Below are 57,671 nucleotides of genomic sequence, written 5' to 3' on the forward strand. Positions count from 1 at the left end.
CCGGGCGTTGTAGATCGTCCCGTCATACGTGCCAAGCTGAATAATTGCCAGACGGAACGGGCGCGGCTGTTCGGCCTTTTGCGGTGCAACCTCCCGGATCTGCTGGCGCAAATATTCCTCATCAAAACAGTGCTCATCAATACCACCAATAAAGCCAAACGGATTGCGTGCCGCCTCCAGATAAACCGGCGTGGCTCCAGCCTGAATCAGAGCACCATGATGGTTCGACTTGTGGTTATTACGGTCAAATAGCACCAGATCGCCACGCGTCAGTAACGCATTAGTCACCACTTTATTTGCAGCCGATGTGCCATTCAGAACAAAGTAGGTTTTATCCGCATGGAAAACTTTAGCGGCAAATTTTTGCGCATGTTTGGCCGACCCTTCATGGATGAGCAGATCGCCCAGTTTGACGTCAGCATTGCACATATCCGCACGAAACAGATTTTCGCCAAAAAACTCGTAGAAATGACGACCCGCTGGATGCTTCTTGAAAAACTCGCCATGCTGATGTCCCGGGCAGGCAAAGGTGCTGTTCCCCATTTCAACATACTGAGTCAACGTGTCATAAAACGGCGGCAACAGCTCTTCCTCATAACGACAGGCTGCGGACTCAAGCTCCAGCCAGTCCTGTGCATTACCGCGAATAATTGCCTCAACGCCTGCAGGTACACCCACATCAGTCTCTGAAAAAATAAACACGGGCAAATGAAAACCTGTGCGTTTAAGCAACGAAAGGATCCCACTGCGGCTGTCCGCAACAGTAATGACGACTGCCGCAACATCAGTAAAATCGGTACTGTCCAGCGACACCACCTGACGATGGGTAGACAGGCGAGAGACCAGTTCACCACTGGCGGCAATATTCATTGATTTCATAAGCGCAAAAACCTGTTTCGGGAAAGTCAAAAGCCCCGGGCAAAGCTGCATTGCTTCGCCCTACGAAATGACAGGTCAAACTGGTAACCAGCCCCGACCGCCAGACATCAGTAAAAGCAGATAGCCTCTGATTTTACTGTTATCCTGCAGTGAGCGTGCGTTGCCGTCACCGCATAGTGGGAGAGTGAAAAAATATCGCAGGAAGGGGCAATCTTCGCGCATAAAGGCGATGTTGAAGGCGATGTAGGGGGAATATATTCATCCCAGGCAGCCCCGTCAGACAGGAGAAAATTCGCGCAATTTTGGCACCTTTAACTATCAGGCGCAAGACAAAATCCTATGCATATATCTTGCAGATAAACACCCATTTTTCCGATCGATAGCGTCATAATAATGCAATCTGAAAACATAAACACACCCGGGCCATTGCCTTTAGCATCAAGACGATAACGGGTAATCAGGAGCGAATGTGGTAATCGGACCTTTTATTAATGCCAGCGCCATTTTATGTGGCGGTGTTCTCGGCACACTACTCAGCCAGCATTTACCAGAACGTATTCGAGTCTCAATGACCTCTATTTTCGGGCTGGCCTCTCTGGGTATTGGGATTTTACTGGTAATTAAGTGCGCCAATCTGCCAGTCATGGTTCTGGCAACGCTGGTCGGCGCGTTAATCGGCGAGATTTGTTATCTGGAAAAAGGGATTAACGCTGCTGTAGCTAAAGCACAACAGGTTTTCACCAGATCAGATGTAAATGCAACGCATGAGTCTTTTATCCAAAGCTATGTAGCAATCATTGTGCTTTTTTGCGCCAGCGGTACTGGGATCTTTGGGGCGATGCATGAAGGGATGACTGGCGACCCTAATATTTTAATCGCTAAGTCTTTTCTCGATTTCTTCACCGCCGCCATCTTCGCCTGCTCGCTGGGTATTGCGGTATCAGCCATTTGCGTGCCGGTGCTGGCAATCCAGTTAACTTTGGTCACCTGTGCTGCGTTGATTTTGCCGCTGACAACGCCTGCAATGATGGCCGATTTTAGCGCTGTAGGCGGATTATTGCTGCTGGCAACCGGCTTACGCATTTGTGGAATCAAAATGTTCGCGGTCGTTAATATGCTTCCTGCTCTGCTACTGGCAATGCCGCTTTCCGCTGCATGGACTGCATTTTTTGCCTGAGAATGCGTGCAATACCAGCAATCTGGTGATAGATTGTGCAGTCTGCATTGAATTGAAGAAATTTCGTTGACGAAACGAAGCGAATCGGTTTTAATGCGCCTCGTTGCCCGGATAGCTCAGTCGGTAGAGCAGGGGATTGAAAATCCCCGTGTCCTTGGTTCGATTCCGAGTCCGGGCACCATATTTTTGTCTTGGGATGTCTCAGTAAGTCCGAGGACATATAAAAATCAGTAAGTTAAAGAGACCCGATGGTATCATTGAATACCAATGGGTCTTTTGACATCCATAGTTTTTGGGGGCTTAATTGGGGGCCTGTCGGTTCGATAAACTATGGAGCCCCACCATGCCACTCTCCGATACCGCTATCCGCAACGCAAAACCTCTCGATAAACCTTACAAGCTTACCGATGCTCAAGGCCTGTACCTGCTGATTAAACCCAATGGCTCTAAACTCTGGCAACTCAAGTACCGTTTTGGCGGTAAAGAGAAGAAGCTGGCGTTTGGCGCTTACCCTGTTGTCTCACTGGCGAATGCCCGTAAGCTACGTGAAGAAGCCAAAGCTACCCTCAGCGCTGGGGACGATCCAGGTGAGAAAAAGCGACAGGAGAAACAGGCGAAAAAAAGCGGCAATACCTTTGAAGAGGTTGCCCGAAAGTGGCTGGCAAAAAATATCCGCTGGTCAGAAAACCACGCTGCAAAAATCCAGCGCTCGCTGGAGCTGCATGTTTTCCCGCTCATAGGCAAATTTCCTGTCACCGATTTGAAAACCGCCGATCTGCTGATCCCGCTGCGGGTGGCTGAGAAAAAGGGGAATCTGGAAACCGCCGCGCGGATACAGCAGCGCACCACAGCCATTATGCGCTATGCGGTGCAGGAAAGCCTGATTGCCAGCAGGCTGGGGCAGTTAAAAGGATAAGTGTGAAATTTGACCTCTGTCGCAGTCAACTGCGAGCCGGCGTTTGCGGAGGTATTCACCGGTAGGGGCTGCCATCCTGAGTTCCTCAGGCGCTTCTTTCAGGCCATGAAGCATGGGCGCTGTCGACGACAGCATTGTGCAATACGGAGCTTACATCCGGTCAGTGAGCGTGAAAAGAGGAAACTCTTTTTTGCTAAAAAAGAGTTGTCTGTAGATTTATTCAGGATTTTGTGAATGTAAATTTACTTTACGCACATTCCTCATCCAAGTAACTCACCAGAAGCGCAGGCTTTTCCGCAAACGCAGTCGTTACGGCGATATGCCTGTACCGGTTGGTGGGGCAAGGCAAGAACCTGTTCCGCTGGCGTCTACCAGAAGGTAATCCCTATCTGAGGACGGAAGCCAGAAACACCTATACATCGCGCTACACTGACGTGGCAATGGCGTTTGCCAACATTTAAATGGAGAGCCGGATGCACTAATGATGGCGGTCTGGCGACGTAAACCGAACAGCGAGGTCATCGTACACTCGGACAGTAAAAAGCCTCCGGAATTTCAGTCACTGGCGGCTTTTTCTTGCAACAAATTTTAGTGATGAAGCTTAGCATCCCATGATTGTTAATGGTGCAGGACTTATACCTGCCTGAGCATACAAGATGAGATATCGCCCCCTGCTTACATAAAGAGAGGGCTTATCTGGCGCGGCGGCAACAACCAGGTGGTACATCATTTGCGTTAAGAGGCGCTCTGGAGAGGCTTTTCACAGCCTCTCCGTCCATTTGCTCATTCGCGACTGCGCTTTACCCGTGGCATCAATGGCGCGCCCATCCGGCAACCAGCGTTGCGCCTCACCTTTCATTATCCCTTTTTCATAAGATAAACGCTGGGCAAGCGTCCCGCCCGGATAAAACTGTTCGCTGAGGGCGTGGCGCAGCCCTTGCTGCCACTGTTCACGTAGCTGTACCTGCCCGGAAGGATAAAAGCTGCGGCATTCGCCGTGCAGTTGACCGTTAAGCCACTGCTCTTCTCGCAGTAGCTCACCATTTTCCGAGAAGTAACGAGCAATACCGTCCGGCTTGCCCTCACGATACGCCTGCTGCATGGCAAGCTGGCCGTTAGGATACCAGCGCTCCATAATCCCATTCAGCGCACCCTGCTGATAATGCAAAACCGCCAGCAGGCGTCCGTTTTCTTCAATTCGCGTTTCACCGTTAAGCTGGTCATTTGCAAAATTTGCCCGTAGCAGGGTGCTATCCTGTTGATACTCCAGCGTATCGCTCATCAATTAATCTTCACCATCCCGCCCTTAATCACCAGCATCCCGCCGCCATCCACGGTCTGAGTGGCGCTGGCTTTGCTGGTGAGCGTGGCTTTCGCTTCATGCGTTATCGTCGCGGCTTTTTGCGTCAGTGAGGCTTTCGCTTCACTGGCGATGTTGGTGGCATCCAGCTTCATACTTGTCGCCGCGCTGGCGTTAAGGCCCGCTCCGCTCTTGATGTCCAACGTTTTGCCGCTCTCCAGGGTGAGCGTACCGCTGACCTTAATCGTCAGGTTTCCGTCGACGTTCAGCGTGTAGTTGCCCTTTACCTTATGCGTCTCGTTGCCGTCGATGGCGTGTTCCTGATCGCCCTTCACCGTGACGCTGCGCTTCTCTTTTACCTCCAGCGTGTCGCTGCCTTTTTCGATTTTCACCGTGCGATTGCCTTTTTTTAGGGTAACCGCTTCGTTGCCCTCTTCAACGGTGCGCGTGCGATCGTTTTTGACGCTCTGAATGTCGTCATGGCTGATAGTCGTTTTGCTGTCGTTGAGCACCGTAAGCAGGAAGTCTTTCTGCGCCTGCATCGCCAGCAGTTCGGCATCTTTTTTATCGTCGAAGCGCAGTTCGTTAAAACCTTTTTCACTGTGGGTTTTTATCCCGGACTGGGTTTGATTCGCCGGAAGCGCATAAGGCAACGCATTCGCGCCGTTATACACACAGCCGGTAATGAGCGGTTTATCCGGGTCGCCGTCGATAAAGCTCACAACCACTTCCTGACCGATGCGCGGGATAAACTGCGCGCCAAAGCCGTTGCCGCTCCAGACGGTGGCGCCCCGCAGCCAGCAGGAGCTGGTTTCGTCATTTTTACCCTCTCTGTCCCACGGGAACTGCACCTTCACCCGACCAAGCTTATCGGTCCAGATCTCTTCTCCCGACTTGCCAACCACCGTCGCCGTCTGGGTATGCATAAACGGTACTGGCGTGCTGCTCTGCGGGCGGTATAGCGTGGCTTTTGGAATGGCGGTAAAGCGGTTGCGATAGTGCTCGCCGTCGTACTCGTGGCTGACAGCAGTGATTAGCCAGTCGATGTTCAATGCTTCGTCGTCGTGCTCGGTTAAGGTGAACCAGTGCCCGGCCATCAGCGCCGCGCAGTCGCTTTCACCGACCAGCTGTTTGGCCTGCGCCTTCAGGGCGTTAACCTTCCACGCCGCCAGCGCGTCGCCTTCGGCTTTAACGCTAAAACGCCCCGGATGCTGATACTGCATCTCGCCCTTCTTCTCCCCGCCCTGCGCAAACAGCGCCGCTTTTGGCTGCTCGTAGTTATAGTCGCTGCTCTGGAACCCCTGCGCGGTGGCCTGCAAACGCAGCTGCGCCGAACGAATCATGCCGGTTTCCCGCGCGCCGCTTGCTGCCGCCTGATACTTGACCTTTTTATCGCCAGTAATCGGCGGGAAGGCGCTGTTATCATCCGCCAGCACCAGCGTGTGCTTGCCTGCTGCGTGGGTAAAGAACCAGAAAATTCCCTCCTGCTCCAGCAGCCGCGAGACAAAATTAAAATCGCTTTCGTTGTATTGCAGGCAGTATTCACGCTTCGCCGGTTTGCTTTTCAGTTGGAATTTGTAGTCGCTAAACCCGGCGTCCTTAAACACCTTCTCGACGATCTCCTGCGCGCTGAGGTTCTGAAAGACGCGGTTATTGCTGGAGAGCGTCAACCACCATAGCCATGGGCGCAGCACAAACTGATAGCGATCGGCGTTGCTGGTCGCCGGAAGCTGGTGCGCCTCGGCAATCAGCCCGTCGTAATCGGCGTTGTTGATGGTGGCGGTCAGATGCGTTGCCAGCGCGTTGTCGAGGGTTAACGGCGCGGAAGTGGTGGCGGCGACGGTGGCGGTGGTCAGGCCGTTAAGCCGGGAATCGGTCTGCGCGGTGGCGGCGACCAGATCGGTTAATGTTGGGGAGGTAAGCTTGATGATGGTGGAATCTGACATATGAAATTCCTTTTATATTTGTCGAGTACGTTATGCCCGGTGGCGCTACGCTTACCGGGCCTACAGAATGTGCAGTCTTTGTAGGCCGGATAAGGCAAAGCCGCCATCCGGCAGTTCTGCATCCAAAATAACGTAATTACAGATCATTTAAAGATACCTTTATTCGCTTTCCACCTTCGCGTTCGTCAGCAATGCGGTTTAGTTCGGCGTCTTCTGCTTGCTCCAGCAAATACGCATAAACCGCAGGCGGCACGCAATAAAAGGCAGGCTCGTTGCGGTTCAGTATCGCCACCGCTTCGCCATCCCCGGCGTTGACCGTCCCCATCGGGTTACGTTTCAGGTCGGTGATGCTGGCTGCGGTTTTGGTCAGTATGTGAAATGGCATGGTTGTTTCCTCGTTAATGAGGTTTTAGTATAGGCCACAAAAGGTACTTTTAAAAGCATCATTAAAAATGCTTTTACTACGCCAAAACCATGGCATTATGGTCTGTTGCCCGGTTAACGGCGCGGAGGTGGTTATAATTAAATTCATTCACTTGTCATAAAAAGACATTTTACATGGAAAAACATCAAATAATTTTTCATATTTATTACTAACTGGGGAGTGATATACCCCAGAATAAAAAACCTTCCATTTACCTTCATGGCGTACACATATAGGATAATATGAAAAATAGCCACAACCAAATTTCTTTTCTTTTAAAAATTTTTCACCAAAATAATAAGGGCCAGCATAATTCCTATATTCCACTCTACAGACGCATTTTCCCTGCACAGTAATTTTACCTAATGATGTCCCATCTGAATCATGAAAAAAGATAAATTTTCTATCATTTTTATTTACCTGTAATGCACAACCATTCATTCCTGTTGATATGGCCAACGCTCCATTTTTTTGAGGAATTGGAACCTCACAACTTCCAACCCCTCCCAATCCATTGGTAACAAAGGGGAAATACCAATCACTACCGGAGCTATTTGTTAATATCAACTTATATATGTTATCTTTTACTTTAACACACGTCACACTACAATTCCCTGAATTTAAAATTTCACCTTCAGCAATATCGACAAGAAAAACATACTGTAAGAGTGCCAACTCAGGGTTCGTTCGTAACAAGGCAAGTTTCGTATCACCATCATCCCATTTAAATGACCACATATTATTCTCCTTTTATAGATACGACTCAATTAATAACTTGTAATTTTCTCTCCATCACTTCCTCAACCACCAGATTCTCAACATCCCTGGCCCCCACTCCTTTACATTTCTCCATTACCCTTTCTACCAATCCATACTCCATATTTAATTTCTCTCCCGTCGCCACGAAATATCGCTGCGCTAATTTCTCCAGTTTCGCCAGCACAATCCCCTTCAATATCTCCTCATCCAGTGCGCGATAGGCCACCGTGGTCATCCTTGCTAAAAACGCCGGGCGGAAATGGGTTAATAGTTCCTCGCGCAGCGCCTCGTTGAACCGCTCGCTGTTTAATTCCCCCGCAGGCGTGTCGAGAATTAATTCCGCGCCGACGTTGCTGGTCGCCAGCATCACCGTATTTTTGAAATCGACAATCAGTCCGGTGCCGTCTTCCATTACGCCCTTATCGAAAACGTTATAAAACGCCTCCAGCACGTCCGGGTGCGCCTTTTCGATTTCGTCGAGCAGCACCACCGAATAGGGACGACGGCGCACGGCTTCGGTTAACGCCCCACCGCTGCCATAGCCCACATAGCCCGGCGGCGCGCCTTTCAACTGGCTGACGGTGTGCGCCTCCTGGTACTCAGAAAGATTAATAGTGATCAGATTGCGTTCACCGCCGTACAGGGCGTCGGCCAGCGCATACGCGGTTTCGGTTTTGCCCACGCCGGTTGGCCCCACCAGCAGGAACACGCCGACCGGCTTTTGCGGGTCAGTCAGGCCGCTGCGATAGGCGCGCAGGCGTTGGGCGATGGTCTCCAGCGCTGCCTGTTGACCCATTACCCGAGCACTCATCCGTTCAACCAGCGTACGCAGAGCGTGGGCTTCGTCGGTGAGCATCTGCCCAAGCGGAATGCCCGTCCAGCCGCCGATCACCGCCGCCACCGTGGCGGGATCGACACAATCCGGCACCAGCGGCACCTCGTCGCGCAGTTGGGCAGCGGCGGTTTCCAGCTTGCCAATCAGCGCCGCGCACTCCACCAGCTCTTGCTCCAGTTCCTCGTCATCGTCCAGCCGCGCACTGAGATCCAGCATCCGCTGGCGGGCAGCGAGCAGTTCACCGACCCGCTGACGCTCATCCTGCCAGCGCCCTTCCACTTCCCGCGCCTGAATGTGCAGTTTCTCCGACAGCGCTTCCAGTTCACACAGTCGGTCGTGATGATCGACGCCCACCAGCAACTCGCGGTTGAGGCGTTCACTCTCTTCTTCGATGGCCGCCTGCTGCTGACGGATCTCCTCAAGCTGGGGCGGCACGTCATGCTGCGCCAGCGCCACTCTGGCGCAGGCAGTGTCGAGCACGCTGATGGCTTTGTCCGGCAGTTGGCGCCCGGAGATGTAGCGCTGCGACAGACGCACCGCCTCGCGGATGGCGGTATCGAGGATCTGCACGCCGTGGTGTGCCTCGAGCTTGTCGGCCACCGCCCGCAGCATCACCACCGCGCTGTTCTCGTCCGGCTCTTCAATCTGGATACGCTGAAAACGCCGATCCAGCGCCGGATCCTTTTCGAAATATTTTTTGTACTCCTGCCAGGTGGTCGCGGCGATGGTGCGCAGTTCCCCACGCGCCAGCGCCGGTTTCAGCAGGTTGGCGGCGTCACTGCCGCCCTCGGCGCCGCCCGCGCCAATCAGCGTGTGGGCTTCGTCGATAAATAAAATGATCGGTTGCGGGGATTTTTTTACCGCGTCGATCACCCCTTTCAGCCGCTGTTCAAATTCACCTTTCACGCCCGCGCCCGCCTGCAACAGGCCGAGATCCAGCGACAGCAGAGCGACATCGCGCAGCGGCGGCGGCACACTTCCTTCGGCAATGCGTCGCGCCAGCCCTTCAGCGACGGCGGTTTTGCCCACCCCCGGCGCGCCAACCAGAATCGGGTTGTTTTGCCTGCGGCGCAGCAGGATGTCGATACACTGGCGGATCTCCGCGTCGCGCCCGATGATCGGATCGATCAGCCCTTCCCGCGCATCACGGGTCAGATCGTGGGTGTATTGATCCAGCACGCCGCCTTCACGCTCCGGGTTTTCTCCCGTATGCGTGTCGCTTAATTCTTCAACGGAGCCACGACACCAGCTCTGCCACTGGTTTTCCATCACCCCCGCCGGAAGCTGCAACAGCAGCGGCATTCCCTGCGCTAGCTGGGTGCGCAGACGTTCTCGGGTGAGTAAGGCTTGCAGCAACAACGCAGAACGGACCTTCAACAGGCGCTGGAAAGCCGCCAACAAAACCGCACCTTCCAGCAATTCCACCAGTTGCACGGAAAATACCGGCATCCGCGTGCAGCCCGATTTAAACTGCGCCTGGGCGCTATGGATCTCTTCGCGCAGCGTGTCGACGGAAATCGCCGCGCCGCTCAGGCAATACGCGAGATCACAGTGTTCATCATCGAGCAATGCCAGCAGCAGATGCTCCGGCTCAACAAACCAGTGTCCCTGCGCCCGGCTGCGTTCGGCGGCCTGCTCCAGCGCACGAAAGCAAACCGGATTCAGTCGTTGTACCAGCTCTTTTAAGTCCATGCGTTGTTCTCCTCAAGTTGCTGTTGGCAGTGAAACACGGCGGGTTTACGCCCTGCCAGTTGAGCGGTATAGCCCAAACGCGGCGGCGTATCGCGACTCAGGCAGTGGTCAAGATTTAGCGTCCCGCGCATCATCAGTTGCAGCGTTATCCCTGGGCCAAACCAGATTTGCCCCAGTTTGCTGAGCTGAAGAAAGGCTTGCCCATCGGATAAAAACGCCCGCCACCGGGTGGGGCTTTCAGCATGCAGGTGCACCCGCAGCGCCGCATGCTGATTCCAAATCCGTCGCCCGGCGACGCTGTTGCGCCCCAGCCGACATCCCGTCCGGCTTATGGATGCCTGCGGCAAAGGCTGCCAGCGGCCGACAAACTCTTCGACATGCACGGTGACGTTCAGTACGGCCTCGACCAGCGCCACAAATCCAGCCGCAGAACGCCTGCGATTCGTCAGGCTGCCGCATTGCATCAGCAGGCTCTGCACCTGCGCAGACTCATGCTTTTCCATAGCATCAAGCCTGAAACCACACAGTGCCCGCATCACCGACAGCCCCGGCGCGTTCTCGCGGCGCGCGTAGGGCGTAGCCAGCCGATACAGGCTCAGGCTTCGGTAGTGATGCTGAATAAAACGCTGTTGAAACATAAAGATAAAATCTTGCGGTGCGCTGTTTTTATCCTGCGTCGCCTGCTGCAGCCATTCCAGCCAGCCGTAGGGCAGTACGCCATCCGCACCTCCCGGCCCGAGGCTACGCACCTGGAGAACGTCGTTGTTCAGCGCGCCAAGTTCCGCAGGCGCAAACGCCAGTCCCAGCTCGCCCCGCAGTTCGGGCGTGTCGCCGCTCGCGTGTAAAATACTGAGGCACTGCTCCAGCGAAAAGCGCCACGGCTCGCCCTTAAGTTGCGCCATTACGCTATCAGCGCGGTCTGTTCGACGTCTGTCCATAGCGACAGCTCCTCCCCTTCATCCAGCAATACCGTACGTACAAAGCAGTTAGCGGTCGCGTTACGCGCCAGAAAACGGGCGACAATCCCCGCAAACAACAGCCGACTGTTGCCCGTAAATGCCTGTGGGTCGAGGGTCAGCGTCAGCCGAATACCGTTATGCCAGCCGCGCCAGGCATCGCCTCCGCGGTGCTCGCTAACCCGCTGGCAACACATCTCGCGGATGCCATTTATCTGTTGCCAGACGGCGGGTGACGCAGAGGAAGGGGCATACAGCGCCAACAGCTCTTTGAGCGAGTCCAGAGCCCTCTCTCCCTCGGTCAATGAAAGGTGATTGAGCGCCAGCGAAGAAAGCAGTTTCCAACGCGCATCTCGCTGCAAGGCGGGCGCAGAAGGCGTGGTCGGCGTTCCCAATAAATGCACCTGCGCGACCGGACCAGGGACTTCAAAGGTCAGAGGCGTTCCCGCACAAAGCTGTGCAGCCTTCTCACCGTTACTGCACCAGAGCGTCGCCGTCAGGCTTGTCTCTTCGTCCGGAGCAAACGGGTCGAAGCGGCTGTCCACCAGGGTTAACCACAGCGCATTGCCCTGCTGGGGGTTGCGCCGCGCATGCCAGAACCAGAGGGACTCGCTATGCCCGCGGGCCGAGTAATATGCAGGCACGCGCCAGGCCTCCTCACGGCGGCTCATCCACAGCGTCTGTACACGGTAGATCTGGACATGGTGATCGTGATGATCGGCCACTAGCCGATGCTCGCTGCGGGTATGCCCGGCGATCAGCGGCTCAGAGGTCCGGGTGAAAAGGTTAACGATTGGCACACAGCCCAGACGAATATCACCCGAGTGAATATGCTGTGCCCCCGGCGGAGCGCGATCGAAAGGAATGCACAAGGTCATGCCATCGCCATCCTTCGTCGGCGGCAGCGGCAAATCAAAATACATCAGCGCCTGCGGACAGTTCATCCAGGCACTGAGCGCCAGCACGCTGGACTCTACGCCCGGTTCGCAGGGCAAAATCTTTTCGGCATTCAGCAGGCCAATGGGATATGGGCGCAGCGGCCCGATGACATGGGCGTACAACAAATCAAACAGCGTGGCGTTGATTTGCGGCGAGCCGCTGAGATGAATGCGCAACTGTGTTACCGCCAACGTTGAAAACTGATGTGGCGGCAGGCAACGTAGCTGAATCCGCAACGCGCCGCGCGCCCGCATCAGCCCGGTTAACTGCCGGGCCAGGGCCGCATCACACCAGCTAACATCTTCAATCTCAATAGGCCACAGCGTTTGCGCCAGCGCGGTACGCCACCAGACCGTCTCGCCGCTTTCCGTTAGCGCGTAAAGCGGCGTTCCGGCTGGAAGGGCGTAACCCCGACTCAAATCGCCTGCCAGCGGATCCGCAGTAAAACTGGCGGTAGCAGAGGAAGGAAACGGTCGTATTGCATGGGGAGAAAGCTGCTCCAGTAGCGATTCGCACAGCTCGCCGAAGCCGTCGTCAAGGCGCTGATGCAGTCTGGCGCTTTGCAGAGCGAAGCCTTCTAAAAGCCGTTCAACATGCGGATCCGGGCAATCAAATTCGCTCAGCCGCAGACGAGAGGCTACGTGCGGGTGCCGATGGGCGAACTCCCCGCTGGCTTTTCGCAACCATCGCAATTCCTGCAGATAATTTTCCAGCAATCGATCGTCCATTGATCTCCCCCTTTCGCGGGTTATTGCCAACTGCCGTTTTGATACGCCAGACTCAGCGTCAACGGGTCGTCATCGTTCCACAGCATCGCTTCAATGCGTAGCGCCAGCGTCTGATGATGCGCATCCTTCACACTGATAGTTAGCGCCTGGATCCGCGGCTCGTTGCGTAAAATGGCTGCGCGTAGCCGGCGACAATACCAGCTAAGCACTCGTTCATCGCCCGCGTTCAGTCCATGCCATTCCGGGACGCCCCAGGCAAGCAGCAGCGGCAACGCGTCATCATCCGCAGGAGCGCGGGAGTTGAACAATCGCCTCAGCTCCCGGCACACCGACTCGCGCGGCGTAACACCTTCATCCATCAGTCTGTCGAACAATGCAACCGGGATGGATGATTTCATCATCAACCACCATTTTTATTCATCGCCATATCCCAGGTCGACGCCGCCGCACCTTTCTCCGCCCCTTCTAATTTTTGGGCCTTCAATTCCCATTTAATTTTGCTGAAGTTGAGGGATAGCGTTTCAACAGGTTTACCGCCCGAGCCGCCGCTGACGCTGATATGTGAAATCAATACGTTGTCGAGGGTATAGACAATAAACGGCAGCACCGAATCGCCATCATTGCGACATAGCGTTAAAACAGCCTGCGTAATCATTTTCCCGGAACAACAGTAAAGATTAAGTTCAGGAGTGGAAATATCGACAAATTTGGTCAGTGACATCTCCCCCACATGCGCCCGACCAGACGTACGGTTGGTGTTACTCACATCATTAGTAACCTGCATCGCAACATTATGGCTGAAGGACATAATTTCAATTTGGTCTACATATCCATCAACGTTGCTGTCACCTTTGATCGGATCAATCTTTAAAAAAATAGCATCCATAGAATCTTCCCTTATGTAATTAAGCCGATACAGGCGGTGGCAATTCCGCCACCAGGCGGATAGATGTGGTCAATTCTTCCAGTTGGAAATGAGGGCGCAGGAATACCACCGCGCGATAGACACCAGGTTTGCCGGGAACATCCAGTACGTCTATCCGTGCTTCGCGCAACGGATATTGCGCCTTGATCTCCTGCGGTGCTGTGTCGCTGAGTAGCACGTAACTGGCAATCCAGTTATTGAGGAATCGCTCAACATCTTCGCGACTCAAAAAACTGCCGACTTTGTCGCGCATAATGACTTTCAGGTAGTGCGCAAAGCGGGAGGCGGCAAGGACGTACGGCAGCATCGCCGAGATCCGCGCATTAGCGTTGGCTTCAGGCGTGTTGTAGATTTTTGCCTGGTTGGTGGTTTGCCCGCCAAAAAACGCGGCGGTATTCGTATTCTTTTTATGACACAGCGCGATGAACCCAAGATCGTTCAACTCTTTTTCACGGCGATCGGTAATGGCTACCTCCGTCGGACAGCGCAGACTGATATCACCGGATGGCGTGGAGAAAGTATGCGCCGGGAGGCCTTCCACCAGTCCGCCACCTTCTGCGCCACGAATCGCCGCGCACCAGCCATATAAAGCAAACGCCTCGGTAATGCGATTGGCCAGTACCCAGGCGGCATTCCCCCACAGGTATTTGCTGGCATCCAGGCCGTTAACGTCCTCGATAAAGTTTACCCCGTCTACCGGCACCGTATCCGGCCCGTAGGGCAGACGCTGTAAAACGTGCGGCAGCACCAGCGAGACATAGCGCGAGTCGTCGCTTTCACGGAAAGCTCGCCATTTGATCATCTCGGTGCTTTCGAAGATCTTCGCCAGATCGCGTGGCACGCTCAGCTCAGCGAACGATCCCATATCAAACAAGCGCGGGCTGGCAGCGGCAATAAACGGCGCATGAGCGGCCGCCGCAACCTGAGATATTTTCTCCAGCAGCGCCACGTCCTGCGGATGACGGCCAAACTCAAAATCCCCCACCAGCACACTATAGGGATTGCCACCAAAGGTGCCGTACTCATCTTCGTACAGCTTTTTGAACAGCGTGCTCTGATCGAACTCAACCGCTTTTTCCAGATCGTCCTGCAACTCTTTGCGCGAGACATTCAGCAGTCGTAACTTCAATCGCGTACTGGTTTCGGTGTTCATTACAAACTGATGCAACCCACGCCAGGAAGACTCCAGCTTCTGGGTATCCGGATGATGCAACACCTCATTCAACTGGGCGCTGATAAGCTCATCGATCTGCGCAATACGGTGGTTGATCATCGCCACAGTGTCGCTTCCGATCGCCATTCCTTCATCGAGGATTTGCGTCGCCAGCTCTTCCAGCATGTCCCGCGCATAGGTCTGTTGCAGCTCATCACGAGCCATCCGTCCTTCCTGAATAATGCGGTCCAGTACGCTCAGCGTAACGGTCTGTCCACTCGTTTCAGTTTGTTCTTGCACATTCTCCATTGCTCTTCTCCTTTTCCGTTACGCGTTTTCAGCTGGTTTTTCTTCAGCAGCAGGTCTTAACGCCTGAAGTTCTGCGTTATCGTTTACCACCTGCTGTAACAACGCATCCAAATCGTCGTTACCATCCAGTTTGGTGAGGAGGTCGCGCAAGCGTTGGCGGGCGAGGAAAAGACGCTGGAGGGGTTTAACCTGATTGATAATATTGAGCGGCGAAAAGTCGTCGAACTCGTTAAAGCGCAGCTCAACGTTCAATTTGCTGCCATCATTAGCCAGACGATTTTCTACCTGAACCGCCAGACGAGGTGAGATGGAGGAAAGCACATCATCGAAATTATCACGATCGATTTCGACGAACCGGCGCTCACGTAATTTTGCGGGTGGGGATGCTGGATGCCCGGATAAATCAGCCAGAATACCAACAACCAAGGGAAGTTCTTTTTTCTCAATCGCCCCACCCGTTTCCACATCATACGTTATTTGTACGCGCGGCGGCCTAATACGGTTGAGTTTATGCTGTATGCTCTCGGCCATATTTAATCCTTTTTTATTGCAATAGTATCCCTGGTACGATATTTGCCGCACCATTATTCGAAAAGTGATATTCATGAATAGCTACTTGCAATATAAAAAACACAACAAAAAATAAATATCAACTTAATTTTTGTTTTTTGCACAAAAATAAAACATTTAATAAAAATCAATTAACCTAAAATTAATCAATAAAAATCAATAAGTTACATAAAAATTAATTGAAAATAATACTTTACGCGGGAAATATAAATCACATGAATATTTAAATGTTAACGAATTTTATTACTTCAGATTCGTCCAGTAATGATTTAAGTCAAAAACAGAATCATTGCTATTAATTACCTTCTTAAGGAAGATATAAAAGGATTTTATATGACAAACGGCCTACGCCATCCAGCCAGCATAATATTATTCAGTATTTTAATTTTACTGAGTAGCGGCTGTTCATTGTGGCAAAACCGTGTGGCATTTAATGATGTGGTCATTGAAACCGTAGCAGATGCAAACGATAACACACCAGTCGCAGTGGATATTGTCGCGGTTGCCGATAACGCGTTGCTGCCAACCGTACAAACGCTTAGTGCAACACAATGGTTTAACGCCAAATCACAACTACTGCGCGATAGCCCTGACGGGCTGCACGTTTGGTCGCTGGAGCTGGTGCCGAATTCGCGTTTTGTGACCAAAAGCTCCCCTCTGCAGGGCGTTAAGGCAGAAGCAATTCTGCTGTTTGCCCGCTACAGCAGCGCAGGAGAACACCGCTTAAGACTGGATAAAGCAGATTCATTGCATCTGCTGCTAATGACGGATGAAGCAGTCCTGGCCCTCTGAACAAGGAAAGTACTATGAGCACAATTCCGGCAATGGTTTGCTGGTATGAAGGGATGGCAATGCTACCTCAACATTTCCAGTTGCAGGCATTGCGCAATGAAACGCTTTGCGCAGCGCTCACCGGGTGCGCTAATCCGTGGTTTTGGGGCGTCAACCGGCTACAGATTGACGAAGCGGCGCTGTGTGCAGGAACGCTACGTATTTTGCGCCTGGAAGCAATTATGCCCGACGGCACGCCGGTCAATTATGACATTAGCGACGATTTATCACTGGAGTTTGACTGCGCCCGTTTACTGCCTGCCGCGCCGGACAGTGAGCATATCCTCTGGCTGGCGCTGCCGCCGCTAAACCGTGCCGGACAGTGGCAGTTGATGAATAGCCGCTGTCGATCAGTCAACAGCCCCCCGCTGCCTGACCTGAGTAGCGGTGAATTTCCCGAGAGCATTTCGCAATGGCAGCCCGAACCGCGTCTGGTTTGCCAACACGATCGCGCCGATTTCGTCTGTCTGCCGCTGCTGCAGGTTGTGTATAGCGAAGGCGGATTTCGTCAGAGCGAGTGGTTTCCCCCCTCTCCCACCGTCAACGAAGAGAGTTACCTGGCGCGCCACACCCGACAACTCTGCCTGCAGGCAAGAGAAAAAATTCTATTTCTGAGCCGGGAAATGCAGTTGGCGCAACACGGGCAGCGTACCAACGACTGGCTATGGCTTACGCTGTCGCTGCAAAGTATCCAGGGCGCATTGCCGCTGGTGGAAAGCTTGATTAGCAGCGGGCGGCCGCACCCACAGGATCTTTACCGCGCGCTGAGTCTCTTTATCGGGCAAACGGCAATACTGACTCAGGATAAAACGCTGCCCCTGCTGCCAGCTTTTGATTATCAGAACATGCTGCCCGCATTTGCATCTCTTTTCACCGTACTGAAAAACCAGTTGGCGCATATTCATCGCCGCTATCAGCGGCTAAATTTCAGCAAACTGGATAACGCTTTTTCACTGCAACTTCCGCCGGATCTCCACGCCGGAGAGCAGGTGGTGATAGGTCTGCTGATGCCCGGAGGCAACGCCGCCAAAGCAGAAAAATGGTTACAAATGAGCCTTATCACCAGCCATCCCTTTGTATCTGTCCTGCGTCGTCAGCGGATGCATGGAATGACGTTCTCGCCGCTGGCAGCAGAACAGCGCAGTGACTGGGAAATCGACGGCAATGTGGCCCTGTTTACCCTAACCCTTACCCTCCAGTGGTTCGAAAAAGGGACGCCGCTGGTTATTGCACCATTGCATGAAACAGAGGATATACCGCAGCAGATCATGCTCTACAGTCAGGAGGTAAGTCATGACGCCCGCGCATCCTGATATGCCAGCCAGCCGTCTGTTTGATGAGATTTACACCCGCTGGCTGGCGCAGTTCGAACGCTGGAAAAGCACTCCGCTACCGCCAGATGAGCTGCATAATCAGGCCGTTGTATACGCCAGTCAGGTGGTAGAAGAGTATAACCGACGTCTGACCCGCGAACTGGGTTCGCCATTTCAGCAGCAGATTGACGCTGCCGTTTATGCCCTGGTCGCGCTGATTGATGAGTCCGTACTCTATGGTGACTGGCCCGCACTCTCCCTGTGGCAGTCCTGTCCACTGGAGTATCATCTGTGGCAAACCCATAGCGCAGGGGATCAGATCCCCCGCAAGATCACCGCCCTGCTCAATGAACGTAGCCCAGGTAAACGAGATTTAGCCGCGCTGTATTTGCGCTGCCTGACGCTGGGGTTTGGTTCCCGACGTAGCGATTTTAATCTGCAGAATCATCAGGAAACCTGCCGCCTGCTGTGGCATTTTGCCTTTCAGCATGACGCTCAGCTCAGCGATATAGCCGAACGTATGGAATCGACCGCGCTGGGCCCCTCTTTACAGCTTCCGGCACATCGCCGCCTGCCAGACAATTCGCGCCTGCATCTTATTGCCCTCGTCATACTTTTGGCGCTATTGCTGCTGAGTCAGCGATTGTGGCTGAGTATTGAAGATGCCATTGGCGTAAATACGCTGCCAGATTTTCCGGTAACCCAATCCTGCCAGGGAGATGATAAGTGACGCAACCCTGGCTTACGCTACTGATTATTATGCTGGTGCTGTTGGCGATTACTCTCTGGTGCGCCTGGTGGCAGTGGGAATACCGAAACGATACATTCAACCGTGCGCAAAAGGAGATCCAGCGAGCCTGCACAGGCCAGGATCCTTACGACAGTATGCGAATCCTGATGCTTGGCGATGAAGAGGATAATCGTCTGCTTTGCCGCAGTTGGTCACTCACCGACGGCCAGGAATACTGGTTCGGGCAATGGTGGTTTAATCCTCAGTGCAACCTTCTGTGCCTGCCGCAAACGCTACAAACCGTTGGCAAAAAGCGGCTAATTCGCCAGAACGACTGGCAGAAGACGCTGTCTGCACTGGTGAAAAGCCGCCCACAGCGACCGCTGGACGCACTGATTATCACCCTTTCATTAGAGACGCTGTACGACGATGATACTGTCCGCGCCAGCTTGTTGCATAACTGTCAGCAGTTGCAGCAGGTGTGCGGACTGAGTCTGCCAATTTACCTGATCATCAGCGGCATGGAATCACTGGAAGGCACTGCCTCTTTACTGGAGCTATTGCCAGAGGATGCTCGCCGCAGCCCTATTGGCAGCACGATTCCGGTCGCCAGAGAAGCCATCTGGAAACCGCAGTGGATCGACAATGCCCTGGACAATACCCGTACTTCGCTGCGGATGTTCATCACCGAGCTTGGCGCGCTGCGAGGCAACACGCCGGAGCAATTATTCCGCCTGCCAGAAAACTTCCCACCGCTTGCCGCACCGTTGCATGACACTTTTGACGGCCTGTTTAACAGTCATGCCCGCGATGAGCCGCCGCAGCTACGCGGGATCTGGTTTGTTGCACGAACGATGGCGGAGGGCAAACCGCAGATGAAGTTTTGTCAGTCGCTGCTGAGCGGGAAAATTACCGCTGAGCGCGGCCTCGCGCTTCCGGTTCGCCGCCTGCTGCGCCTGAACCTGCGCCGCCATTTCATAACCCTCGCCTGCTATAGCTGCCTTTGCGTTCTCTGGCTTGCCGCCATGACCTGGAGCTGGCGATACCAGCACACCAACGCCGTACTATTGCACGATCGTCTGCAGGTCCTCGCCACAGCCGCCCGAGCCGATATCACTGGTGAGCGTTCCACCACGCTGTACTGGCGGGTTCTCAACGGCATTCCACAGTGGCAGTTTCGTTCCATCGTCTGGCCCGGCTCGCTGTTCAGCCGTACCGATACAAAATTGCGCGAGACGTTTAACAACGTCACCCTGGCCAGCCTGCTGGTGCCCGCGACCAACAGTATCTGCCTGCAAAATCAACATGAAAGGGGCTTTGAGCAGGACGATCTGCTACCCGAAGAGCGTTACCGGCAAATTCAGCACTTGCTCACTCAGGCAAAACAAATGGAGTCGCGCTATTTGCCGTTGCTGCAATTGATGCAGATGAAGCAACCCACTGTGCAGACGTTGGCAAACGTCAGCGCCAGCGTTTGGGGCGTGACCGTGGACACCGACTCTTTGCCCTCGCAGGAAAAGCTCAACGAGATGTTTGCCACGCTTAATCTCTCGCGTCTGAAATTACCCGACGCCAGCGAGTTGACTCAGCGCAACAGCGTACTTTTTTCTCACGAAACCATGCGCTGGCTGGAGCAAAACTATGGCAATACCAGCCTGGATAACAACGAAGAGCAACTCGAACAGCTGCTGGCGCTATTTGGCAACGGCTCCGGGGTTACCCCGTTGTTCGTCCGCTCGCTGATCCGGCAGGTCAGCCGCTTACAGGCAACGCTGACAACCATCAATAACCTGAGTCGTGACGCAACAAATTCGCCAATCAGACTGCCACTGGATGAGCTGCTCGCGCAGGCACGAACCCTTAGGCTTATCGACAACGGCGTGGTTCAGGAACTGCTTCACCACGAAACCCTACTTCGCCAACGCTTTCTGGCACAGGTTGATGGCTCCAGGCTGCACTTCTCCTCACTAACCGAGCAATCCCCGGAAGGGCAATTCAGCGTATCGCCGGATCTTCTGGCATTACAAAAAAGCTTGCGTGATTTACTTAACCAACCCTTCTGGCAGCAAGGAGCAAGTCAGCCCACCGGGGACCCTGTCGGTTATCCCGGCAATCTGCAACTCCAGCAGGCGCTGGCGCTATATGGCGGATTTGAGCGCTTTACGCAGCAGCTTCCAGACAGCATCTGGCGACCCAAAATCACCATGCTGGCGCGACAGGCGGCGGAAAACGCCATCCTTCAGGCGCTATACACAGAGGCCGCCGGAACCCCAGATAACAGCAATGTCAGCACCGCCAGCGCGGATCGGATCATTGAGGCCTTCAACCAGCTCAATCGCCCTCAGCTTGCTATAGCATTGCGCCAACAAACCGCAGACCAGGTGATTAGCCGGGTACGTCAGGACGGCGGCGCGTTACTTCCGTCGATTAACCCTCCGGCGGTCAATTACGCTACCACAGAACAGGCTCAGGCTAGCGGGCAGAAAATTGCCGGGTGGGCTAGCGCACAAGCAGAGCAAATCTCTGGCGTGCTGGTCCGCTATCAGCAGGATATTGACTGGCTCGACAAGCAGCGCCCATGGCTAACGGCAATGGATAACCAGCTTATCGTTCGCTGGAGTAGTTCACTGGCAGCCATGCAACGACTTCAACAACAGGATCCTGGCAGTCCGCCGATGCAGATGGCGACCCTTGCCGCCGCGCTGCCGACGCTCTCCGCACAGAACTGCCAGAGTGAATTGGAGCAGTTTCACAGCGCGGGCAGTAACGATTTTTACGGTCAATCGCTCAACGCGCTGGTAAACGCATCATTGCAAAAATGTCAGCAGTTACGCCAACAGGCCAGCATCGGCGCGGTACAGAAGACCTTCAATCTGTACAACACCTGGCTTGCGGGGCGCTTCCCCTTTACCGCCGTGCCAAACGCGCCGGATGCTGATGTCGATCGGGTGCGCGAACTGGCCGTTTTGCTCACGCAACTCCCCGCCGAAACGCTATCCGAACAGCCGCCACTGATTCAGCAACTGGCAGCAGCACAACCGTTACTTTCGGCGTTGGTCAGCCCTGAAGGCGTGACGTTACGGGTTATCTGGCGGACCTCACGCAACCATGAGGCTGGCGCGGATCAGATTGCCGACTGGCGGCTCGTCGGCAATCAACAATCGATAAGCTACCCCGATGGTTCAACTGACCTGCACTGGCGCAGCGGCGATAGTCTGAGCTTTAGTCTGCGCTGGGCAGCCAATTCCGCCTGGCGTCCAATGCCAGGCCTGTCACAGACAGGCGTAACGGTAAGCGGTGATACTGGGCGTTGGCGCTGGCAGGGAGCGTGGTCGCTGCTCAGGATGATTGAACAACAGCGCGTCGGTGGCGCGTTGACGCAACCGCTGCCGCTGCGCTTTTCGCTCCCCGTAGGCGATGGTCAGAAGCCATTGCAGTCGACGGTATTTTGGCAGGTCACATTGTTAGATGCCCAAAGCAAAGCGCCGCTACCATGGATACCGCTTACCGAGCAGGGATTATCAGGAGGAAAATGATGGAACATATTCAGGCATTACTGGCCCCCATTCAGGCGGATAATCCGTGCGGGGACTCTATCCGTTATTCACCAGAATTCGACCAGTTGGTCGCCGCCCGCCAGCAGGATGACGAAACGCTGCCCACCGGCGTCTGGCAAAGTACGCCGCGCCGTGCCGACTGGGATGAAGTCGCCAAAATCGCCACCGTGCTGACGAAAACGCTCAGCAAAGACCTGGTCATTATGAGCTGGTTGGGTGAAGCATGGATTAGAGTTCGCGGCTTAGCGGCCCTGCCCGATGCGCTGGCATTAGTGACTCTGGCGCTGGAGCATTATCCCGAGAAATTACATCCCCAAATTAAAGAAGGTGACTATGACTATCGCGCCGCGCCGCTCAGTTGGATGGCGCAACACTACGCCACTCTGGTCGCTGAAGTCCCGCTGTTTATCGCTCATGGGGAAACCGTCTCACTGACCCAGTGGCAGCAGGGAAAATTTTCTGACGTTCCGCTGCCAGGCGCAGACGAGTCCACCATAAAACTCCTGACATCCAGCATCGAGTGGCTCACACGTCTCAATGCCGTCTGTCAGAACTGGCCTGCAGCATCTGCACCTTCATTTAATGCACTGGAACAAAAGATCAAAACCGGCCTGCAGGCGTTAGGAAGCAGCGCATTGCCGGTGCAACCGCATTCTGTCAACGAGGAAAGCTCCCTAACACTCAGCTATAACGCCACATTTGCCCATCGGGAGGAGGCATATCTGATGATTAAACAGGCCGCAGACTACCTGGCGCGCACCGAACCGCATAGCCCGGTACCCTATTTACTGTATCGCGCCTTTGCCTGGGGGCACACGCCATTACCGGAACTGCTTTCAGAACTGATTAATAGCGATGAATCCGCCCGCCGACTGTGGCGGCAATTGGGGGTACTACCATGAGCTGTCCCGGAGTTTGTACCGGCGCATTGCTTCAGTGTTCCTTTGGCATCGCGCCAGGTACGTTGAACGTGCTGCCCACCAGCCGAACAATCGTTGGCAACATGCCGATGGCGAATATTATGGATAACAAACCGTTTGTGAACATTATGCCGTTCGGCATGTGCAACAGCCTCGCCAACCCGACCGTTGCTGCCGCGACCGCCGCAGCGCTCGGCGTGCTGACGCCAATGCCGTGCATCCCCGCCACACCAGCCCCCTGGATGCCGGGATCACCCACAGTATTAGTGGGAAATATGCCCGCTCTCACCGCCCAGTCAACGTTGATCTGCATGTGGGGCGGTGTGATCCAGATTAGCTTTCCTGGGCAGATGACGACTGTTGTGGCGTGATGTTATGCCCTTGAAATTAAGGGGTACGATTGCAGGAGACTACGCTGCAAAGTAATTGCAGCGTCTTTAAAAACGGCTCTCGCACTCCATGGCGACCGTTTTGAACTCGGTGAAATTCCGGCTCGCGCAGGATTATTCAACAAACAATAGGGCCGGGCATGAATGTCTTCTGCGTCGCACGCCTGCACGATATTTAGTCCAGCTTGTTGTTTAAGTGGAAGAAACAATATCAGGAAGGCAGCCTCACCGCTGTTACGGCCGGAGAGGAAATCGTTCCAGCCTCATAGCTCTTGGCTGCACTGAAACAGGTTCGGGAGCTCCATCGCCTTCCTGGCAAGAAGGCGATGGAAGTTGGGATCCTGAAAACGATATGCGCTGGTGTTCAGATGGCTTCGAATTCGGCTGCGACAACGGTGAAAAACTGCGGGTCACGTTCTCGCTGGACTGCGGTGGTATGCCTATTACATTTTCAGCGAAGAGCGTGACCAGAGGGAAAATTCTTACATCAATTCACGTACGACCTTCATACTTAAATATCAATTTTTCGTAACAACCGTCACAAAAATAAAGTGATTTTTTATGGGGGCTTTAATGGGGGCACTGCTTGGTCATTTCCTCAATAAAAACAATGACAAACAGCGTGTTAATCGTGGATATGATTCCGAGTCCGGCACCAAAATTCATATCAACGGACCTCCACGGAGGTCCGTTTTTGCATTCAAACCCCGCCAGTATCAACTCCTCTAGAAAAGCTCAACTCCCCTCTACTCAATCAACTTCCCCCCACATCAAGCCCTTTGCGAGGGTATCAATGAGGGTATAGTCTGAGTTGATAAAGCTTATGCCCCATTTACTATCAGAAGACCTCGCCAATGGCGCTCACTGACGCAAAAATCCGCCGAGCTAAACCCGATAAAAAACCTTATAAACTTGCCGGCAGTGGCAACATGTTTTTCGGCTCTTGCTACCGGCGGCTCCGCTACCGTTTTCTGGGCAAAGAGAAAACACTCGCTCTGGGTGTTTAACCTGAAATCTCGTTATCAGAAGCAAGGGAAAAATACGATTCGGAGAGACAGGTAATGGAGGAAATTGCCCCGTGCGAACACAAATGGCTCAACAAGGCCGAGATCTCAAAAAGTGCATGGAACTAAGACGGGTCTATTTACAGTAACACTAAGTATTAAAATAAGGCTCTGTCTTAACAAAAACCTTAACTGGTATTTGTATTTGCTACGATAACGACCCATTTCGTCAAGCCATGCCGTCATCAGCAGCAATGAACCCACGTGACCTTCTGGCTCGTTTTACTGCATCTCAAAGTGAATGCCGTTGTCGCGCATCCATTGACGCAGGGCCACCATGGACTCATCAAACAGGCGTTTTCCCGATCCAGCCAGACAGAACCCCATGGCGGTGATGGCAGAGCATACGGTCCGACAAACAAGCGTTGAAAAGCTGTAACCAGGGATTCATCACTTTTGGCTTTAAACGTGGCGGCCAGAGGAGATAACGTCTCTGGTGGAAGAGGTCATTGCGTTTGCCAGTCACCCGTCGTTAACGCTGATACCAGCGATGCAGCTTCGGCGCTGTCTGACGCAAAGTAAAACAGGGCACCCAGCACGCGCGCTGTCAGGGCAAAATCATCACATTGCGTAAAATCTGTCATCAAAATCATCCTGAAAAGTGCGGGTCTCCCCGCACAGATTTATTAACCCGCTACCGCCATACCGACTGTCATGTGCAAGCCATAAAACAGGCCACGGCCAATGATTTCGCCACCAAGCACCAAGAGTAGCCCCAGTAACAAACCCGCGACGTGAGGTTCTTTGCGGCGTACCAGCGGGCAGATCCAGCAGCCCAGTCCCACAACAAGCAGCACTACGCGGCATACCTGCAAAGAGGCATAATCAGGAACCAGCGCAGAAGCCTGCTGAACAGAACTGTGGATAGTTGACAGCGACATGCCCTGCGAGACAATAACCGCCACACTCACCAGCAGCGCCAGTACGCTGATACTGGCAAATGTCGTGCCGTTAAAGTTCACCCGCGAGGCACGTAACAGTAATACCGCGAACAACGGACCACTGAGCAACACCGTCATGAAAAAGGCCACCGTCGTATAGCCAGTAGACCAGGTAGGGACGGTATCGATCTGATAAACACGGGTCATTGCCCAGACAAAGACGACGCCGAGCACCATAGTAAGTAATAGCCAGAGTTTTCCCAGAGTCTGCGGCATTTTACCCAACATGGCCACCAGCCACCATAGTCCTCCAACGGTGAAAAAGAGTGAGCCCACTGCAATCTCATTACTGAGCCCGGATGCGCCAATGCGGTTGAGCGAATTAAATGCGCGCATCGGTGATCCCAGGTGCATGACAGAAGCCAGGAAGCCCAGTCCCATCACCAGCCAGATAAAAAACATGCTGCGGATTATGCGTTGCCTGGCTGTGGCATCGTCTTTCATCGCCAACAAGCCCAGCCCACTCACAATCAATGCGCCTGCCACACACTGGCCGAGTACCGTAAACAGCACCAGCGGCCATTCATGCCATCCATTTCCCATTTCAGACCTCCTTCGGATTGGCCAGATAACCGGTGGTATCCCCGGTTGTGCGGCTGTTGGCATTCGGTTTAATGACAATATTGGGTTTGGTGAAGTGCGCGCCAGGTAACGGGGCCACCGCCGCCAGCTCACCGTGTTTTTTGCGCAGTTCGTCAATCGGGCCGAAATCCAGCGCGCGCAACGGGCAGGATTCGACACAAATCGGCTTCTTGCCGTCGGCCACGCGATCATGGCAACCATCGCACTTGGTCATATGTTCTTTGGCTGCGTTATATTGCGGCGCACCGTACGGACAGGCCATATGGCAGTAGCGACAGCCAATGCACACCTCTTCATCCACCACCACAAAGCCATCTTCCCGCTTGTGCATTGCCCCGCTCGGACAAACCTTGGTGCAGGCCGGATCTTCGCAGTGGTTACACGAAATGGAGAGATAGTAGGCAAACACATTCTGATGCCAGACGCCGTTGTCCTCCTGCCAGTCGCCACCCGCATATTCATAGATACGGCGGAAGCTGACGTCCGGCGTTAAGTCTTTGTAATCCTTACAGGCCAGTTCGCAGGTTTTACAACCGGTGCAACGGCTGGAATCAATAAAAAATCCATACTGAGTTGTCATCGGTTACTCCTTAGACCTTTTCAACCTGAACGAGATTGCTATGAGAAGGATTACCTTTCGCCAGTGGCGACGGGCGGTGCGAGGTCAGGATGTTAATGGACCCCCCGTGATCGACCTGATCACCAAACATATCGGCTTTCAGCCACGCACCCTGACCAATCGCCGTTACGCCAGGGAGAATACGCGGCGTGACTTTGGCGGGAATCAGCATCTGGCCATTATTGTTAAACACCCGAACGGTATCGCCATGTTCAATACCCCGTGATTTCGCATCAATTGGGTTGATCCAGATCTCCTGCGGACAGGCTTGCTGCAGCACGTCGATGTTGCCGTAGCTGGAGTGGGTGCGCGCTTTATAATGGAATCCGGTTAACTGGAGCGGATACGTTTTACGGTTCGGATCAGCCCAGCCGTCAAAGCCAGGCGCGTAAGCCGGTAGCGGATGGATAATCTCATCCTCTTTAAGTTCCCAGGTGTCGGCAATAGTAGCCAACCGCTCTGAGTAAATTTCAATTTTCCCGGATGGCGTTTTCAGCGGATTAGACTTGGGATCCTCACGGAATGCACGGAAAGCAACGTAATGCTCCTCCGGACATTTTTTCTTGAAGATGCCGGTTTGCTTCATCTCCTCGTAATCCGGCATGTCCGGGTTGCGTTCTTTGGTCTTCGCATGCAGGTATTTCACCCATTCATGCTGCGTCCGTCCTTCGGTGAAAGTCTGATAAACATCCGGACCGAGACGGCGAGCAATTTCACTGAGCATCCAATAGATGGGTTTTCGTTCAAATTTCGGTGAGGTCGCGGGCTGACCGAGGATCACATAACCCATGTTACCAGCGGATTCGTGGGAGATTAGGTCTTCCTGTTCCGTAGGCATTAAGTCTGGCAGCAGAATGTCACAGTATTTTGCAGACGCCGTCATGAAGTGTTCAATGCCGACAATCATTTCGCACTTGCTGTCGTCCTGCAGGACTTCATGAGTATGAGAAATATCGCCATGCTGGTTAATCAGCGTATTACTGGCGTAACACCACATAAACTTGATCGGAACATCCAGTTTATCTTTGCCCCGAACGCCATCACGAGTGGCAGTCATTTCGGTACCATGATCAATAGCGTCAGTCCAGGTGAAAACGGAAATTTGCGTTTTCACCGGGTTATCGAGCATCGAAAACCACTCCACGCCAAGATCCCATGTACCTTCACGGACCCCTGAGTTACCGCCGTTGATACCAACGTTGCCGGTCAACACCGACAGCATGGCGATTGCTCGCGCAGTTTGCTCTCCGTTGGAGTGACGCTGAGGTCCCCAGCCCTGACAGATATACGCTGGTTTGGCAGAGCCAATCTCACGTGCTAACTGGATGATTTTATCTTTTGGAATACTGGTGATGTGTGATGCCCATTCCGGCGTTTTGGCAATACCGTCCGGCCCGTCACCAAGGATGTAGGCTTTATAGTGCGCGTTACGCGGCGCGCTGGCCGGCAGAGTGGTTTCATCGTAACCAACACAGTATTTATCGAGGAATGGCTTATCAACCAGATCTTCGGTAATCAGTACCCAAGCGATAGCCGCAGCCAGCGCACCATCTGTACCCGGACGGATGGGCAGCCACTCATCTTCGCGTCCCGCAGCCGTGTCATTATAGCGTGGGTCGATGACGATCATGCGTGCATTAGAGCGCTCACGAGCTTGTTCAACATAGTATGTGACGCCGCCGCCACTCATGCGTGTTTCAGCTGGATTGTTGCCGAACATCACAACTAATTTGGTATTGGCAATATCATCCGGGCTGTTGCCGTCATTACTGCCAAACATGTAGCTCATGGCAGCGCTGATTTGTGCCGTACTGTAACTACCGTAGCGGCTGAGGTAGCCACCGCAGGAATTCATCAGCCGATATGGAACGTTGGAGTTGGTAATGTTTCCGCCATCAACGCCAGTACCGTACAACACATGTACTGCTTCGTTACCATAATCCTTTAGGATCCGCTTCAGATTGTCGCCAATGGTGTCCAGCGCTTCATCCCACGTGATACGTTCAAACTTTCCTTCGCCCCGTTTGCCGACACGTTTCATCGGGTATTTCAGTCGGTCCGGATGGTTCATTCGTCGACGAATCGAGCGACCACGCAGGCAAGCGCGAACCTGATGGTTACCGTACTCATCGTTGCCGGTCGTATCAGATTCAACCCAGTAAACCGAGTCATCTTTCACATGCAGACGCAGAAGGCAGCGACTACCGCAGTTAACAGTACATGAACTCCAGACCGCTTTTTCTTCGACCGCCGCGGGTGTAAGGCCGTCTGTGGCGCGAGCGATACGAGAGAAAGGAAGGGTGAAAGAGCTGCTGGCAAGCGCAAGGCTACCAATCGCGGATGTTTTCACCAGGCTACGGCGGCTTACATTTGTTGCCATGAGGGATTCAGGTGGGGTGATTTTCATGGTTGCTCACTTTGCTGATAAAAATAGTTTTGTCACGTCTTCGAGCCTGTATTTTCGGAATCTACAATTTATATAGTTTCTGTCGTAACCAGATGAGTGTGTTGCTTATTCTCTTTGACCCGGCAAGGGAATAAGTATGATGTAGTGGATGCCGAAACGACTCAGGATGTCATCAATATCCTCACAGGCATTGCTGTGTGAAATATTCATTATGAATCAATTGGATGTTATCAATAAAGTGAGCTTACCCCTTAAGGGGTAAAGGTTATTAATCTATATCAAACTGAAGGCAAAAAGTATGCGTTAAGTGAACGTCTCATCCAATCGGGAGTTTTCGACAGTATCGATCTTTGCTCTACTAACTACTCATGCAAGAAGCCAGCAGCACACCGTGATAATGGTGAATATGTCGCTGAGGATGTTTCTTCTGTCGATAGGGTGAGAAGGCAAACCACGCCGTTGGCGGATCTGACGATCCAGCGCAACGATCATCATGTACATACGTCCAGCGTCATTTGTCGTGGCAGAACTCCACACAAGAGGAGGCATTCAGCACAAGCACTGACTGGGGTCTGTATTTATCACTGTTGATGGAGGCGGAGCAGGCATCACCACAACTGGCAGCATCGCTGGTGATTAGGGAGCTTGAATCATTCGAGTTATTTCTACGGGGTTCTTTTCACCAGGATTGGGATTCCACTTAGAGGCCGCTGTACAGATGTTTCCTTAGGGGCTGTAATATGTAATGGATTGGACTATCACATTAAACATCTTATGTGCTTTTCAGCAACAGTAATAGAAGGACATAACCTTAACCTGCAGACCAATCTTAAGCGGCTTGCGCTCAATACCATCAGTTTTCAACGTCAGAGGAAATACATAATAAGATCATCGGCGGTTATCATTGATTGCGATATTTAAAACTCCATTAGTAATCTTTGCTCTATAGTCGGTTAAGATTTACAACATGCTGATCAGCAACTTATTTAAATAATGGTATAAAGATGTTATTGAGTTGCTTGCACGGCACTACAGATTTAGTAGGCTGGGGATGTCGTCAGCAACTGGCAGGCAGAAATCCCCCCAGACTCCCCCGTTTTATATTCCCTGACCATGACATGTAAAAAAACCACTCAGGCCCGCTGAAGCTAGAGTGGTTTAAATTCTCGTTAAAGCCGTAAATCAGACGTGGGGATAGTAAGCAAAGAGCGCCGGAGCGCCGCCGGTATGGATAAACATCACGGGCCCGCTACCGTTGAAGCGCGATTTTTTCACGCCATCAATCAGACCTGCCATCGCCTTGCCGGTATATATCGGGTCTAACATAATGCCTTCCAGACGTGCCAGCAGTTCCACAGCTTGCATCCCTTCGGTATTCGGCATGCCGTAGCACGGAGCAAAGTAGTCATCCCATAGCGTCAGCGGCGACAGTGACGCCACGTCCAGCATCGCGGATAATTCGCGCTGTAGTTTCTCCACCTTGGGCTGCTGATCGCCAACAAGGCGAGATACGGTCACGCCTACGACCTCAACATCAGGTTGGCAATGGGCAAAACCAACGGCTAACCCAGCATGCGTTCCTGCACTCCCGGAAGGTACCACGATGGACTGCACATTAAGATTCATCTGATCACACTGCTCTGCTATCTCCAGCGCACATTCAACGTAGCCCAGTGAACCGAGCGCATTTGAACCACCGACGGGAACAATATAGGGCTTTGCTCCATTTGCCGAAAGCCTGGCGCTAAACTGTTGCAACTGCGCATCTGGATCGTTAAGTTCATCAACCATTTCAACCTTGCAGCCCATCAGGCTATACAGCAGATGATTGCCGTTCCAAAGATAGTTATATTCTGCGGTTTGAATCGGATTTTCCAGCAACGCCGCGCATTTTAGTCCAAGATGTGCGGCCGTTGCTGCGGTCTGTCGTACGTGGTTGGACTGAATTGCCCCTGCGGTCACCAGTGTATCGCAACCTTTATTGAGGGCATCTGCCGCCAGAAATTCCAGCTTTCTGAGCTTATTGCCGCCCATACCAAGATGCGAAACATCGTCGCGTTTGATATAGATATCGTGCTGTAAATATTCCGACAGTCGCTTCAGATGTTGAACGGGCGTGGTCCCCCCCACCAGCGCGACGCGCGATAGGCTATGCAAATAGTTTTTTACAGACATAAACCTTCCCTTCAAATAAATACGGCGCTTGATGAGCCGCCGTAAAGTCGTATTTGCATTGAATTAGCTTTGCCAGGCTACGGCTTCGATTTCCACTTTCACATCTTTCGGTAGCCGAGCCACTTCTACACAAGAACGCGCCGGGAAAGAAGCGTTACGCTGGGTGAAAAACTCAGCGTATGCATTATTGATTGCGGCAAACTCATTCAGATCTTTTACAAAAATATTAATCTTACAAATATTGTCGACCCTCAGCCCTCCTGCCTCAATAATGGCCTGAATATTTTCCAGACTCTGCCGGGTTTGGCCTTCGGCGCACTCAGGAATGTTTCCCGTTTGCGGATTAATGGGCAACTGGCCAGAAGTAAAAATAAAATTACCGGTTCGCGCACCCTGGATATAGGGACCAATTGCTTGTGGAGCATTTTCCGTCGTAATAATTTCAGTCATAGCCAATCCTTAAAGAAATTTTTGGTTAAAGAGTAAAGCCGACAATTAAATAGACAATGAGAGCAAGTCCTCCGGTTACCAGCGCATAAGGCATCTGAGTACGAATATGTTCAATATGGTCACAGTTGGTCGCCATCGAGGCGACGATAGCATCGCTGGAGATGGGGGAAGTCATATCACCAAAAATTGATCCTGAAATAGCTGCACCAATCATAAAGTGCGGGTCAATACCTAATGACACGCCCAGTTGAACACCAATCGGAATCATAATAGCAAAGGTTCCCCATGAGGTACCTGTTGCCAGAGACATAACCGCCGCAATCAGGAAGATAAAGCCGATAGAGAAGCCGGATGGAATAACCCCAGAGGTTATAGAAGCAATATACTGCCCGGTATTCAGCTCAGCAGAAATATGCCCCATCAGGAAGGCCAGAATCATAATTGAACTAATTTTAACCATGCTGGCATAGCCAATATACAGCTCTTTAAAGAAGTTCTCGACGTTGAGAATGCCACGCACTCTGAACCAGATAAATGAAACCATGGTACCGAACATTACGCCGGAATAGACCGACATCGAACCGCTGCCTTTGGAGAACTGCCCATCACCAGTGATATACAGAACAACAGGAACCATCAATACAGTGGAAAGAATTGGGATAAAGAAGTTCAGCAATGAATTACATGCCGGGTGGTCAATCACTGGATCCACATCTTCTTCGCCATGCTCTTGTTCTATTTCCGACAGCGTCGTTTCAAACTTCACTTCAGCCTTTTTCATCGGTCCCCAGGTGCAGCCAGAGAGGATGTAAAAGAGAACGGAACCTAATGAGAACCAGGCCATGATATTCCAGATCATCGAACTGGCCAGCACCTCAAAAGGTTCGCCGGTCAAGTAACCCTGCGCAATCTGTACGCCGATAACCCCCATCATTGCGGCCCCCCATCCGTTGATCATCACTGATGAGCAGACGGAAACGCAGGAAGTCTGGATAATATAGGACATCTTTTCTGGAGAAACTTTATAGCGTCGAGCAAGGTTTTTTGTGGATGCACCAGCGATCAGCTGATTTATTGAGCTCTCTATAAATATTAACGATGTCACCACCATCGCCAGCAGTTGTACCGATTTTTTATTAGTGACAAAATCATTTTTCTCTGAGAGAAACTGCACCAGTTTACGCACTCCGCCAGTCACCACAATCAGCCGCATAATGCCACCGATCATCACCATAAACACAATCGTTCGCGTATTACCGGCGGAAGCGAATGTTTCGATGATTCCGTTCAGGGTACCGCCAACCCCCAGGATAATACTGTGGTTAATCACCGCGTAGCCGACGAAAATGCCGGTGAGCAGCGAGAGGATCACCTGGCGGGTAAGGATAGCCAGAATAATGGTGACCAGCGGGGTAATAATCGTCCAGATACCATAATCATGCATGATGGTTATCCTGTGTGATGTCCATAGCGGCGAAGGCTATGTCCATGTCTTGTAGCAGATCATCGATATGTTCAATACCAACGGAAAAACGCAACGTAGTGTCATAAACCCCGATGGCTTCCCGCTCTTCTTTTGACATGGATCCATGGGACATAGAGGCAGAATGGTTAATCATGCTCTCCACCCCACCCAGCGATTCCGCCAGCACAAAATAATGCAGTCCGCCGATAAACCGCTTAAGACTGTGGATATCCCCCTTCAACGTCGCAGTTACCACCGCACCACCTGAGCGCATTTGCGCCTTGCACAACTGGTGCTGAGGATGCGATGGCAGGCCAGGATAATAGACGCTGGCAATCGCCGGATGGTTTTCCAGATATTCCGCAACACGATGAGCGTTGCTGCACTGGCGCTCCATACGCAGGTCCAGAGTTTTCATACCGCGCAGGGCAAGATAGGCATCAAAAGGTGAGGCAATAGAACCGATAGTCGTTTTAATAAAGTCGAGTCGGGACGCTAAAACCTCATTGTTGGTTATTATCGCGCCGCCAATTAAATCGGAATGCCCGCCGACATATTTACTGGTAGAGAGCATCACTATATCCGCCCCCATTTCGAGTGGTTTATGGTTCCAAGCACTGGCAAAAGTATTATCGACACAGGTGGTAATAGCATGTTGTTTAGCTATACGGCAAACCTTCGCAATATCGACCAGTTCCAGCAACGGATTAGTTGGCGTTTCAATCCAGATTAGGGCCGTATTTTCCTGAATACTGTTAACCAGGCTTTGCTCATCATTAAGATCAATATAAGAAATAGTTGCGCCGGTGGTATGAGTTTTTAGCTTCTCAAACAACCGCCAGGTTCCGCCATAGACGCCTTTCATTGCAATAATATGGGCATCTTTAGGCAGTAATTCCATCACGGTATTAGTAGCCGCCATTCCCGAAGCTGTAGCGGTAGCATAAATTCCTCCTTCCAGTTCTGCCAGTGCAGATTCATAAGCTTTGCGCGTTGGATTAGAAACGCGTGAATAACAAAAATCGCCACCTTCGTGAAGATTAGATTGTATAAATGAACTGGCAGTAACGATTGGGGTAAATATAGCATTATTTACCGGATCGGATTGACTTCCAGCGTGAACAGCTAGGGTTGCAATATCTTTAGTTCTGGTTTTCATAGGGTACACTCAAACTATTATTAGTCATAAAATATCGTGAGCTTATATTTATGTAGTCATCGAAGATGGCGAAAAAAAACAACAGCCAAAACCTCGTTTAATAGCCAGAGAATAAATGGCCATTTCATCATCAACATAGTGATTGGTGTCCTTCAACCACAGTTAGAATGTATATTAGGCAGGGAAGAAAATCTTACCTATTTTCCCTCTGATCAGGCAAAAATGGAGAAAAGTATTCTCCACATGAATTTAATGGTTATTCACAACTAATTGATAAATAATTAAATTATTAAAAATGGTGATGTTAATCACAAAAAAATGGGGAAAAATATACTCTTTCCATGGGGGTTGAGTGTCAAAAAACCAGCGTAAAGCAGTTGCCATCTTAATGCTTATTTTACGGGGGAATGATACATCTGAACAGTTTGACCGGGCTTCCACTGCACCCCCGCAAGATAAATACGTTTCCGGACGGCGGGTCATCCTTTAGCGTAATCTGCAACTTAGCGGCCAGACCGTTGAAGCCGTTGCACATATCACTAATACCTGCAACCAGACAGATTTGGGTCAACGGGATATTATTTGAGCACCTGTATCAGCAAGATCAGGCGTTTTTCTCTGACTGCGGCGTTAAGGCAGAGCGCCATAAATATCAAGTGTAGCCGGGAGTTGCCACTGTTCTCATCCTGGCCACGCCCAAGGGTAAAATCATAAGCACCCGCCACAATACGACCCGTTGAACTCACAACACCTTCCAGCCTGGGTGTGGAGTTTTCCTTGCATATAGTATCGAATCAAAACTACGTTGACAGGCGATTCTGCCTGCGCATACAATCGAATGATACCGAGTCGATACTATTATCCCACAGGGAGAGTCGCCATTTTCTTTCACGCGGGTTGGCCGGTATGACGGGCTAATGCATCCGTTCACGCGCTGCTGCTTTGCGTCGAGGATGTATTTAAAGTTACCTTCGTAAACCAATGCTGCCGGGTAAAGTAAACCAGTAACTGATACTAACCCGCAGATCCATGCGGATTCTGGAGAGAACATGAATAAGATTCGTCATCCGCGCGCACCAGCCCTGACTGTTGAACGCTGGTTTAATACACCACAGCCGATAACCCTGGAGTCACTGCGCGGCAAGGTCGTGGTGATGGAATCATTCCAGATGCTGTGTCCAGGCTGTGTATCTCACGGGTTACCGCAGGTTTCTCGCGTTTACGCCACTTTTCCGCAGGATAAGGTGGCAGTGATCGGGCTACACACTGTTTTCGAACATCATGATGTGATGACCGCACAAGCGCTGAAAACCTTTCTTTCAGAATACCGTATCCCCTTTCCCGTCGGAGTGGACATGCCGTCTGCGGAAAGCGACATTCCTCAAACCATGCAGGCCTACACTATGCGCGGTACACCGACACTGACGTTAATTGATCAGCAGGGATACTTACGCCAGCAATATTTTGGTCAGGTAGACGACCTGGCACTGGGGGCAGAAATCGGCGCGTTGTTGAGCGAATCTCTGTCTGTTTCCTCAGAAGAACCTGTAACATCAGGGTGCAGCGATGGCCAGTGTGCACTGTAAGTCCAGACCCAACACCACTATTCAAAAAAAACCGCCCTGATGGCGGTTTTTACTTTTTGGATTTTCAATTACGGCTCGCTCGTTAAAACCCCGCGATGGCAAATCAGCCAGCACGGGGATAGCAAGGCTACGCCTTCACCACAATCAACGGTTCGATATCGCTCTCTTTTTTAATCACCAGCGACTCATCACCGCGCAGGCAGGTGCCACCGTAGTTACCGCCTACGGTGAACGTACAGACCTGAATATATTTACCAGCAACCTTTGGCAGACACCAAAGCTGTTGGTAAATGTTCTTCTGCTCTGCGAACTTACCGCTGGTCTTATCCAGTAACTCTTCCTCATGACTCACCAGATCGATGTTGCTGCCACAACGTCCTGCAATAGGTTTCACCGCATAACCGGTTTGTGCCAGTTCGTCGTTGACAGTGAAATCCGTATCAAGCAGATAGCGATGATGTGGGAACAGTTGCCACAGGATCGGCAAAATCGCCTTATTACCGGGAATAACCGTCCACAGTGGCTCAAAGACCAGCACTTCCGGGCGCAGCAGCACGTCGATCAAGCGCACTTCCTGGTGGGTGTGTCCGGTACGAATCGGAACAGCGGCGTACTCGGTTTCGCTCACCTCGCGCACCTGCTCAATCGCGGTTTCCCATGCCCAGGTTTTCCAGACACAGTTCACCAGACGACCGTCGCCATCAATCAGTTGTCCCGCTTCATCCCAACGCAACTCGTCCAGACCACGCAGGATTTTGCTCTCGAAACCAGCCTGATGTAGCGCCTGCTGCATAAACTGCGCGTGGTAGTTCTCCTCAATGTCCTTATCCTGCATGATATGCACGAAAGGACGCGCACGACTGTGCTTCCAGGCGCCCGCCAGTTCGTTAATCAACCCTTCTGCAGGATTGTGCCCCTGCCCCGTGTAACCCCGTTCAGCCCATCTTTCAAGGATCAGGCCGGCTTCAGTATGGCACGATGCAGAATCGGCGTTGTATTCGTATACCTTCAGCCCACGCTCATCCATACAAAAATCCATACGACCGGTGATCATATGATGGCGACGACGCTGCCAGGAAAGGCGCAGTCGTGGCCAGAGGATTTTCGGGATATCAAACAGAGCCAGCAGATTATCGTCTTTCAGCACTTTATCAGTGGCGTGGAGATACATCAGATGCAGCTCGTTGGTCGCTTTTATCAGCTCCTGCTCTGCACTCTCGGTAATGGTGAAGTACTGGTGTGGGTCCTGATTAATCACGTGTCCGTTCGCCAGCACGTAGGCTTTTTGTAGCGGATCCCGCTCATCCAGCCATTTGCCATCAAATTGCCCTTTATCTTCCAGGCGTGCACCGTCAATTTTCAATGACTCGTTGGCGATTTCCGGCTGCGGCAGGCTGTATCGGGTGTCGTCAGTCTGGATCATCCAGCCAAGGATCGTGGTGTCATCAAAGGTATCACGCAGCGTGTAGCAGCCATTTTCGACCACCATCTCCAGTTCGCGAGTCCACTGCTGTCCAGGAGGCAGCGGCGTGTGGATCACATTCTGTTCAGCAATGCGGATTTTGTTTTCCAGTAGTTGAGTGATAATTGCCACATGGCCGGTATCTTTGAACTCGCCACCTTTTTGCCAAATAAGCAGCGCACCTGCTACCGGTGCCCGGGGTGAGCCGTTGGGGAATGCCTGAAGCGGCAGGATATTATCATTCACTACTTCACGCAGAAAGCGCAAGGAGAAGATCTCCCACGCCATGCCCACATCCGTGAACACCACACCATAGTTGAGGAAAAGAAAGCGGCGCGCAAACTCAACGCACTGCCATTTGTGGCCCATATATTCATCGTCGATATAGCTGCGAAAGGCGGCATCATCGTCATAGTCCCGTGGGTCGAGGGAGCTGTAATCTGAAGAGTAGATTGCTACGCCGCCTGGGGCGTAGCCCAATAATGTCCCGAATGGGGCATCCTGACTGGTCGTTCCTTTGCTCATGCACCTTACCTCAAAACAATACAGCCTGAGCAGCCTGGCGTGAATTTTCGCTCTGATTGCCTGCTCTGCGACACTAACCGGACAGAGGTCGACCTATCATACACCTCAACGCAGCGACTGGCGCTCAGAGGAGAAAAATTCACATCAGGAACTACGCTTTCATCAGGATAACCGGTACGCTTTTATATGCCGGGGTCAAACTTTCCGTGTCGACCGCATCGAGTGACAGCAGCACGTTCGCTTCCGGCAAATACGCACCAATGGAACCCGCCGCCATGTCGTAAATCACCACCGTTAGCCCGTACATCATGCGTTCAACACAAGGCTGCCCGCTATCGTCCAGTGCCTGAACGTTCACAACATCACCTTGAATCAGACCACGAGCAGTCGCTTCATCTTCACTTAAAAAAACCACATCGCGCCGACCGGTAATGCCACGGTAACGGTCGTTCATCCCATAAATAGTGGTGTTGTACTGGTCGTGGCTACGCAACGTTGCCAGCACCAGCGCATCAGCAGGTTGGTTTTCACGTTCGATTGCGCGCTGACGGCTGACGACAAAGTTGGCTTTACCATTCGCAGTTCGCCACTCGCGACGTGATGCTGGCGTATCCATGCGAAACCCACCCGGCTCAGCGATACGTGCATTGTAATCATGAAACTCCGGGATAACAGCTTCGATAGCCTCGCGGATCAGCGCGTAATTACCTGCTAAGTCTTCCCAGTTTACCGGCGAATGAAGAAGTGTGGCGCGTGCCATTCCAGCCACAATGGCGGGTTCGGATTTTAACCATCTGGAGGCCGGCTTCAGCCCACCGCAGGAGGCATGCACCATCGACATCGAATCCTCGACGGTTACAGACTGAACACCGGTAGCCTGTATATCGCGTTCCGTTCTGCCCAGCGCAGGCAACAGGTAATTGTGTTTTGCCAGCAGCAAATGCGATCGGTTCAGCTTGGTCGCGATATGGACCTGCATATCCAGTTTTTTTATCGCCGCGAAGGTACGTTGCGGTTCTGGCATCGCCACCGCCAGGTTGCCTCCCATGCAAATGAGGGCTTTCGCCTCGCCCCGTTCGATTGCCCGAATACTTTCCACGCTGGATCGACCATGTTTACGCGCAACGGTGATAGAAAAATGTGCTTCGAGCCGCTGCAGGAAATCTTCTGATGCCGCCTCATTGATCCCCACAGAACGGTCACCCTGTACATTCGAATGACCACGCAGAGGGCAAATCCCCGTCCCCGTCTTACCGATGTTGCCTTTAAGCAACAGCAGGTTCACCAGTTGCTGAACATTTTCTGTACCGTTTTTATGCTGGGTGATACCCAGTCCGTAGCAAATGATGGTGGCGCGGGACTTATTGTAGTTGTGTGCCAGATCTTCCATCTGGCTACGCGTCAGACCGGAATCCAGTTCCAGTTCCGCCCAACTACGCTGGCGTAAATCCTCATACAGCGCAGAATATCCGGCGGTATGTTCATCAATAAACGCATGATCGAGTGTCGGCGGTTGATCGAGCAAGATCCGCGCCTCATCCATTTCGATCAACGCCTTCATAATACCCTTGAGCAATGAGGCATCGCCGCCCATTTTGACCTGGTAGTAGTCGCTGCTGAGTTCCGTCGCCTGGCCGGTGAACATCTCTTTCGGACTCTGCGGAAAGCTAAAGCGCTCAAGCCCTCTTTCGGTCAGCGGATTGATGGAGATAATTTTGGCCCCACGGTTGGCGACATCGCGTAACGTGGTGAGCATGCGCGGATGATTAGTACCAGGATTATGTCCAATGCAAATCACCAGATCACAATGGTTAAAATCGTCAAGTTCTACGGTTCCTTTCCCCAAACCGATTGCCCGCGTCAGCCCGGCACTGGTTGGGCCGTGGCACATGTTTGAACAATCGGGAAAGTTGCTGCTGCCGTATTCGCGGGCAAACAACTGGTAAAGGAACGCTGCCTCGTTTGAGGTTCTGCCGGATGTGTAAAATTCTACTTGCTGTGCTGAATCATAGCTGCGCAGGCGTTCGCCAATTTCCTGAAACGCAATGTCCCACTCGACAGCCTGCCAGGTGTCAGTTCCGGCATCGTATTTCATCGGATGCGTCAAACGGCCTGTATTTTCCAGTTTATAATCGCTGTATTGCCACAAGGTTGAAACCGGATGGCGGCTAAAAAACGCCGGTGACGCTTTCTTCGTGGTGGTTTCCCAGGAAACTGCCTTTACGCCGTTTTCGCAAAGCTCCATCGGCGCACGATGACCCGGATCTGGCCATGCGCAGCCCGGGCAGTCGAACCCCTTCACCTGGTTCATTTTAAACATCGCGATAATGTCGCGCACGACTGCCTTTTGCGAAAACACTGAAGCAGTGACGGCTTTTACCGCGCCCCACCCACCCGCCGGTCCCTGATAACCGCTTACTCCTGGAACACCCTTTTTCATTATTACTGCTTATTGACCGCCAATGATTGATGGTGAGTACGGTAGCAATTTCCGTCTTACATTGATTTCCTCTTGATGGAGTACGGTCTGAGTACAATGAACGGGTTATATTTATCTTCCCCTTTCAGCACAAAGCGACATAAAGTCCCAATCTGTTAAATTGAGTTCTACCTAACTGCTACACTGCTTCAACACAACCACTCAGAAGGCAGGTCAACATGTCAGACAATACTTATCAGCCCGCGAAAGTCTGGACGTGGGATAAATCAAACGGCGGCGCATTCGCCAATATCAACCGCCCTGTTTCCGGTGCCACACACGAGAAAACGCTGCCAGTCGGCAAGCATCCATTGCAGCTTTACTCGCTGGGTACGCCAAACGGTCAGAAAGTCACGATTATGCTGGAAGAACTGCTGGCGCAAGGGGTGAAGGGCGCGGAATACGATGCATGGATTATCCGCATTGGCGATGGAGATCAGTTTTCCAGCGGCTTTGTGGAAGTGAATCCCAACTCCAAGATCCCGGCTTTGCGCGATCATTCGCAAAACCCGCCAGTTCGCGTGTTTGAGTCTGGCGCCATCCTGCTTTATCTGGCGGAAAAGTATGGTTATTTCCTGCCGCAGGATCTGGCGAAACGTACCGAAACGCTGAACTGGTTGTTCTGGCTACAAGGAGCGGCGCCCTTCCTCGGCGGTGGCTTCGGACACTTCTATAACTATGCACCGGTTAAAATTGAGTACGCGATCAATCGCTTTACGATGGAAGCCAAGCGTTTACTCGACGTGCTGGATAAGCAGCTGGCGCATCATCAGTTTGTGGCAGGGGATGAGTACACTATTGCCGATATGGCAGTATGGCCATGGTTTGGCAATGTCGTTTTGGGGAACGTCTATGACGCGGCAGAATTCCTTGATGCGGGAAGTTATAAAAATGTTCAGCGCTGGGCAAAAGAGATTGCAAAACGCCCGGCGGTTAAGCGTGGTCGCATTGTAAACCGCACTAACGGTCCGCTTAACGAGCAGTTGCATGAACGCCATGACGCCAGCGACTTCGACACGAATACCGAAGATAAACGTCAGGGTTAAAATAAGATGCCGGATTAGCCTGTTCGCTATCCGGCATTTTCAGAAGTGGTCACGCGCTGGTGACGTCATACTCCATACGGCGAAGTGCATCTAACGTGGCTTTAGCTTCATCTTCATCAATGATGCTCATGGCGAACCCTACGTGCACCAGCACCCATTGCCCAACCAGCTCGGCTGTATCACCTTCACAAATCAGGGCAATATTGACATCTCGTTTGATGCCGCACACTTCAACCTGCGCAAGCTGGTGAATATCCTCACCAACGGCCAGAACCTGACCCGGGACTCCAATACACATATCTGACTCCGCCCCATAGCAACCTATGGGCTATTCGACTTCTATACTTTTAACTTTCAGTGAATCGCCGGCATCAACCCGCAAACGATCGCCCTGACAGAGTGGACACTGCGCATCATGCTGGGTGATCTCCACGACCTGACTGCAATCCCAGCACCAGGCCTGGGCAGGTTTGTAATCAATGTGTAGTTCACATCCCTGCGCCAGCGTGCCCTGGCAGACGATGTCAAAACTGAAACGTACGGCGCTCTCTTCAACACACGAGAGCGCCCCAATTTCCAGCCAAACGCCGGTAACACGTTTTACATCGTGCTGCTCTGCCTGCTGTTGAATAATTTCAACCGCGCTCTGGCAAAGAGACAGCTCATGCATTTTCGCTACTCCGGCGGCCCAACAACAGTGCCCGACGTCCCATTTGCGGCGCATTCGGGTCGCTAACAGGTAACGATAACAACATTCGTGCACAATCGTCAGTCAGACGGACACCCTCTTGTGCCGACATGCTGTGCGAAAGCGGTGACATCAACGAACAGGAAAAGTACTGCGATACGCCATCAAGTTCGCCAACGGTAAATGTCATCTCACCATACGGCAGACGCAGCCCGATTTTCTCACTGACCTTACGTACGGGCCAGACCTGGTCTGGCCCCGGGAAAATCAGTGCGCTGAGCATCCAGGGCGTGATAACACACCCCGTCCACTGCCCTTCAAACAGCGAAAAATCAGAAACATACACCGGCATATTCGGATGCAAGAAAGAAAGATCGTGCATCGAACGTCGGGCTACTTCTTCAAACGCAGCCTGAATCTGCTCCTTCGGGGCCGCCTGAAAGCCCAAAAACTCTTCAGCCATGGGCCGTCTCCCGAGGGATCGCTTCCACACCCGATTCGCGCAGCGCAGCAAGAACCTGCTCAAGAGCAGGTTCAATCATGGCTTCAACCGTCGGGGTGAGACCGATATGCGGCTCCAGCGATTCCGGAATAACACCAACCAGAGTCAGTTTTTTCGGGAACTCGCCGGTAAAGCGCAGTGCCGACAAAACATCGGCCAGGCCAAGCTGGTGCGGTGAGATTTTGTTGGTAAACAGCGCCGGAATCTCTTCATCCCGCAGGACCATCATGGTTCCCGGCGTGTTTTTTCTCGACACAATGGCGTCAGCAATGATCAGATGATCTCTGTTCGCCATGTCGCCGAGAAGTTCCATCCCAGCCGTACCGCCATCCAGAACGTCAACATAGTCTGGCAGGATGTATCGTTGTTCTAATGCCTCAACGATACGTACCCCGATGGCTTCGTCGGTCAGCAAAATATTGCCGACCCCTAAGACTAATATCCGCATTACAGAACCTTAACTGAGACCACTTCGTTCCCGTCAACGTCCACCACATGCACCGCACATGACATACAAGGGTCGAAGGAGTGAATGGTACGAACCACTTCCAGCGGTTTGTTTGGATCAGCGATTGGCGTGCCTACCAGCGAACGCTCGTACGGCCCTACTTCGTCATTGAAGTTACGTGGGCCAGAGTTCCAGGTTGACGGAACAACCGCCTGGTAATTACTGATAATGCCGTCTTTAATCACCATCCAGTGAGAAAGCATACCGCGCGGCGCTTCAAGGAAACCGACACCTTTGAATTCGCCTGTTGCCGGAATATCCGGTTTCACGAAGGTTGTGTGGTCGCCTTTACCGATGTTCACGATCAGCGCATTGTACTGATCCTGCAGAACGTTCTGCAGTTCACAGCAGTGAACGGTACGGCCAATAATACGGCCCAGCGTGGAATGCAGTTGCGCTACTTCGATCGTTTTACCGGTCAGCTTCGTATAGATTGCAACGATTTCATTCAGCTTGGCATGGGTAGATTCGCGTTTCGCTGCCAGCTTACACAGCATGTTGGCCAGCGGACCCACTTCAACCGTTTTACCGTAGAAGGTCGGTGCTTTAACCCAGGAGTATTTGCCATCATCTGACCAGCCAGTGTAATCAGGAACCGTTGTGCCTTCCCACGGTGCCTGCGGCGCTTCGTCTTTGTACCACGCGTGTTTCGCACTCTCCTGGATCCCTTTAATCAGGTATTCATCAGAGTGAGAGGTGATCGGACGATAGGTCGACAGATCGGCATCGGTGATGTAACCGCCCGGGAACAGGAAGCTGCCGTTTTTACCGTCAGTCGGGAATTCCGGCGCGCTCAGATAGTTAACCGCACCCTGACCGCGTTCCAACCACTCCGGATAGAACGCCGCAATGACAGCGGTATCCACCTTGTAAACCTGCTCAACAAAGTCGCTCAGCTTATCGATGAAGGACTTGATGTACATCAGGCGTTCAAGGTTCAACACGCCGAGACCGTCGAGGTTAATTGGGTTCGCAACCCCGCCTACCGCCAGGTTCTGAATGTGCGGTGTCTTACCGCCCAGCAGCGCCACGACGCGGTTTGCATCACGCTGGCATTCCAGCGCCTGCAGGTAGTGTGCGACCGCAATCAGGTTCACTTCCGGCGGTAACTGCATCGCCGGGTGGCCCCAGCAACCATTAGCAAAAATACCTAACTGGCCGCTGGCAACAAGGTCTTTAATCTTGTTCTGAACCTTGGTGAACTCTTCCGCACTGTTCAGGTGCCAGGTCGACACACCGTTCAGCATCGCCGAGGCCTTCGCTGGATCGGCTTTCAGCGCAGAGGTGATGTCCACCCAGTCCAGCGCAGACAGCTGGTAGAAGTGCACGATATGGTCATGCGTGGTGTGCGCTGCCAGAATGATGTTACGGATGTACTGTGCATTCACGGGAACATCAATGTTCAGTGCGCTTTCTGCTGCACGCACAGAAGAGATAGCGTGAGTCGTGGTGCAAACACCACAAATACGCTGCACAATCATCCATGCATCGCGCGGATCGCGATTCTTCACGATCTCTTCCATGCCGCGCCACATGGTACCGGACGCCCATGCTTTAGATACCACGCCATTTTCGATTTCGCAGTCGATGCGTAAATGGCCTTCAATACGGGTTACCGGATCAATAGTAATTCTCTGGCTCATGCTTTGCTCGCCTCATGACGATTTTGATCGTTTTGTTTTAAAGGAGGAAGTATCGGCAGTAGACGAATGAGTACGATGTATGCACAAATCTCAATAGCCACAAAACCAATAGAAATCAACAGTTCTTCCCATGTCGGGAAGTAGTGGTAGCCACCACCAGGATTAAATGCCACCAGCGAATAGGACAGACGCCATGTCGCACAGCCCAGCAATGCACTCAACGCGGACAGATACAGCATACGCGAGTCATTACGCAGCTTAGCGATGCGCAGGACTACCAGCGGGAAGACCATCAGCACGACTTCAATCCAGAACATCACGGAGTAAAGATCGCCTGCAAACGCATACGACAATTTGTCGCGATAGATCAACTCGCCAAAGCGCAGGACGACGAATATCGCCAGCAGGACGCTAATCGTATTTGTCAGCTTGATGAACAAACTTTTCTCGTCCGGACCGTTACCTTTCAGGCCGGCTTGTACCAACGAGCCTTCAAAAATGACGATCGAGAAGCCCATAATGAAGGCGGTTAATACAGAGAAAAGCGGCAACATTTCATAAGCTTGCCATAGCGGATGGACCTTATAGCCTGCAGAAATCATCAATGAACCCATTGAAGACTGGTGCATAGTCGGCAGCAGCGCACCGAGGGCGATAATAAAGAACATCACTTTGTTCAAACGCTTGAGGGAGACTTTCCACCCCAGACGCTCAAACAAGGCCGGAGCAAATTCCAGCGCCATAATGCCGATATAGATGGTCATACAGACCGCCGTTTCGAACAGTACCGAGTTCACGTTAAAGTGGCCCGGAATGTAGAAATACGGCAGGTTCCAGTAGCGACCAACGTCAATGGTGATCGACAGGCCGCCCAGCGAGTAACCAAACAGGCTCGCCAGTAGCGCCGGACGAACCAGCGGATGGTATTGCCCTCTGTTGAAAACATATACTGCCCACGCCAGCGCCCAACCGCCGCACGCGAAGCCAGTACCGATCAACAGGTCAAACGCGATCCACACACCCCATGGGAAACCGCCGTTCAGATCGGAGACAGACCCCAATCCGAAGACCAGACGTTTCACGATCAGGAGCATACACAGGACGATTAACGGCCCAAAAATAATGACCGGTTTGCTGACTATTTTTCCGCCCAGCGGTTTAGGATCATGACTCATGATCGTCTCCTCCATCGTGATGGTCGTTTTTCGTGTTACGACGAACCAGCACGGTTAAGCCCGCCAGCGCAGCCAGGGGTAAAATCATGCCCTTATACAGGGAATGTTGAACATGTTCGGAACGCGCACCGGTTGAAAGATCATCCAGTTTCGGCAGATCCAAATCTTCGTAAGGAACACCGGTCAGCACCATAACCTGCGTACCGCCGCCTTCCTTTTCACCGTACAGATGCGGGTAGTACTTCGGTACCGTATGCAGATAGGTATCACCGGCTTTCACTGTCTGACGCGGATAGTGGTATTCGCTGCCAGGCTTCAGCGCGAGACGTTTTTTCGCCTCAGCCATCAGCTCTTCACGCGTACCAAAAATCACGGCACCAGCAGGACACACTTCAACACACCCCGGTAAACCACCTTTATCCAGCCGTTCAACACCTTTCTGGTTACAAAGCTCACACTTGTGCAGCGCACCAAACGGGTTGTTGTAGTCGTATTTAGGGACATTGTACGGGCAAGCAACCATGCAGTAGCGACACCCGGTACAAACATCTTTGTCATAGTGGACAATGCCGGTTTTCGGATCTTTTTTCAGCGCGGAGACCGGGCAAACAGAGACACAGTTAGGATCGACACAGTGCATACACTGTTTCTTAATGTATGCGTAACCGTTCTCTTCCTGATCTTTGTTAACGCCTGTTCCGCTACGCCACACCTGAATGATGTTGTTGGTATACGGTGACAATTTGTCGTTGTTCGACCAGGTTTGCTCGCCTTCCGGGTTACGCGCCGGGAAGTTGATATCCTGACACTTGGTGACACAGGCCTGGCAGCCTACGCACAGCGTCGAGTCATAGAGCATCCCAAGAGAACCCGGGATCGGCGGACGGTTTTCTGCAGCCGCATGGCTGACGGACGGCGCAGCGCCCAACAGCAACGCTCCGCTGGAGGCTGCTTTAATAAAGTTACGTCTGTTCACGGTTATTCTCCCCGTGAGTCAGCGTTATCTTTCTTTTGCTGACGCCCCAGTTCACGTACCGCCATCACGCTGACGCCGGCAACCAGTCCTACTACGCCACCAAGCAGCCCAACAGCCCCGGCTGAAATGTTGCCGCCTTCTTTTATGTTGACATCAGGCTTCTCAGAACGCGGAGTCTGGTTTTCCACATGGGCGAGCTGGTGAATGCCTTTATGGAAACCAATGCCCTCTTCGTTACAGCCGTAGCACGGGTGACCAATTGCCACCGGCCACACGCCACCAACATCACAGAACTGCAATGTTGAGCAGTTGCCATACGTTTCTGGTCCTTTACAGCCCAGATGGTAGAGGCACCAACCTTCACGGTGACCTTCATCACCAAACTCTTTGGCAAAGCGGCCAGCATCGAAGTGCGGACGACGTTCACAATGCTCGTGAATCAGACGACCGTAGGCAAATGTCGGACGGTTTTTCGCATCCAGCTTCGGTGGTTTGCCATAGGTGATGATATGCGCGACAGTCGCGAGGAAGTTATGCGGGTTCGGCGGACAGCCGGGGATATTGATGATGGTTTTGCCTGGCAGAACTTCTTGCAAACCGACGGCACCCGTTGGGTTAACGCCAGCGGCAGCAACACCACCCCATGCGGCACAAGAGCCGATAGCAATGATAGCTGCTGCACCTTCTGCCGCTCTACGGATGTGATCCACAATTGGCTCACCGGCAACCATGCAGTAAATACCATTATCTTTTAGTGGGATAGAACCATCTACCACCAAAACATATTGCCCTTTGTACTTCTCCAGAGCGTTATGTTTATTCTCTTCAACCTGATGGCCGAAGGCGGCGGAGAGCACCTCATGATATTCCAGAGAGATTGTCTCAAGGACGAGGTTTTCCACTGTAGGGTGTGTCGCACGAAGCAGAGATTCAGTACAACCCGTACATTCCTGAGCACCGATCCAGATAACTGGCGGGCGCTGAGGACGGGAAACTGATTCTGCCATTTCTGCGGCGGCTTTGCTACTGAGCCCCATGGTAGCGGCCAGTGCTGCACAAAGCTTCATGAAATCACGGCGATTGATGCCGTTCGAATTGATGAGAGAATTATCTCCAGTCATTTTATTGTTATTCCGTTGCGAAGACCTGGCTTTTTATTTTGCACCATTCGCATGTTGCATATTGCGATCGGCGCGCCATTTACCACACTTTTTATATGGTTATGTGCATTATAATACTTCGGCGGAGCAACAAAACGAAGGCGTAGGTCAATAGTGTAATTAATTAAAGCAAGATAATACCCCTTTTGGATCAAGCTTCGAGCCGATAGCCGGCCATGAAAAACCGAATTGTTGTACTCGACTGGTTCTCTTTAAAGAAATCCATCACCATCTCTTTATCCAGTCCATAACGACGCGTCAGGATCCCCGCCTCCCACGCGCTAAGCTGTCGATCACCCGTTTTTTCAAACATACGATGCGAAAAACCGAGCACAAATCCGCGCTTATAGTCAGCACAAAAACCAGCCACTTTACGTGCACTGTCCGCACTTGAGGCGTTTAACCCGGCCATCAGGCCCTTACCAAAATGGTTGTCCATGCATATTCTCCAATCGCTATATAATAAATTATATAGCGATTTTTTAAGCAAAGACCAGAGGTATCACGCACTTTTTTGTGCCAGATTAAAAGGCCACCCATTCGTCCGTTTTAGGTATCGCAGGTGTTCTGCTTTCTTCTGCAGAGGAAGCGGTATTAGTTGAAGCGTATTGCACATCATTTGCAGAAAGCCGGAACTGCTGTACAGAGCGCTGTAGTTCTTCAGTCTGCCGCTCCAGTGCAACCGCCGCTGCAGAAACCTGTTCCACCAGCGCGGCGTTCTGTTGGGTAACGCTGTCCATTTGCGTAATCGCCACGCTGACCTGCGAAATACCTTTATTCTGTTCCTCAGAAGCAGAAGCGATTTGTTTCATAATGACGGTCACTTCGGTCGCACCGCGCAGAATTGCTTCCATCGTCGAGCCAGTCTCTTTAACCAGACGAGCCCCCTGATCGACACGGCGCGCCGATTCGCCAATTAATGTCTCTATCTCTTTCGCCGCCCCGGCACTACGACTGGCGAGATTGCGAACCTCACCGGCGACCACCGCAAAACCACGTCCCTGCTCGCCAGCTCTGGCAGCTTCGACTGCAGCATTGAGCGCCAGAATGTTCGTCTGGAAGGCGATACTATTAATAACTGAGGTAATTTCAGCGATCTGTTTCGAGCTGGCCGCAATACCATCCATTGTGTCGACCACTTGCGAAACTAACGTGCTACCTTTACCCGCCGTTTCTGTCGCAGTGTCGGCAAGCTGGCTGGCTTCGCGCGCGTTTTCAGCGTTCAGTTTTACCGTTGCGGTCAGCTGTTCCATGCTGGCTGCGGTCTCTTCCAGCGCAGCTGCCTGTTCTTCAGTACGTGAAGAGAGATCATTATTGCCGCTGGATATTTCTGTTGCCCCACGCCAGATGTTGTCGCTTCCCGAACGAATCGTGCTCACAGCTTCACGTAAGCTGTCCTGCATCGCGGACAGTAAAGGCACCAGTTGGCCCACGCAGTTACGCCCTAATTCTTCAATTGGATGACTGAGATCGCCCTGCGCAATCTGACGGAACTGTTGGCGAATACGCGCCAGCGGCTTCACCATCATTGAAACGAGGTAACGGTCGGTAAAGATAAGGATTGCAATCCCCAGGATGACGGCAGTGATAATTAACGTCCGGATGATAGACGTCTTGCTGTCAACCATAACACGTGTCGTATCCAGCCTCTCACCCGCAGTGGTATTAAAACGCTCGGCGCTGGCGCCAAATTCACGGCTCAGTGCAGGTGTGACGGTACTGGCATGTTCTGACCATGCCGTGAGGGTTCCCTGCTGCGCCAACTGCATTTGTGGGGTCACGCCTTTGTCCAGCAGTGCTTGCCACTTCGCCAGTACTGCGGCAGCAATTTCCGGATCCATCGGCCCTGGAGACAGTTTCTTCATCTCCTCAAGCTTTTTACTCATGTTATTCAGCGATTGTTGGGCAGGAGCAAAATCAGGTGTTCCCCCGCTAATTTTGACATCCATTGCCCGACTTAAACGCGTCACAAAACGGAAATACTGATCGTTTCCCTGGCTGAGAATCGTCATCTGCTGTACCAGATGGCGATCAATATCATTCCCTTCTGAGATTTTTGATAAAGAATGGAGACTGAATAAACCCACGCCCGACCAGAGCAGGCAAAAAAGTCCAAGTATTGCCAACATAACAATACGAATAGTGAAGTTTTTCAGCAAACGCATAATAATTTCCTTGCCGTTGATGAGGGGATTCGCCATCAGGCGAGACTTACCCTTGTTATCGGCAGAGAGCAGAGAAGATATAATGCGTTTGTTATTTTTTTACTTTTTTAAGTACATCTTGGTCTTTTCCGGCCATATCAATATGAATGCTAATGAAACCAGGTAGCATTCTTATTCAGATAACTAACCAGGTTAACTAAATAATGCCTTGTTTTTATTGTAAATATTTTTTAAACCATGAGATAGTCCGCTCCCAGGCTAAATCGGCAGCGGCTTTATCATAACGCGGCGTTGAATCATTGTGAAAACCATGATTAACCCCAGGATAGATAAATGCTTCATAGACTTTCTTATTGGCCTTCAGCGCTTCTTCATAAGCTGGCCAGCCTTCATTAATACGCTCATCTAATGCTGCATAGTGTAATAACAAAGGTGCATTGATTTTAGGGACATCTGACGCAGGCACCTGCCGCCCATAAAAGGGAACGGCACAGGCCAGTTCAGGAAAGGTGACAGCCGCTGCATTTGATACGCCACCTCCGTAGCAAAATCCGGTTATGCCGACCTTCCCCGTCGCTGTCGGATAACGCTGCATAAATTCAACTGCGGCAAAAAAATCGTTCATCAACTTAACAGGATCAACCTGTTGCTGTAATTCCCGGCCTTTATCATCATTCCCCGGATAGCCCCCTACTGAACTTAATCCATCCGGTGCGAGTGCCATATAGCCAGCCTTAGCCACCCGCCGGGCGACATCCTCAATATACGGATTCAACCCACGATTCTCATGTACAACAATGACCGCAGGTATTTTCCCCGACACTTTCACAGGCTTAACCAGATAAGCCCGCACATCGCCGTGCCCTTCAGGTGACGGGTAGGTAATGTACTCTGCCAGAATATCGGGATCGGTAAATTCCACCTGCACCGCCTGGGCATAATTCGGTTTCAACAAATTAAATAATGCCAGCGCCGTCATGCCGCCAACTGCATATTTCGCCGCTATATTGAGGAACTCTCGTTTAGATATTTTACCGTGAGCATAATAGTCATAGTAATTGAGTAGCTCCTGTGGAAAGTCTTTGGCTGTCAAACGCGGCATAGTTCCACTCCTGCATGATGTTTTTTTAAGCAAAGCACAGCGGCCTGTTTTTGCCCAGTTTTTCATCCCAATGTGACTTGTGAACGGGATATTCATCGCTAACCCGCTAGAATAGAAACGTTGTTTCGAAATTCACCTGCACTAAGGAGATCTCATGGCCTGGTTTGCCAATACTGAACGTTATGAGCAGATGCTCTATCGCTACTGTGGCCGTAGCGGTTTGCGCTTACCCGCGTTGTCGCTGGGTTTATGGCATAGTTTTGGACACGTTCAAGCACTGGATTCACAGCGTGCCCTGCTGCGCAAAGCATTTGATCTGGGGATCACCCATTTTGATTTAGCCAATAACTACGGGCCGCCTCCGGGTAGCGCGGAAGAGAATTTTGGCCGATTACTGCGCGAAGATTTTGCTCAGTATCGTGATGAATTGATCATCTCCACCAAAGCAGGCTATGACATGTGGCCGGGACCATACGGTTCGGGCGGATCGCGCAAGTACCTGCTTGCCAGCCTTGACCAAAGCCTGAAACGGATGGGACTTGATTACGTTGATATATTCTATTCTCACCGCGTGGATGAAAACACGCCAATGGAAGAGACCGCTGCTGCGCTGGCCCATGCCGTGCAAAGTGGCAAAGCGCTGTATGTCGGTATTTCATCCTATTCGCCCGAACGAACACAAAAAATGGCAGAGCTGCTGCGGGAATGGAAAATTCCGCTGCTGATCCACCAACCCTCCTACAACCTACTTAACCGCTGGGTAGACAGCAGTGGTTTGCTCGATACGCTGGAATCCAACGGCATGGGCTGCATAGCTTTTACGCCACTGGCCCAGGGATTACTGACGGGGAAATATCTCAACGGCATTCCGGAAGGTTCGCGCATGCAGCGTGAAGGGAAAAAGGTCCGTGGACTGACGGAAAATATGCTGTCGGAGGCGAATATTAACAGCCTGCGCTTGCTGAACGAAATGGCGCAACAACGCGGACAGTCAATGGCGCAGATGGCGTTGAGCTGGTTACTGAAAGATAACCGGGTGACGTCAGTCTTAATCGGTGCCAGCCGACCTGAACAACTGGAAGAAAACGTTCAGGCATTAAGCAATCTGACATTCAGTGCAGAAGAGCTGGCGCAGATTGATAAACACGTCGCCGATGGTCAGCTTAATCTGTGGCAGGCGTCATCAGACAAATAATCGTCTGTAATACTGTGCCGGGTGGCGGCGTTGCCGGCCCCGGCCAGAATGTTTCAGTACTTATGTCGTATCAGCTGGTCATCACAACTACCGAGAGCACAAAGGTCAGAGGCATGATGATGTAGTACAGTACTGAAATAACAGACGCCTCAAATCTCTTCCGCTTTGATCTGCGGACGCTGGTGCTCCGGCCATACCAGCGCGACGAGTGTGGGGTAAGCTTCCAGACTGAACTCCCTGAAGCATTGTCGCAAATTGAGCACGTCCAGATCGGCATGTGGTACTTTCTCCCCACTCAGACAGCGCTTTTTGATGTTGTCGTAATATTTATACACCGCAGAGTTGAGATCGCTACAGCGTCGCTGTGAGTCAAATAGCCCAGGAGTTTCATTCAACTCCACCATTGTCATCCGTTTTATCGTCGAGTGAATAAAATCAATATATTCGTGGTTAACCCGCCAGTACCATACTGGGGTGATCGAATTCATCAGTACCGCAAAATGATCTTCACCCTCTTCTTTGCTGAGTATTTCTGGTTGGTTTGCTGATGTAAAATCCTCTGCATATCGGTTTTTATTTGTACTACGCATCAGAAAAAGTACACCGCAGGTAAGTAATAGCAGAGTAATAACAGAATAAAATATACTGTTCATATGCAGGCTCCGTTTTTTTTGATTTTAAATTTACCCCATGTTATTGTCAACGCGGCCTATCTTATTAAAAACATCCTATCATTGGCAGCAAAGGATATATCAACATGCTTCCCGAGCATCTTGTTCCCTCTCACTTTCATTTATCCACTTCCCCGAGCAATACCAGCACCACAGAAAATAGTGAAAATTTGACTCAGGGAAAGATTACGTTAAGCGATTATGAAAAAGATATTTTGATCAGTTCCGCAGCGACCGGACAGTCACGAAATATGCTGTTTGAAGAGCGCGATCGTCATTTAAAAGAACGCCTTTTTCACGTAGCAAAAATTGAATCGTTCACGCGCTTGCTAAATGCCTTACAGGCAGAGGGTGACATTAACTCTCAAGAATTAAGTGAAATTCTGACTCAAAAAACGAACATGATAAATGAACATGGCAATAAAATTTGGCTTAATTTAATTACTCGTGAAACCGACGCCCCCGTTTTTTATTCTCTGGTAGAAAAATAAGATGAAAGATGTTGAGGATAATAATGTTTATTTAGCTTTAGATAACCATAAAAGTGATGAGTTTGTCTTAAAGCAAAATCTGGCGGTGTTAATTGCCAATAAGAACGCGACACTGGAAAGCGTAGCTCAGGATATGGTCTCAATACCCGCAGCGCTGGTACGTATGAAATGGCAAAATCGCCGTGAAATCTATGCCCTGCAGGCTAAAGAAGAGATCTACGGGGCCGCTATTGAAGCCATCATTGCCCGGCAACCAGAGTTGCGCGACAAAATCATGGCACGCCTGGAAAGCACATATCAACATATACTCGCTCGCGAAACAGCCACATTACGCCTGACACGCAAGCTGTCAGAGGGGAACTACGAAGCAACCAGAATCACTACAGTCGCGTTGGACGAAGACAGATAGTCCAAGGTGATAACGGGGGAAGAAAACGCGGAAGTGGAAGGCCGGGTAAGGCTAACAGCATCACCCGGCAAAAAAGAGGTTATTTTGCTTTCACAACCTCTTCACCAACCAAACCAATCTTCAGGAACCCTGCCTGGTGCAGCGTATCCATTACTTTCATCATGGTTTCATAGTCGACGGTCTTATCAGCACGGAAGAAGATAGTGGTATCTTTCTTCCCTTCCGTCAGCGCGTTCAGCTCGCTAATCATGGTTTCATCCGTCACCTGCTCGTTACCGATGAACATGGTATTATCGGCTTTCACTGAAAGGTAAACCGGTTTCTCCGGACGCGGTTGCGGCGTACTGGTGGATGCAGGGAGATTCACCTTCACATCCACAGTTGCCAATGGCGCTGCCACCATAAAAATGATCAACAAAACCAACATCACGTCGATAAACGGCGTCACGTTTATTTCGTGCATTTCACCGTTATCGTCCAGGTTTTCATTAAAACTCATTGCCATGGAACATTATCCTACACGTAATTTCTGCGCAGCACGTACCGGATGAGCAGCAGCACTTGCGCTCAGGTCCAGATCGCGACTTTGCAGCAACAACACCTGTGCCGCGACATCACCCAGCATAGCTTTGTAGCTGCCTATCTGACGTGCGAAGATGTTGTAGATAACAACTGCAGGAATTGCCGCTACCAGACCAATTGCAGTCGCTAGCAGAGCTTCTGCAATACCCGGTGCAACAACGGCCAGGTTAGTCGTTTGAGTTTGAGCAATACCGATGAAGCTATTCATGATGCCCCATACCGTACCGAATAGCCCCACAAACGGAGAAATGGCCCCGATGGTCGCCAGGTATCCATTACCGCGGCCCATCTGACGGCCGACTGCGGCGACACGACGCTCAAGGCGGAATCCGGTACGCTCTTTGATCCCTTCGTTGTCATCACTGCCTTCTGACAGTTCCAGCTCGTTCTGTGCTTCGTTAATTAGCAGTGAGCCCAGGCTTTTGGTATCAAATCCAGCGGCAATCTCACTTGCCTGATCTAAAGAGCGGGCTTCAGCCAGCATTTGCTGTTCACGCTTAAGGCGGCGCTTCTGTGTAAAGAACTCAAGGCTCTTGCTAAAGAAGATAGCCCAGGTGACCACTGATGCCAAAATCAGCCCAATCATCACGCACTTAACCACGATATCGGCGTGCTGATACATACCCCAGACGGAAAGGTCCGTCTGCATCAAATTATTACCCACTCTGTATCTCCAGGACGCAAATCACAAAATCTGAGCGTAATCATATCAAAACGACGTCGAATTGATAGTCGTTCTCATTACTATTTACATAGTGCCGCACCTTTGGTTTCTTTTCCTTGCGCTTACGCAGTAAAAAAGTCACCAGAATCATTTTGAGATTATTTTCTACTTTATGACCGCCGAGCAGGGTGCATGATGCTGGATCCATGCTAGTTTAGACATCCAGACGTATAAAAACAGGTATTAAAACATGGCAGACAAGCATCTTGAGACCAAACTTGTTCAGGCAGGGCGCAGTAAAAAGTACACGCTGGGCTCAGTTAATAGCGTGATCCAGCGCGCTTCTTCGCTGGTGTTTGAGTCCGTTGAGGCAAAAAAACAGGCTACGCACAACCGTGCTAACGGCGCTCTTTTCTATGGTCGTCGCGGAACGCTGACACATTTTTCACTACAGGAAGCAATGTGTGAACTGGAAGGCGGTGCGGGATGTGCCCTTTTCCCATGCGGTGCAGCAGCCGTCGCCAACACAATTCTGGCCTTTGTTGAACAAGGCGACCATGTGCTGATGACGAACACGGCCTATGAACCAAGCCAGGATTTCTGCACCAAAATTCTCGGCAAGCTCGGCGTCACAACCGGCTGGTTCGATCCGCTGGTGGGCGCCGATATTGTGAAACACATCCGGCCGAACACCAAAGTCGTATTTCTGGAGTCACCCGGCTCAGTCACGATGGAGGTACATGATGTTCCGGCCATCGTTACCGCGGTCAGAAGCGCGGCACCTGACGCAATCATTATGATCGATAACACCTGGGCTGCCGGAGTACTGTTCAAAGCATTGGATTTTGGTATCGATATCTCGATTCAGGCTGGCACCAAATACCTGATTGGCCATTCCGATGCGATGGTCGGTACGGCGGTGGCAAATTCCCGTTGCTGGGATCAACTGCGCGAGAACGCTTATCTGATGGGACAAATGCTGGATGCAGATACCGCCTATATGACCAGCCGTGGATTACGTACCCTGGGCGTTCGCCTGCGCCAACATCATGAAAGCAGTTTAAAAGTTGCCGAGTGGCTGGCAAGCCATCCGCAGGTTGCCCGCGTAAATCACCCTGCGCTACCGGGCAGCAAAGGCCACGAATTCTGGAAACGTGATTTCACGGGCAGCAGTGGACTGTTCTCATTCGTGTTGAATAAAAAACTGAATAATGAAGAGCTGGCGGCATATCTTGACCACTTTAGCCTGTTCAGCATGGCTTACTCCTGGGGGGGGTTTGAATCACTGATTCTGGCGAATCAACCTGAACACATTGCGGCAATCCGTCCGGAAGGAGAAGTGGACTTCAGCGGGACACTCATTCGTTTACACATCGGTTTAGAGAATGTTGATGATCTGATTGTGGATTTAGCCGCAGGATTTGCCCGAATCGAGTAACATTGCCGCAGATGGACATATATGCAGACACTTCTGGTGGAAAAGTCTGCAATTGTTGCGTCCGGGATCAAGGCATCCCGGACAATTCAGGAGTACAATCCACTCATAAACGCTGTTCCACAGGAAAGTTCATGGTCGTCATTCAAGATATTATCTCCGCGCTCTGGCAACACGATTTTGCCGCGCTGGCAGATCCGCATGTTGTGAGCGTTGTGTACTTTGTAATGTTTGCCACACTGTTTTTAGAAAACGGCCTGCTGCCTGCCTCCTTTTTACCCGGAGACAGCCTGCTGTTGCTGGCAGGGGCACTGATTGCACAGGACGTGATGAGCTTTTTACCCACCATCGCTATTCTGACAGCTGCAGCCAGTCTGGGCTGCTGGTTGAGCTACATTCAGGGACGCTGGCTGGGCAACACGCGCACGGTAAAAGGCTGGCTGGCACAACTACCCGAAAAATATCACCAACGTGCCACCTGTATGTTTGACCAACATGGACTAATGGCGCTGCTCGCCGGGCGTTTCCTGGCGTTTGTTCGCACTTTGCTGCCTACGATGGCGGGAATTTCAGGCCTTCCTAACCGTCGATTCCAGTTTTTTAACTGGCTGAGCGGTCTGCTGTGGGTCAGCGTCGTCACCAGCTTTGGCTATGCGCTCAGCATGATCCCGTTCGTTAAACGCCATGAAGACCAGGTCATGACCTTTTTGATGATCCTGCCGATTGCACTGCTAACCGCAGGTCTGCTGGGAACCTTATTTGTGGTGATTAAAAAAAAATACTGTAGTGCCTGAGTAACAGCCATCGCCATCCGGTACACATTACCGGATGGCGCTTCTGCGACATCCTCAAAATCAACTCCCCTGCATCGTTCGAATTCTTGCCGCATCCTCACCCGGCGTCACACCAAAGTAGCGTTTGAACTCGCGGCTAAACTGCGATGCACTCTCATAGCCTACCCGCATCGCCGCCGCACTGGCTTTCATGCCGTCATGAATTATCATCATCCGCGCTTTATGCAGGCGATAACTCTTCAGATATTGCAGCGGGGAAGTGCTGGTTACCGATTTAAAATTATGATGAAACGCCGATACGCT

51 protein-coding genes, 1 tRNA gene and 7 pseudogenes (1 of these 59 cut by a window edge) are annotated in these 57,671 nt (G+C 51.8%); 20 read left to right on the plus strand and 39 right to left on the minus strand.

Features of this window, described 5'->3' with window-relative positions; all coding sequences use genetic code 11:
• On the minus strand, positions 1-879 hold an 879-nt coding region (locus tag AACS05_RS19755), incomplete at its 3' end, for an Orn/Lys/Arg decarboxylase N-terminal domain-containing protein (protein WP_045447426.1).
• A gap of 469 nt (positions 880-1,348) precedes the next feature.
• Between AACS05_RS19755 and AACS05_RS19760 the strand changes: the two genes are divergently transcribed.
• From AACS05_RS19760 to AACS05_RS25030, 5 genes and pseudogenes are all read left to right on the plus strand, one after another.
• Positions 1,349-2,056, plus strand: coding sequence for a DUF554 domain-containing protein (locus tag AACS05_RS19760; RefSeq protein ID WP_045447429.1), 708 nt, complete (start codon positions 1,349-1,351; stop codon positions 2,054-2,056).
• A gap of 105 nt (positions 2,057-2,161) precedes the next feature.
• A tRNA-Phe gene (locus tag AACS05_RS19765) sits at positions 2,162-2,237 on the plus strand.
• Between the two features lie 162 nt (positions 2,238-2,399).
• Positions 2,400-2,948: pseudogene (locus AACS05_RS19770) on the plus strand (tyrosine-type recombinase/integrase); the annotation flags it as partial.
• A gap of 347 nt (positions 2,949-3,295) precedes the next feature.
• A pseudogene (locus tag AACS05_RS19775) lies at positions 3,296-3,433 on the plus strand (reverse transcriptase); the annotation flags it as partial.
• An 11-nt stretch (positions 3,434-3,444) separates the two neighbouring features.
• A pseudogene (locus AACS05_RS25030) lies at positions 3,445-3,559 on the plus strand (IS3 family transposase); the annotation flags it as partial.
• A gap of 173 nt (positions 3,560-3,732) precedes the next feature.
• Here AACS05_RS25030 and AACS05_RS19780 read toward each other — a convergent pair.
• The 11 genes from AACS05_RS19780 to tssB form a co-directional block, all read right to left on the minus strand.
• On the minus strand, positions 3,733-4,254 hold the full coding sequence (locus tag AACS05_RS19780) for a toxin-antitoxin system YwqK family antitoxin (protein WP_045447432.1): 522 nt from the start codon (positions 4,252-4,254) through the stop codon (positions 3,733-3,735).
• Positions 4,254-6,218 carry a type VI secretion system Vgr family protein gene (locus tag AACS05_RS19785; protein ID WP_052369294.1) on the minus strand — a complete coding sequence of 655 codons (1,965 nt, stop codon included), beginning with the start codon at positions 6,216-6,218 and terminating at the stop codon, positions 4,254-4,256. Before AACS05_RS19785 ends, AACS05_RS19780 begins: the two co-directional genes overlap by 1 nt.
• Positions 6,219-6,354: 136 nt before the next feature.
• Positions 6,355-6,603 carry a type II toxin-antitoxin system Phd/YefM family antitoxin gene (locus AACS05_RS19790; protein WP_045447435.1) on the minus strand — a complete coding sequence of 83 codons (249 nt, stop codon included), beginning with the start codon at positions 6,601-6,603 and terminating at the stop codon, positions 6,355-6,357.
• 147 nt (positions 6,604-6,750) lie between these two features.
• Positions 6,751-7,380 carry a hypothetical protein gene (locus tag AACS05_RS19795; protein ID WP_045447438.1) on the minus strand — a complete coding sequence of 210 codons (630 nt, stop codon included), beginning with the start codon at positions 7,378-7,380 and terminating at the stop codon, positions 6,751-6,753.
• A gap of 25 nt (positions 7,381-7,405) precedes the next feature.
• Positions 7,406-9,928 carry a type VI secretion system ATPase TssH gene (gene tssH, locus AACS05_RS19800; protein WP_045447441.1) on the minus strand — a complete coding sequence of 841 codons (2,523 nt, stop codon included), beginning with the start codon at positions 9,926-9,928 and terminating at the stop codon, positions 7,406-7,408.
• Positions 9,919-10,866 carry a type VI secretion system baseplate subunit TssG gene (gene tssG / locus AACS05_RS19805; protein WP_045447444.1) on the minus strand — a complete coding sequence of 316 codons (948 nt, stop codon included), beginning with the start codon at positions 10,864-10,866 and terminating at the stop codon, positions 9,919-9,921. The genes tssH and tssG overlap by 10 nt, the downstream gene beginning before the upstream one ends.
• The gene (gene tssF / locus AACS05_RS19810; RefSeq protein ID WP_045447447.1) at positions 10,830-12,551 is read right to left on the minus strand and encodes a type VI secretion system baseplate subunit TssF; all 1,722 of its coding nucleotides are present in this window, start codon (positions 12,549-12,551) and stop codon (positions 10,830-10,832) included. Before tssF ends, tssG begins: the two co-directional genes overlap by 37 nt.
• Positions 12,552-12,571: 20 nt before the next feature.
• On the minus strand, positions 12,572-12,952 hold the full coding sequence (gene tssE / locus AACS05_RS19815; RefSeq protein ID WP_045447450.1) for a type VI secretion system baseplate subunit TssE: 381 nt from the start codon (positions 12,950-12,952) through the stop codon (positions 12,572-12,574).
• Positions 12,952-13,437: an Hcp family type VI secretion system effector gene (locus AACS05_RS19820; RefSeq protein ID WP_043018228.1), complete on the minus strand. Its 486-nt coding sequence runs from the start codon at positions 13,435-13,437 to the stop codon at positions 12,952-12,954. Before AACS05_RS19820 ends, tssE begins: the two co-directional genes overlap by 1 nt.
• A gap of 19 nt (positions 13,438-13,456) precedes the next feature.
• Positions 13,457-14,938 carry a type VI secretion system contractile sheath large subunit gene (gene tssC, locus AACS05_RS19825; protein ID WP_045447455.1) on the minus strand — a complete coding sequence of 494 codons (1,482 nt, stop codon included), beginning with the start codon at positions 14,936-14,938 and terminating at the stop codon, positions 13,457-13,459.
• An 18-nt stretch (positions 14,939-14,956) separates the two neighbouring features.
• On the minus strand, positions 14,957-15,469 hold the full coding sequence (tssB, locus tag AACS05_RS19830; protein WP_043018227.1) for a type VI secretion system contractile sheath small subunit: 513 nt from the start codon (positions 15,467-15,469) through the stop codon (positions 14,957-14,959).
• Between the two features lie 372 nt (positions 15,470-15,841).
• On the opposite strand from tssB, the gene AACS05_RS19835 reads away from it, so the two are divergent.
• The 8 genes and pseudogenes from AACS05_RS19835 to AACS05_RS19870 all read left to right on the plus strand — a co-directional run.
• The gene (locus tag AACS05_RS19835; RefSeq protein ID WP_045447457.1) at positions 15,842-16,300 is read left to right on the plus strand and encodes a hypothetical protein; all 459 of its coding nucleotides are present in this window, start codon (positions 15,842-15,844) and stop codon (positions 16,298-16,300) included.
• A gap of 14 nt (positions 16,301-16,314) precedes the next feature.
• Entirely contained in the window at positions 16,315-17,652 is a 1,338-nt protein-coding gene (tssK, locus tag AACS05_RS19840) for a type VI secretion system baseplate subunit TssK (RefSeq protein WP_045447459.1), read from the plus strand.
• Positions 17,633-18,382, plus strand: a complete 750-nt coding sequence (locus AACS05_RS19845; protein ID WP_045447462.1) for a DotU family type IV/VI secretion system protein — start codon at positions 17,633-17,635, stop codon at positions 18,380-18,382. The genes tssK and AACS05_RS19845 overlap by 20 nt, the downstream gene beginning before the upstream one ends.
• Positions 18,379-21,918, plus strand: coding sequence for a type VI secretion system protein (locus AACS05_RS19850; protein ID WP_045447465.1), 3,540 nt, complete (start codon positions 18,379-18,381; stop codon positions 21,916-21,918). The genes AACS05_RS19845 and AACS05_RS19850 overlap by 4 nt, the downstream gene beginning before the upstream one ends.
• Complete coding sequence (locus AACS05_RS19855; protein ID WP_223307012.1) at positions 21,915-22,841, plus strand: type VI secretion system protein TssA; 927 nt, start codon at positions 21,915-21,917, stop codon at positions 22,839-22,841. The genes AACS05_RS19850 and AACS05_RS19855 overlap by 4 nt, the downstream gene beginning before the upstream one ends.
• Positions 22,838-23,230, plus strand: coding sequence for a DUF4280 domain-containing protein (locus tag AACS05_RS19860; RefSeq protein WP_071829033.1), 393 nt, complete (start codon positions 22,838-22,840; stop codon positions 23,228-23,230). Before AACS05_RS19855 ends, AACS05_RS19860 begins: the two co-directional genes overlap by 4 nt.
• A gap of 131 nt (positions 23,231-23,361) precedes the next feature.
• A pseudogene (locus AACS05_RS19865) lies at positions 23,362-23,595 on the plus strand (transposase); the annotation flags it as partial.
• A 507-nt stretch (positions 23,596-24,102) separates the two neighbouring features.
• Positions 24,103-24,351, plus strand: a pseudogene (locus AACS05_RS19870) (Arm DNA-binding domain-containing protein); the annotation flags it as partial.
• 117 nt (positions 24,352-24,468) lie between these two features.
• Here the strand turns inward: AACS05_RS19870 and dmsD are convergent.
• From dmsD to AACS05_RS19925, 10 genes and pseudogenes are all read right to left on the minus strand, one after another.
• A pseudogene (dmsD, locus tag AACS05_RS19875) lies at positions 24,469-24,896 on the minus strand (Tat proofreading chaperone DmsD); the annotation flags it as partial.
• A 42-nt stretch (positions 24,897-24,938) separates the two neighbouring features.
• The gene (locus tag AACS05_RS19880) at positions 24,939-25,796 is read right to left on the minus strand and encodes a dimethyl sulfoxide reductase anchor subunit family protein (protein WP_045447471.1); all 858 of its coding nucleotides are present in this window, start codon (positions 25,794-25,796) and stop codon (positions 24,939-24,941) included.
• Position 25,797: 1 nt separating this feature from the next.
• Positions 25,798-26,415 carry a dimethylsulfoxide reductase iron-sulfur subunit DmsB gene (gene dmsB, locus AACS05_RS19885; RefSeq protein WP_045447473.1) on the minus strand — a complete coding sequence of 206 codons (618 nt, stop codon included), beginning with the start codon at positions 26,413-26,415 and terminating at the stop codon, positions 25,798-25,800.
• Between the two features lie 10 nt (positions 26,416-26,425).
• A complete protein-coding gene (gene ynfF, locus AACS05_RS19890; protein WP_045447474.1) occupies positions 26,426-28,861 on the minus strand; it encodes a selenate/tellurate reductase subunit YnfF in 2,436 nt (811 codons plus the stop codon).
• A 1,182-nt stretch (positions 28,862-30,043) separates the two neighbouring features.
• On the minus strand, positions 30,044-31,036 hold the full coding sequence (locus AACS05_RS19900; RefSeq protein WP_045447475.1) for a D-cysteine desulfhydrase: 993 nt from the start codon (positions 31,034-31,036) through the stop codon (positions 30,044-30,046).
• Positions 31,037-31,099: 63 nt separating this feature from the next.
• Positions 31,100-31,486, minus strand: coding sequence for a RidA family protein (locus AACS05_RS19905; protein ID WP_045447483.1), 387 nt, complete (start codon positions 31,484-31,486; stop codon positions 31,100-31,102).
• A gap of 25 nt (positions 31,487-31,511) precedes the next feature.
• On the minus strand, positions 31,512-32,930 hold the full coding sequence (locus tag AACS05_RS19910) for a Na+/H+ antiporter NhaC family protein (RefSeq protein WP_045447485.1): 1,419 nt from the start codon (positions 32,928-32,930) through the stop codon (positions 31,512-31,514).
• The gene (locus AACS05_RS19915; RefSeq protein ID WP_045447488.1) at positions 32,923-34,110 is read right to left on the minus strand and encodes a trans-sulfuration enzyme family protein; all 1,188 of its coding nucleotides are present in this window, start codon (positions 34,108-34,110) and stop codon (positions 32,923-32,925) included. The genes AACS05_RS19910 and AACS05_RS19915 overlap by 8 nt, the downstream gene beginning before the upstream one ends.
• A 421-nt stretch (positions 34,111-34,531) precedes the next feature.
• Positions 34,532-34,687: pseudogene (gene tnpB / locus AACS05_RS19920) on the minus strand (IS66 family insertion sequence element accessory protein TnpB); the annotation flags it as partial.
• Position 34,688: 1 nt separating this feature from the next.
• Positions 34,689-34,856 (minus strand): hypothetical protein, encoded by a 168-nt coding sequence (locus AACS05_RS19925; protein ID WP_190284569.1) that lies wholly within the window; start codon positions 34,854-34,856, stop codon positions 34,689-34,691.
• Between the two features lie 303 nt (positions 34,857-35,159).
• On the opposite strand from AACS05_RS19925, the gene AACS05_RS19930 reads away from it, so the two are divergent.
• On the plus strand, positions 35,160-35,696 hold the full coding sequence (locus AACS05_RS19930; RefSeq protein ID WP_045447490.1) for a redoxin domain-containing protein: 537 nt from the start codon (positions 35,160-35,162) through the stop codon (positions 35,694-35,696).
• Positions 35,697-35,823: 127 nt separating this feature from the next.
• Here AACS05_RS19930 and gss read toward each other — a convergent pair whose 3' ends face one another.
• Both gss and AACS05_RS19940 read right to left on the minus strand, forming a co-directional pair.
• Complete coding sequence (gss, locus tag AACS05_RS19935; protein ID WP_045447493.1) at positions 35,824-37,683, minus strand: bifunctional glutathionylspermidine amidase/synthase; 1,860 nt, start codon at positions 37,681-37,683, stop codon at positions 35,824-35,826.
• A gap of 151 nt (positions 37,684-37,834) precedes the next feature.
• Complete coding sequence (locus AACS05_RS19940; protein WP_045447496.1) at positions 37,835-40,123, minus strand: FdhF/YdeP family oxidoreductase; 2,289 nt, start codon at positions 40,121-40,123, stop codon at positions 37,835-37,837.
• A 218-nt stretch (positions 40,124-40,341) separates the two neighbouring features.
• On the opposite strand from AACS05_RS19940, the gene yghU reads away from it, so the two are divergent.
• Positions 40,342-41,208 carry a glutathione-dependent disulfide-bond oxidoreductase gene (yghU, locus tag AACS05_RS19945; protein ID WP_045447499.1) on the plus strand — a complete coding sequence of 289 codons (867 nt, stop codon included), beginning with the start codon at positions 40,342-40,344 and terminating at the stop codon, positions 41,206-41,208.
• 49 nt (positions 41,209-41,257) lie between these two features.
• On the opposite strand, the gene hybG is transcribed toward yghU, so the two are convergent.
• The 11 genes from hybG to yghX form a co-directional block, all read right to left on the minus strand.
• Positions 41,258-41,506 (minus strand): hydrogenase maturation factor HybG, encoded by a 249-nt coding sequence (gene hybG / locus AACS05_RS19950; protein ID WP_003024459.1) that lies wholly within the window; start codon positions 41,504-41,506, stop codon positions 41,258-41,260.
• 30 nt (positions 41,507-41,536) lie between these two features.
• Entirely contained in the window at positions 41,537-41,878 is a 342-nt protein-coding gene (gene hypA / locus AACS05_RS19955; RefSeq protein ID WP_045447504.1) for a hydrogenase maturation nickel metallochaperone HypA, read from the minus strand.
• Positions 41,871-42,359, minus strand: coding sequence for a hydrogenase-2 assembly chaperone (hybE, locus tag AACS05_RS19960; protein ID WP_045447507.1), 489 nt, complete (start codon positions 42,357-42,359; stop codon positions 41,871-41,873). The genes hypA and hybE overlap by 8 nt, the downstream gene beginning before the upstream one ends.
• On the minus strand, positions 42,352-42,846 hold the full coding sequence (locus tag AACS05_RS19965) for a HyaD/HybD family hydrogenase maturation endopeptidase (RefSeq protein WP_045447510.1): 495 nt from the start codon (positions 42,844-42,846) through the stop codon (positions 42,352-42,354). The genes hybE and AACS05_RS19965 overlap by 8 nt, the downstream gene beginning before the upstream one ends.
• Entirely contained in the window at positions 42,846-44,549 is a 1,704-nt protein-coding gene (hybC, locus tag AACS05_RS19970; protein ID WP_045447513.1) for a hydrogenase 2 large subunit, read from the minus strand. The genes AACS05_RS19965 and hybC overlap by 1 nt, the downstream gene beginning before the upstream one ends.
• On the minus strand, positions 44,546-45,724 hold the full coding sequence (hybB, locus tag AACS05_RS19975; RefSeq protein ID WP_045447516.1) for a Ni/Fe-hydrogenase cytochrome b subunit: 1,179 nt from the start codon (positions 45,722-45,724) through the stop codon (positions 44,546-44,548). Before hybB ends, hybC begins: the two co-directional genes overlap by 4 nt.
• Positions 45,714-46,700: a hydrogenase 2 operon protein HybA gene (gene hybA / locus AACS05_RS19980; RefSeq protein WP_045447519.1), complete on the minus strand. Its 987-nt coding sequence runs from the start codon at positions 46,698-46,700 to the stop codon at positions 45,714-45,716. The genes hybB and hybA overlap by 11 nt, the downstream gene beginning before the upstream one ends.
• A gap of 2 nt (positions 46,701-46,702) precedes the next feature.
• Positions 46,703-47,821 (minus strand): hydrogenase 2 small subunit, encoded by a 1,119-nt coding sequence (hybO, locus tag AACS05_RS19985; protein WP_045447522.1) that lies wholly within the window; start codon positions 47,819-47,821, stop codon positions 46,703-46,705.
• Positions 47,822-48,011: 190 nt separating this feature from the next.
• Positions 48,012-48,299 (minus strand): DUF2623 family protein, encoded by a 288-nt coding sequence (locus AACS05_RS19990; protein WP_045447525.1) that lies wholly within the window; start codon positions 48,297-48,299, stop codon positions 48,012-48,014.
• Positions 48,300-48,384: 85 nt separating this feature from the next.
• The gene (locus AACS05_RS19995; RefSeq protein WP_045447528.1) at positions 48,385-50,025 is read right to left on the minus strand and encodes a methyl-accepting chemotaxis protein; all 1,641 of its coding nucleotides are present in this window, start codon (positions 50,023-50,025) and stop codon (positions 48,385-48,387) included.
• 214 nt (positions 50,026-50,239) lie between these two features.
• The gene (yghX, locus tag AACS05_RS20000) at positions 50,240-51,127 is read right to left on the minus strand and encodes a YghX family hydrolase (RefSeq protein WP_045447530.1); all 888 of its coding nucleotides are present in this window, start codon (positions 51,125-51,127) and stop codon (positions 50,240-50,242) included.
• Positions 51,128-51,281: 154 nt separating this feature from the next.
• Here yghX and AACS05_RS20005 point away from each other — a divergent pair, with 154 nt between their 5' ends.
• Positions 51,282-52,322 (plus strand): aldo/keto reductase, encoded by a 1,041-nt coding sequence (locus tag AACS05_RS20005; RefSeq protein WP_045447533.1) that lies wholly within the window; start codon positions 51,282-51,284, stop codon positions 52,320-52,322.
• A gap of 149 nt (positions 52,323-52,471) precedes the next feature.
• Here AACS05_RS20005 and AACS05_RS20010 read toward each other — a convergent pair whose 3' ends face one another.
• Positions 52,472-52,975 (minus strand): ESA_00282 family adhesion-associated protein, encoded by a 504-nt coding sequence (locus tag AACS05_RS20010; protein WP_045447536.1) that lies wholly within the window; start codon positions 52,973-52,975, stop codon positions 52,472-52,474.
• A gap of 104 nt (positions 52,976-53,079) precedes the next feature.
• On the opposite strand from AACS05_RS20010, the gene AACS05_RS20015 reads away from it, so the two are divergent.
• Both AACS05_RS20015 and AACS05_RS20020 read left to right on the plus strand, forming a co-directional pair.
• Positions 53,080-53,484: a hypothetical protein gene (locus AACS05_RS20015; RefSeq protein ID WP_045447539.1), complete on the plus strand. Its 405-nt coding sequence runs from the start codon at positions 53,080-53,082 to the stop codon at positions 53,482-53,484.
• A gap of 1 nt (position 53,485) precedes the next feature.
• Entirely contained in the window at positions 53,486-53,893 is a 408-nt protein-coding gene (locus tag AACS05_RS20020) for a hypothetical protein (RefSeq protein WP_045447542.1), read from the plus strand.
• Between the two features lie 79 nt (positions 53,894-53,972).
• Here the strand turns inward: AACS05_RS20020 and exbD are convergent, their stop codons facing one another.
• Entirely contained in the window at positions 53,973-54,398 is a 426-nt protein-coding gene (gene exbD, locus AACS05_RS20025; protein WP_045447545.1) for a TonB system transport protein ExbD, read from the minus strand.
• A gap of 6 nt (positions 54,399-54,404) precedes the next feature.
• A complete protein-coding gene (gene exbB, locus AACS05_RS20030) occupies positions 54,405-55,139 on the minus strand; it encodes a tol-pal system-associated acyl-CoA thioesterase (RefSeq protein ID WP_045447548.1) in 735 nt (244 codons plus the stop codon).
• 250 nt (positions 55,140-55,389) lie between these two features.
• Between exbB and metC the strand changes: the two genes are divergently transcribed.
• Together metC and yghB are read left to right on the plus strand one after the other, a co-directional pair.
• On the plus strand, positions 55,390-56,577 hold the full coding sequence (metC, locus tag AACS05_RS20035) for a cystathionine beta-lyase (RefSeq protein WP_045447550.1): 1,188 nt from the start codon (positions 55,390-55,392) through the stop codon (positions 56,575-56,577).
• Between the two features lie 131 nt (positions 56,578-56,708).
• Positions 56,709-57,368, plus strand: coding sequence for a DedA family general envelope maintenance protein YghB (gene yghB / locus AACS05_RS20040; RefSeq protein ID WP_045447552.1), 660 nt, complete (start codon positions 56,709-56,711; stop codon positions 57,366-57,368).
• Positions 57,369-57,428: 60 nt separating this feature from the next.
• Here the strand turns inward: yghB and AACS05_RS20045 are convergent, their stop codons facing one another.
• Positions 57,429-57,671, minus strand: partial view of an AraC family transcriptional regulator gene (locus AACS05_RS20045; RefSeq protein WP_045447565.1) — the final stretch only. 657 nt of this gene lie beyond the right edge of the window; the window shows 243 of its 900 coding nt (coding positions 658-900); its start codon lies off the right edge, out of view; its stop codon occupies positions 57,429-57,431.

It is taken from the genome of Citrobacter sp. S-77, assembly GCF_963864895.1.
Classification (GTDB): Bacteria; Pseudomonadota; Gammaproteobacteria; order Enterobacterales; family Enterobacteriaceae; genus Citrobacter; species Citrobacter murliniae.

What these genes read in the sequence shown, in the direction of transcription:
- AACS05_RS19780 (WP_045447432.1), bottom strand. Translation starts at nt 4,254, where the DNA reads ATGAGCGATACGCTGGAGTATCAACAGGATAGCACCCTGCTACGGGCA.
- AACS05_RS19785 (WP_052369294.1), bottom strand. Translation starts at nt 6,218, where the DNA reads ATGTCAGATTCCACCATCATCAAGCTTACCTCCCCAACATTAACCGAT.
- AACS05_RS19790 (WP_045447435.1), bottom strand. Translation starts at nt 6,603, where the DNA reads ATGCCATTTCACATACTGACCAAAACCGCAGCCAGCATCACCGACCTG.
- AACS05_RS19795 (WP_045447438.1), bottom strand. Translation starts at nt 7,380, where the DNA reads ATGTGGTCATTTAAATGGGATGATGGTGATACGAAACTTGCCTTGTTA.
- tssH (WP_045447441.1), bottom strand. Translation starts at nt 9,928, where the DNA reads ATGGACTTAAAAGAGCTGGTACAACGACTGAATCCGGTTTGCTTTCGT.
- tssG (WP_045447444.1), bottom strand. Translation starts at nt 10,866, where the DNA reads ATGGACAGACGTCGAACAGACCGCGCTGATAGCGTAATGGCGCAACTT.
- tssF (WP_045447447.1), bottom strand. Translation starts at nt 12,551, where the DNA reads ATGGACGATCGATTGCTGGAAAATTATCTGCAGGAATTGCGATGGTTG.
- tssE (WP_045447450.1), bottom strand. Translation starts at nt 12,952, where the DNA reads ATGATGAAATCATCCATCCCGGTTGCATTGTTCGACAGACTGATGGAT.
- AACS05_RS19820 (WP_043018228.1), bottom strand. Translation starts at nt 13,437, where the DNA reads ATGGATGCTATTTTTTTAAAGATTGATCCGATCAAAGGTGACAGCAAC.
- tssC (WP_045447455.1), bottom strand. Translation starts at nt 14,938, where the DNA reads ATGGAGAATGTGCAAGAACAAACTGAAACGAGTGGACAGACCGTTACG.
- tssB (WP_043018227.1), bottom strand. Translation starts at nt 15,469, where the DNA reads ATGGCCGAGAGCATACAGCATAAACTCAACCGTATTAGGCCGCCGCGC.
- AACS05_RS19835 (WP_045447457.1), top strand. Translation starts at nt 15,842, where the DNA reads ATGACAAACGGCCTACGCCATCCAGCCAGCATAATATTATTCAGTATT.
- tssK (WP_045447459.1), top strand. Translation starts at nt 16,315, where the DNA reads ATGAGCACAATTCCGGCAATGGTTTGCTGGTATGAAGGGATGGCAATG.
- AACS05_RS19845 (WP_045447462.1), top strand. Translation starts at nt 17,633, where the DNA reads ATGACGCCCGCGCATCCTGATATGCCAGCCAGCCGTCTGTTTGATGAG.
- AACS05_RS19855 (WP_223307012.1), top strand. Translation starts at nt 21,915, where the DNA reads ATGATGGAACATATTCAGGCATTACTGGCCCCCATTCAGGCGGATAAT.
- AACS05_RS19860 (WP_071829033.1), top strand. Translation starts at nt 22,838, where the DNA reads ATGAGCTGTCCCGGAGTTTGTACCGGCGCATTGCTTCAGTGTTCCTTT.
- AACS05_RS19880 (WP_045447471.1), bottom strand. Translation starts at nt 25,796, where the DNA reads ATGGGAAATGGATGGCATGAATGGCCGCTGGTGCTGTTTACGGTACTC.
- dmsB (WP_045447473.1), bottom strand. Translation starts at nt 26,415, where the DNA reads ATGACAACTCAGTATGGATTTTTTATTGATTCCAGCCGTTGCACCGGT.
- ynfF (WP_045447474.1), bottom strand. Translation starts at nt 28,861, where the DNA reads ATGAAAATCACCCCACCTGAATCCCTCATGGCAACAAATGTAAGCCGC.
- AACS05_RS19900 (WP_045447475.1), bottom strand. Translation starts at nt 31,036, where the DNA reads ATGTCTGTAAAAAACTATTTGCATAGCCTATCGCGCGTCGCGCTGGTG.
- AACS05_RS19905 (WP_045447483.1), bottom strand. Translation starts at nt 31,486, where the DNA reads ATGACTGAAATTATTACGACGGAAAATGCTCCACAAGCAATTGGTCCC.
- AACS05_RS19910 (WP_045447485.1), bottom strand. Translation starts at nt 32,930, where the DNA reads ATGCATGATTATGGTATCTGGACGATTATTACCCCGCTGGTCACCATT.
- AACS05_RS19915 (WP_045447488.1), bottom strand. Translation starts at nt 34,110, where the DNA reads ATGAAAACCAGAACTAAAGATATTGCAACCCTAGCTGTTCACGCTGGA.
- AACS05_RS19930 (WP_045447490.1), top strand. Translation starts at nt 35,160, where the DNA reads ATGAATAAGATTCGTCATCCGCGCGCACCAGCCCTGACTGTTGAACGC.
- gss (WP_045447493.1), bottom strand. Translation starts at nt 37,683, where the DNA reads ATGAGCAAAGGAACGACCAGTCAGGATGCCCCATTCGGGACATTATTG.
- AACS05_RS19940 (WP_045447496.1), bottom strand. Translation starts at nt 40,123, where the DNA reads ATGAAAAAGGGTGTTCCAGGAGTAAGCGGTTATCAGGGACCGGCGGGT.
- yghU (WP_045447499.1), top strand. Translation starts at nt 40,342, where the DNA reads ATGTCAGACAATACTTATCAGCCCGCGAAAGTCTGGACGTGGGATAAA.
- hybG (WP_003024459.1), bottom strand. Translation starts at nt 41,506, where the DNA reads ATGTGTATTGGAGTCCCGGGTCAGGTTCTGGCCGTTGGTGAGGATATT.
- hypA (WP_045447504.1), bottom strand. Translation starts at nt 41,878, where the DNA reads ATGCATGAGCTGTCTCTTTGCCAGAGCGCGGTTGAAATTATTCAACAG.
- hybE (WP_045447507.1), bottom strand. Translation starts at nt 42,359, where the DNA reads ATGGCTGAAGAGTTTTTGGGCTTTCAGGCGGCCCCGAAGGAGCAGATT.
- AACS05_RS19965 (WP_045447510.1), bottom strand. Translation starts at nt 42,846, where the DNA reads ATGCGGATATTAGTCTTAGGGGTCGGCAATATTTTGCTGACCGACGAA.
- hybC (WP_045447513.1), bottom strand. Translation starts at nt 44,549, where the DNA reads ATGAGCCAGAGAATTACTATTGATCCGGTAACCCGTATTGAAGGCCAT.
- hybB (WP_045447516.1), bottom strand. Translation starts at nt 45,724, where the DNA reads ATGAGTCATGATCCTAAACCGCTGGGCGGAAAAATAGTCAGCAAACCG.
- hybO (WP_045447522.1), bottom strand. Translation starts at nt 47,821, where the DNA reads ATGACTGGAGATAATTCTCTCATCAATTCGAACGGCATCAATCGCCGT.
- AACS05_RS19990 (WP_045447525.1), bottom strand. Translation starts at nt 48,299, where the DNA reads ATGGACAACCATTTTGGTAAGGGCCTGATGGCCGGGTTAAACGCCTCA.
- AACS05_RS19995 (WP_045447528.1), bottom strand. Translation starts at nt 50,025, where the DNA reads ATGCGTTTGCTGAAAAACTTCACTATTCGTATTGTTATGTTGGCAATA.
- yghX (WP_045447530.1), bottom strand. Translation starts at nt 51,127, where the DNA reads ATGCCGCGTTTGACAGCCAAAGACTTTCCACAGGAGCTACTCAATTAC.
- AACS05_RS20005 (WP_045447533.1), top strand. Translation starts at nt 51,282, where the DNA reads ATGGCCTGGTTTGCCAATACTGAACGTTATGAGCAGATGCTCTATCGC.
- AACS05_RS20010 (WP_045447536.1), bottom strand. Translation starts at nt 52,975, where the DNA reads ATGAACAGTATATTTTATTCTGTTATTACTCTGCTATTACTTACCTGC.
- AACS05_RS20015 (WP_045447539.1), top strand. Translation starts at nt 53,080, where the DNA reads ATGCTTCCCGAGCATCTTGTTCCCTCTCACTTTCATTTATCCACTTCC.
- AACS05_RS20020 (WP_045447542.1), top strand. Translation starts at nt 53,486, where the DNA reads ATGAAAGATGTTGAGGATAATAATGTTTATTTAGCTTTAGATAACCAT.
- exbD (WP_045447545.1), bottom strand. Translation starts at nt 54,398, where the DNA reads ATGGCAATGAGTTTTAATGAAAACCTGGACGATAACGGTGAAATGCAC.
- metC (WP_045447550.1), top strand. Translation starts at nt 55,390, where the DNA reads ATGGCAGACAAGCATCTTGAGACCAAACTTGTTCAGGCAGGGCGCAGT.
- yghB (WP_045447552.1), top strand. Translation starts at nt 56,709, where the DNA reads ATGGTCGTCATTCAAGATATTATCTCCGCGCTCTGGCAACACGATTTT.